The sequence below is a fragment of the Streptomyces sp. NPDC086989 genome, from assembly GCF_044745505.1.
Classification (GTDB): domain Bacteria; phylum Actinomycetota; class Actinomycetes; order Streptomycetales; family Streptomycetaceae; genus Streptomyces.
Genome location: NZ_JBIVAL010000009.1, coordinates 42,169 through 99,315 on the forward strand (window position 1 = coordinate 42,169; position 57,147 = coordinate 99,315).

A 57,147-nucleotide genomic window follows, 5' to 3' on the forward strand; every position below is an offset into this window, starting at 1 on the left:
ACCCCCCTACCGTGTTTGCGGGCCGGGGGGGGGCCCCCCGGCGGGGGGGCGGGGGGGGGGCCCCGCCCCCCCCCCCCCCCGGGGCGGGGGGGGGGGGGGCCCCGCCGCGGGCCCCGGGGGGGGCGCGGCGCCGCGTCCGGGCGGCCGGTGTTGGCCAGGTACATCAGTGGCAGCTGTATTTCGGGCTGGTGTCCTTGACCGACCCGTCGGCGGCGACGTAGGTCCAGCTGTACCCCGCGTCCGTGAAGTCGAGCTTCAGGACCCCGTACTGGCCGCTGATGCGCTTCTGGCTGTTGGGCTGCACCTGCTCGATGGGATAGGGCTCCGCGCCGCCCATGCCGCCGACGATCTCCACGATCCCGTCGGCGGCCGCCTTGCCGTCGGGGTTCTGCGGGGCGAACCGCTCGTAGTGGTGGTCGTGTCCGTTCAGGACCAGGTCGGCCTTGGCTGCGTAGAGGATCTTCCAGACGGGTTTGGAGACGGGGTCGTTGCCGTGTCCGCCCGAGGAGTACAGCGGGTGGTGCCAGTAGGCGGCGATGCACTGCTTGCCGTTGGCGGCGAGGTCGGCCTTGAGCCAGTCGATCTGGGCGGCCTGGTCGAAGGCGTTGGAGTCGAGGGCGATGAAGTGCCAGTTGCCCTCGTCGAAGCTGTAGTAGCTCTTGCCCTGCGGGTAGGCGACGCTCCCGAAGTACGCCTTGTATCCGGCCAGGGAGCCGGCAGGGTCGTACGTCTCGTGGTTGCCGGGCACGGGGTGGGTCTTGGCCTTGAAGGCGCCCCAGCTCTTGTCGTAGTAGGCGCGGAAGTCGGCTATCCGGGCGTCGTCGTACTGGTTGTCGCCCATCGTGAGGTAGAACCTGGGGTCGATCCGGCGGGCCAGGTCGGCGGTCTTCGGGTGTGCACAGCCGCTGTCGGAGGCCGTGCACTGCGCGGCGATGTCACCGGCCGCGACGACGGTGAAGGCGCCGCCGCCGGGGGGCGGACCGCCGTCCACGGTGCCGTACACCTCGGCCTCGAAGAGGGAGTAGCCGTAGGCCGTCCCGCGCGCGGTGCCGTACACGCGCAGGTACCTGCCCTTGCCAAAGAGGCCGGTGAGGTCGTCGGTGCCGCCGTTGCCGGCCTTCTCCTCGGCGATCCTGTTCCAGGTGGCGCCGTCGGTGGAGACCTCTATGCGGTAGGCCTTGGCGTAGGCGGACTCCCAGGTCAGCTTGACCCTGGAGACGGTGGCGGCGGCCCCGAGGTCGACGCGGATCCACTGCGGGTCCCTGCCCTCGGCGCTGGCCCAGCGGGTGGAGGCGGAGCCGTCGAAGGCGTTGGCGGCGCCGAGCGAGGAGTTCTCCGTGGAGGAGGCGGTGGCGGGCTTGCCGCGCGAGATGAGCGGGTCCTGCGCGGCCCCTGCCCGGCCGGGCCAGGCGAGGAGGAGCCCGGCGACCAGTGCGAGAACCGCGGTCACGACGAGGAGGACGGGTCGAAGCCGACTGTTGGTGGGGGTTGGCGGGGTGGAGGCGTACAGGTGCATGCCTGGACTCCTTGGCCTGGGGACGGCGAGAGCTGGACACCGGTGCGGAAGACGCCGCCCCCGGACCATCGGGGCGAGCAGGGGCCGGCGTCACGGCGGCCGGGTCAGAGCTCTCGCTGAGCACGTCATGCCCATGACACTAGGCACCGCGCCAAGCCGCCGTCGGGGAGCGTAGCGGATAGGAAAGTTTCCTACCAGTGGTCCTGCACGCGGGACGTGACGGGCGGTCAGGGCGACGGACTGCGGCTCGGACCGGTCACCGGGTGGAGAAGGTGCCGCTGTACACGTCCGTGCGGTTGCCGGGCGCGCCGGAGTGGGTTTCGGTCAGCACCGCCCGCACCCCCTTGCCGTCCGCCACCAGGCCCTGGTAGTCGCCGAGGAAGTAGCCCCCGGAGAACGGCGCCTGCAGCCAGTCGAAGACGCGCGAGATCCGTCGTTCGGTCCGGCGCTCCAGGTCTCCGTGCGGCAACGTGGCCAGCTGGTAGGCGGTGGGCAGGGTGGTGGTGTCGCCCGGCTCGAGGAAGCGCAGGTCGTAGTAGGTGAGCGCCACCGTGCCCCGCTCGTCGACCGCGATGGACGGGGAGAAGGCCGGCACGCTCTTCGGGCTGATCAGCTCCGGGCTCCCCCAGGTGCGACCCCCGTCGGTGGAGCGCACCAGCTGGATCGAGTCGAACCTGCCGCCGGAGAAGTCCGCGCCCTCGTAGGCCATGTACAGCGTGCCCGTCTTCGGGTCGATGGCCGGGCTGGGCAGGGTGGACGCGGCGCGCAGCAGCTTCGTCGGGTCGTTCGGGTCGACTTCCGGTACGGAGGTGTCCCGGGCCACGGTGACCGGGGCGCTCCAGGTCGCTCCGGCGTCGGTCGAGGTGACCATCGCGTAGTGCGCTTCGGCGACCGCGCTCAGGTCCTCGGTGTGGGTGATCTGGTCGAAGAAGTCGTACAGGGTGCCGGTGCGCCGGTCGACGACGATCTGGTGGCCGATGGTCTGCGTGTTGGGCACGGCGCTGGTGTCGACGAACGACCGGGCTCGGCTCCAGGTGCGGCCGCCGTCGCGGGTGATCGAGATGTAACCCGGTCCGTCGAGGGAACCGGGACCGGGCGGGTCGTTGTCGAGGCGGTCCCAGACCTGGTAGGCGGTGCCCTTGCGGATCGGGTCGGCGGTGAGGGAGGGCTTGTCGTTGAAGAACGGCTCTTCGTCGACGTGCGTGGTGGTGAGCTGATGCCAGGTGCGGCCGCCGTCGCGGGACGTGGCAGTCAGGAGGGCGCTGCGCGTGCTCCGGGTGAAGTCGACGCCCTCCCCTCCGGCGTAGACGGTACCGTCCGGTCCGGTGCTGACCCAGGGGTCGGTGGCGCGTTCGAAGTCCGCGCCGCCCGGCGCGCAGAGGCTGAACGGCAGCGTGCTCCGGTGGAAGGTGCGGCCGTCGGTGGTCCAGCCGGCGACCAGGCCACGGGCGGCGCCGTCGTTCCAGCGGTCCTGCTGGAAAACGGTGACCACGCGCCGGGGGTCGCGTGGGTCGACGGACAGGTACGGCTCGACCTCGGTGCCCGGGTAGACGATGCTGTCGGGGCCCCTCACGCCGATGGTGCAGTCGGCGTACGGGTCGCCGTGGGACACCCTGGTCAGCGGTGCGCCGTCGTGGCCCCCGTCCGCTGCGGCCGCAGTCGCGCCGGTGACCGTGGTGAGCAGGAGCGCGGCCGCGGCGGCGGCGGACACGGGCAGGAAGGCGCGCATGCGGGATCTCCTCCGGCCTCGGCGGGCGGGCTGCGGACCGCCGCCGGGGCGGTGTGGGGGTTGGCGTAACTGTGACTGGTGTGGCTAGGTGTGGCCGGCGTGGCTCGCGGAGGATGACCGGGACACCGGGTGGGACGACTCCGCTTGATCCTTTTCGGCGCCGGGGCCGGTGCCCTTGATGGGCCGAACGTGCGTCAGGATGCGGCCACGTTGCCGGGGCGGCGGTCGCCGTCCCGCCCCTTTCGGCGAGCGGCCCCGGCCGCGCGCCGAACGGGGTGCTTTTCGGCGAAGCCGACGCCGCCGCCCGTGCGCCTCACCACGGCCGCCCGCACCAGTGCCGATGCTCCTGTCGTGGACACCACGGACGGCACCGAGCTCTGGGCGGCGGCATGGCGGAGGCGGGAATCAACTACGCAGCGGTGTTCGGGGCGCTGCCCGGCATGGTCGCGCTCCTGACTCCCGATCTGAAGTACGCGGACGTGAACGACGACTTCACCCGCCTGACGGGACGTACCCGCGAGCAGCTGGTGGGCCGCTACCTGTTCGACGTGTTCCCCGACAACCCGAACGACGCCTCGGCGACCGGCGTCCGGAACCTGAAGGCGTCGCTCGAACGGGTGCTCACCACCGGCGAACGGGACACCATGGCGCTGCAGCGCTACGACGTGGAGTCCGCGGAGCGGCCCGGCCAGTGGGAGGAGCGGTACTGGAGCCCCGTCAATGCCCCCGTCGTCGACGCGGACGGCCGGGTGGTGCTGCTGGTCCATCGCGTCGAGGAGGTCACCGCGCTGATCAAGGCCCGCCGGGGAGCCGGAGGCGGCCAGACCCGCGTCCTGGAGGCCGAGCTCTACACCCGCGCGCGGGAACTGCAGGAACTCAACGAGCGCCTGCGCGAGGCCCACGCCCGCGAGCGCGAGGTCGCCCTCGCCCTCCAGGAAGTGATGCTCCCGGCGTCCGAAGGAGTGGGACATCACCGCGCCGCCGTGCGATACCGCCCGGCCGTCGGCTCCCTCAACGTCTGCGGCGACTGGTACGACCTCGTCGACCTGCCCGGTGACCGCATCGGCCTGGCCGTCGGCGACGTCGTCGGCCACGGCCTGCAGGCCGCCGGCGTCATGGGGCTGCTCCGCAGTGCCCTCAGCGCCGCCTCCCGTGTGGCCGAGGGCCCCGCCCGGGCCCTGGAGGTGCTCGGTCTGTACGCCCGCTCCGTCGAGGGAGCCGAGAGCGCCACCGCGGTCGAGACGTACGTCGACTGGGACGCCCACACCATCACGTACAGCAGCGCGGGCCATCCCCCGCCCGCCCTCCTGCGTACCGAAGGCACCGTCGAATTCCTCGACCAGGCCACCGACCCCCCGCTCGGCGCCCGCCCCGACCACGTCCCCCGCCCCCAGGCCACCGTCGCTTTCACCGAGGGCGACACCCTCGTCCTCTACACCGACGGGCTGATCGAGCGCCGCCGCGAGGACATCGACGTCGGCCTCGCCCGCCTCGCCGACTCCCTCGTCCGGCACCGTACGGCCGCTCCCGAACACCTCGCCGACGCCGTCCTGCTGGAGCTCCTCCCGCCCGCGGGCGCGACCGACGACGCCGCACTCGTCATCGTCCGGCTCTGACGGGCCGTCCGGGAACCAGCCACGGTCAGGGCCGGGGCGGGTGCGTGGCGAGCCAGTGGTGCGCGATGCGTTCGCGGGTGGTGACCCACGCGCCGCCGAGCTGTGCGACGTGCCGCAGGAAGCCGTCGAGCGCGCGGATCCGGCCGGGCCGGCCGGTGATCCGGCAGTGCAGGCCGACGCTCATCATGCGGGGGCGGTCGGCGCCCTCGGCGTGCAGGGTGTCGAAGGTGTCCACGAGGTAGCTGAGCATGTCGTCGGCCGTCGTGAACCCGTGCACGATGAGGAACTTGAAGTCGTTCGCGTCGAGGCTGTACGGGAGTACGAGGTGCGGGCGCCCGGCCGCCTCCACGTAGAACGGCAGATCGTCCGAGTAGTCGTCGGAGTCGTAGAGGAAACCGCCCTCCTCGGCCACCAGGCGCCGCGTGTGGGGACTCGTGCGGCCGGTGTACCAGCCGACCGGCCGGCGCCCGACGAGCCGCTCGATCGTCGCGGTCGCGTACGCGATGTCGGCGCGCTCGACGTCCTCGGGCACGTGCCGGTAGTCGATCCACCGCCGGCCGTGGCCGGCGACCTCCCACCCGGCGGCGCCCATCGCCCGTGCCGCGTCGGGGTTGCGCTCCAGCGCCTGCGCCACGGCGTACACCGTCAGGGGCGCCCCGTGCGCGGCGAGCGTGCGGTGGATGCGCCAGAACCCGGCGCGCGACCCGTAGGCGTACAGCGACTCGGCGTTCAGATCGCGCCCGCCCACCACGGGCGGGGCGCCCACGATCTCGTGGAGGTAGTCCTCCGACGCCGGGTCGCCCTCCAGTACGTTGCGCTCGCCGCCCTCTTCGTAGTTGAGGACGAGGCTCACGGCGACCCGGGCACCGCCGGGCCAGGCGGCATGCGGTGGCTCGGCACCGTATCCGACGAGATCACGCTGATACCCGGACACGGCCCGGACTCTACCGGCGGCCCGACGGCGACCGCCGCAGGCCACGCCCGCGCGTCCCGTTGCCGGGCTGTACGCAGGCGGCCCCGGGCCGCAGCTTCGTGCTGCGGCCCGGGGCCGTGGGGAGGGGGAGCCGGCCGCTCAGGCCGTGGCGCCGGCCTCGGCCGCGGGGGGCTCGGGGGTTTCGGCCGGGGCCCCGGCCTCGGTGGGCCGCGGGACGCGGTGCAGTCCTCGACGGTCGTAGAGGCGGGTGACGGCGAAGCCGAAGACCAGCGCGGCGACGAGGGCGACGCCCATCGAGGCCCACGCCCGGCTCAGGCCCGCGTCGGCCTGGGCGCCGTAGTAGAGGATGGCGCGCATGCCCTCGGTGATCTGACGCAGCGGCTCGAACTCGGACAGGGCCCGGAAGAACCCGGGCAGCGCCTGGAGCGGCACGGTCGCGCCGGAGGAGGGGACGGCCATCGCGACGAAGACGATGGTGGCCAGCAGCATGCCGGGGGTGCCGAACGCGGCGAACAGGGCCAGGCTGCCGATGCCGACGACGGCGATGGTGGCGACGGAGTAGAGCCACAGCAGGCCGAGGTGGGAGGCGTCCATGTCGAGGATCTTGACGGTGGCGACCTCGACCAGCGTGCCCATCACGAGTGCCGTGCCGAGCATGAGCGCCATGCCGATGGCCAGCGTGCGGACGCGGCTGGTGTGCTGGACGGGCTCGCGCTTGCGGACCGGGCCGTAGTCGGTGTGCAGGTAGCCGAGTGCCGTGTCGACCTGGGAGTTGACCAGGTTGGCGCCGAGCATGCCGCAGACGACGAGGACCAGCGCGTAGTAGAAGGCGCTCAGGCCCATGGCGCTGCGGGAACCGACGGGGTGGCCGTCGGCGACGGTGACGGTCACGGGGTCAGCGAACTTGAGCTGAGCGGCCGTCGGCAGCGGGGCCTTCTGGGCCGCGGCCTGCTTGAGGAGTTCCTGGCCGAGCTGGGCGGAGGCGGCGTGGGCGGCCTTCTGGGCGGCCTGCGAAGCCATGGAGGAGCCGATGCTGCCGGCGGACTGGTTGGTCAGCACGGTCAGGGTCGGCGGGGTGGCGGCCTTGCCCTGCGGGGCGGGCTGCGCCGCGGGCTGCGCCGCCGGCTGCGGGGCGCCCAGGGCGGTCACCGTGGCGCTGAAGTCCTGGGGTATGACGAGGGCGCCGAAGAGCTTGCCCCGGCCGAGCCGCTTGTCGGCCTCCTCGCGGCTGAGGACCTGCCAGTCGATGCTCTTGTCGCCCTTGGCGGCCTTCTGGATGCCCGCGACGATCTGCTCACCCATGTTGACGTGGCGGCCGCCCGCGTCGGCGCCTGCGTCGGTGTTGACCAGGGCCACGGGCAGGTCGCGCAGATTGCCCTTGGGGTTGACGTTGCCGCCGACGTAGAGCAGGGCGAACAGCATCGCGACGACGGCGGCGATGAGCCCCGTGCCGATCCACAGCCGGGGTCGGAGGAGCACGGACGGGTGTGTGGACTGGGGCATCGATTCTCCGGTGCGGCGACATTTCCAGTAGCTGGATACTCAAGGTATCCAGCTACTGGATAGTGGCAGTATCTTGTTGTGGTGTCCAATCGTCGATGATGCGAACCGGACCCCGTGACCACCAGGGAAGCCGCATATGAAGATCTCGGAGCTCAGCCGGCGGACCGGCGTGCCGGTCGCCAGCATCAAGTACTTCCGGCGCCAGGGCCTGCTGCCCGCAGGGCGGGCGACCGCCGCGACGCTGGCCGAGTACGGGGAGGAGCACGCGCAGCGGCTGCGGCTGATCAAAGCGCTGACCACCCTCGGCGGACTGTCGATCGCCGCCACCCGCGAGGTGCTCGGCGCCGTCGACCAGGCCGACACCTCGGAGGGCGCCCTCGGGGCGATCAGCTACGCCCTTCCGGTACCGGTGGCGGCCCAGGGCGCGACGGGCTCCGAAGAGGAGGCCGAGGCCGAAGCGGCCGCCGGGGACGAGGTGGCACAGCTGCTCGCGGCCCTGGACTGGCAGGCACCGGGCACGTCACCGCACGTGCAGGGGCTGACGTCGGCGCTGAAGGAGCTGCGGCGGCTGGAAGCCGGCTACGCCCCGGGAGAGCTGGCCGCCTACGCGCGGCTGGCCGAGTCGGTGGCCCGGCTGGACCTGGAGCGGGCGGCGGGCGTCGACGATCCGGTGGCCCTGGCCGAGCGGGCGGTCATCGTGTTCGCGATCTGCGCGCCGGTGTTCGAACTGCTGCGCCGGCTGGCCCAGGAGAATCAGGTGCGCCGCCGTCTCACGGACGGCGCCGCCGACTCCCCGGCGCCCCGGTAGCCGGACCGGCCGCACGTGAGCCGTTCGGCCGATGCCGGGCGGGGCAACCGAGTGGTGGGGGCGGACCGCCGGTGCGAACGTGGCAGACAGGCGGCCCCGCGAGGCCCCGGCTACTCGTCGAGCTCGTACGCGTACGCCTGATGCCACCTGCTCCGACTCGACAGTGAGGCCGGAAATGAACGAGAAGTCGAAGAACCTCCACGACCCGGAGTCACTCTCCGACGAGGAGATGATGAAAATGATCAACGACATCCTCGACAGCGTCCCACCCGAACAGGCGGAGGCCTGCCTCGCCGCCCTCGCCGACGGAAGGCCGGCCCCCCAGGACGTACCGGTCGATCTGACCCCCGCCCAGGCGAGCAGCCTCCTCCTCTTCCTCCACCGAGGCGGCGGCTGATTTCCCACTCACACGTTCGATTGTGGGCACGATGCCCGGCGGTCGGTTCCGCTCGCCAGAGCGCTGCGCCCTGTTTGCGCCGATATTCTGTGAAATGTGATCGAGTCTGGACAGCCGCGGCTACCTCGGCGCTACGGCCGGTGGAGGCTCGTGCGGCTGTCGCCGGTCTTCCTGACCATCGTGATCGCCGCCCTGGCCTACGCCACTCCGCCGGAAATGGCCTTCAGCCGTCTGCTGCCGGCGGCGCCGGCCCTGGCCGCCGCCATGTGGCCGGTCCTCCCCACCATCCTGCTCGGGACGGTCTGCCTCATCCTGATGATCGGCCTCAGCCTGATCTTCCCCGACCTGGGGACGTGGTGGACGTGCGCGGGGATCATCGCGGTCACCGTGGCCGCCGCGTACGGAAGCCACGTCCGGCTCCAGCGGGAACGCACGCTCTTCCAGGTGCGTCTCGTGGCCGACGCGGCGCAGCAGGTGGTGCTCAGCCCCATGCCGCGCCTCATCGGGAACATCGAGATCGGGTCCCTGTACCTCGCGGCCGCCGCGGAGGCCCGGATCGGCGGGGACTTCTACGAGGTGGTCGACACGCCGTACGGGGTCAGGCTGCTCATCGGTGACGTGCGGGGCAAGGGCCTGCCGGCCGTGGGGGCGGCCGCCGCGATCGTCAACGCCTTCCGGGAGGCGGCCTACGACGAGCCCGCGCTGGTCGACGTCGCGCGCAGGCTGGACGCCAGCAGCACCCGGTACAACGCCGCCTATCCCCCCGAGGGGACGATGGAGCGGTTCGCCACCGCCCTCGTCGCCGAGATCCCGCACGCGGGCAAACAGATCCACATCCTCAACTGCGGACACCCCCCGCCCCTGCTGCTGAACCGCAAGAGGGTCCGCGTCCTGGATGCGGCCACCCCCTCGCCGCTCCTCAGCCTCGCGGAGTTCCTCGGTGACCACTACAGCGTCGACTCGTTCGACTTCGCCCCCGGCGACGTGCTGCTCCTGTACACCGACGGGATCGCCGAGGCCCGTGCCCGGGACGGCGAGTTCTTCCCGCTGTCGGCCTGGATGGGACGACAGCCCCCGACACCGCCCCGCGAGCTCCTCACGGCTCTTCACCGCGACCTCATCCACTACAGCAGGGGCAACCTCGACGACGACGTCGCCGCCCTCGCCGTACGCCTGCGCGAACTGTGACGGCCCCCGACGGGTCAGGCCGGGCCGGCTGCGATCGCCAGGCGCACGGCGTCGGCCCGGTTGCGGACGTCGCCTTACGGGTCCGTGCTGGGCATGCCGGCCGGTCGATGCCGGGGAAGGGCCCGCATCAACCGGCGACGGGGGCTCGGTCCAGGCCCCACGTCTGGAGGGTGTAGGGGCGCCCCTTCTCCTCGCCCTCGATCAGCGGGACGTCGAGCAGGCTGAAGCCCGCCTTGGTCGCGACCGCGACGCTGGCGGCGTTCTCGGCCTCCAGCTCGAGGATCACCCGCTCCACGCCGAGCTGCTCGAAGGCGTACGCAGCCATCACCCGCACCGCCCGTACGGCCAGCCCGCGGCCGCGGTGGGCGGGGCCGACCGCGTAGCCGAGCTCCGTGCCCTCGGGGGCGCGCCGCAGCATCACCTCGCCGAGCGGTTCGTGGCCGTCTTCGGTGATGGCGAGCAGGATGACCGTGCCCTCGGCCCGCATCTGCCGGTCCCGTTCCAGCCGTGCGCGGGCGGCCGCCTCGTCGAAGGGCGAGACCATGGGCGTCCAGTACGCGACGTCGGGGTCGTCGAACAGCGCCGGCATCAGGGCGAGGTCCGCTTCCGTCCAGTCGCGCAGGACGAGGCCCTCCCCGGTGAGCTCGATGCGGTCGGGAAAGGGCGACGTGGTGCTGCTCATGGCGGCCGGACCTCCTGCTGTGTGAACGGCTAGGCAGGATATCCACGGAGTCACCGGCTCCGCCCTTACGGTCCGCGAGGAACTTCGTGCGTGACCTCCCGCCGCCCGGTGGCGCCGGGTCCCGCCGCGCCGACCTGGCACGGCGGGACCCCGTACGCGGGTCAGGACAGCGGGTCAGGACAGCGGTGCCGGCGCCTCCGGCGCCAGCGAGTTGCCCGCGGGGATGCGGCCGCAGTCGGACGGCGCCGTCCGGCCGTCGAAGCGGTCGCCCAGCCAGCCCAGCGCGACGGGCGCCCAGACGACGGGCGCGCCGATGTGGCTGAGCACCTCGTACTGGCTGTACTTGACGGCAGCGCCGGAGGCGCAGTACTGGCGGGCGAGCGCCCGCACGTCCCCGGTGACCATGACCCCGTCGCCCGTGCCGACCCCCGGGTGGTTGCCGAAGGTCCCCTCCAGGACTCCCGCGTTGCCCTGCGCGATGAACCCGGGGACGGTCGGGGAGGCGGCGGAGCCGAGGTTGAGCTTGTTGACCGCCTCCAGGAAGGCCGGGACGGAGTTGGGATCGGCGTATTGCGGCTTCGCCATCTTCTTCCACGTCAGCCCGGGGTAGCGGCCGATGGCGTCGATGATGGAGCCGCGTTCCAGCTCGCCGTACACCTTGAGGCCGTAGCCGTTGAGATAGGACTTGAGGTCGATGCCGTAGGACCGGGAGACGCCGATGACCGACATGGGGATGACACCCGACCACGCCAGTGAGCCGTCCACGTACCTCAGGTTGTGCGCCGGGTCCACGAGCAGGCCGCCCTCGGCGTACCCGACCAGCTTGCGGTTGACGTCCGGCGCGTAGCTTGGCGCGAGCGCGGCCGCCCAGTTGGTGGCGATGGCGCCGCCGGAGTAGCCCATGAGGGCGAAGGCGGTGGAGGAACCGAGGCCGGTCTGCTCCGACCTGGTGGCCGCGCGGATCGAGTCCAGGGTGTTCGTCCCGTACTCCGGCCCCGCGGCGAAGTTCGCCCGCTGGCCCTCGGTGTCCGGGATGACGACGTCGTATCCCTGCGTCAGCAGCGGCGCCAGGAAGAGGGCCTCGACGTTCGGGATGAGGCCGCCGAGGGTGACGTCGCCGGCGATCGCCCGGGACGGCCCGTCCTCCGGGTTCAGCGAATCGTAGAACGATTGGTAGGACACCGCCTTGCTGCGGTCACCCGTGGGGCTGCGCACCACGGTGGTCACGTTCGCGGCGGGACGGCCCTGGGCGTCGGTGGTGCGGTAGAGCAGCTGGACCGCCTTCAGGGGCGTGGGGATGCCGACGAGGTGGTACTGCAGGGTCCGTGTCTTCAGTACGGTGCCCGGCGCGAGCGCGGACAGCGGCTCGCCGCCGCCGTAGGCGTAGAACGGATCGCTCGCCGACGCCGACGCCGTTGCCGTCGCCGGTGCCGCCGTGGACTCGGCGGCGGTGGCCACCGGCGCGGCGGCCATGACCGCCGCGGTGGCGACGGCGACGGAGATCAGGCGGACGGTTGCCTTGCTCATGCGCTTCCTCGATTCCTGGGTGGGGGGCTGACACTCCGACACGAGGTCGCGTACGTCGGCGCGTCAGGCCGGGGCGGGCGGCCCCCGGCAGGGGATTGCGGAGCGATGCGGCCGCGGTCCGCCACATCCGGCCATTCACCAGCCAGTAGTGTTACCAACCAGTAGGTGATGTCCCGGAAACATCATGGGGCCGGTATGCGGCCACGTCTCCGGGGCGGGGAACAGAGATGTGCGAGGTGGATTGTGACCGGATCCAACGCCGTGGGACGGGACCCGGTGCCGCAGTTCGGCGGCGTGCCGGTCCACAAGCGACTCCAGGACGCCGCCGCGGCGTTGGAGCGCGCGGTGATGGTCCGGCTCGTCGAGCGACTTCCCGTCTACGGAACGCTGCCGGCGGAACACCTGGGCGGCGACATCGCCAAGCAGGTGACCCGCGGCATCCGGAGCTTCGCGGCGGTGCTGTCCACCGGCGAACTGCCGGGGCAGGCCGAAGCGGCGGCCATCCGCGAGTCCTCGGCCCGGCGCGCCGACGAGGGTGTGCCGCTGGAGGCCGTGGTCGGCGCCTACCACCTGGGTGCGGAGGAGTGCGCCGCCCAGGTCTTCTCCGCGGCCGAACCGGGCGACCTGGGCGATGTGCTGCTGGTCCAGCGTCAGATGCTCGCGTACCTGCGCCTGGTGAGCTGCGAGGTCGCGGCCGGGTACGTACAGGAGCGGCAGACGGCGCTCAGTGACGAGCAGGTCGCTTTACAGTCGCTGCTGTCGCGGCTGCTGGAGGGCGGCAGCCCGCAGGCCGCCGCCGATCGCGCCGGCATCCGCCTTCCCCCCAGTTACCTGGTGCTGAGCGTCTCGGTGGGACCGCACCCGGACGAGCTGGAGCCCGGGGTGAACCACTCGGTGGCGGCGCGCCGCAAACTCCGGCGGCTGCGCAACGAACTGCAGCGCCGGACGACGGGGGTCCCGCTGTCCGTACTGTCCGGTGACGGCGGGCTCATACTCATCCCGGACGAGACGCCGGCCGCCGATTTCGGCCGTGCGGACCGGGACCGGCTCTCCCGGCTGGTCGAACAGCTCGGCCTGATGTGCGGTGCCGAGCTGGTGGCCGCGGCAGCGGCGGCGCCACCGGAGGGCGTCGCGGAGGCCGCCCGGCTGGCCGGCGAGGTGCGTGCGGTGGCGCAGGCCTCCGGCCGCGGGCCCGGACTGCACCTGCTCGACGACGTGCTGCTCGAATACCAGTTGAGCCGCCCCGGCCCGGCCCGGGAAGCACTCGCCGCACTTCTCGACCCGCTCGATGCGCGTCCCGAGCTGCTCGTCACGGTGCGCGCGTTCCTCGCGTGCAGCCTGGACCGGCGCCGGACCGCCGCGCGGCTCCAGGTCCACCCGAACACGGTGGACTACCGCCTGCGGAAGGCGACCGAGTTCACCGGGCTGGACGCCGCCCGCGGCGCCGATGCCCTGACGCTGCGCGCCGCACTGGCCGCGCACGACGCCGAACGGCAGGGCAGGACCGACGGCGGCTGACCCGGACCGGCTGCCGCGGGGTTCCAGCTGTGACCGTGACCGGTCACGGGCGGCTACGGACGGGCCCCGGCACGGCGCTCGGTGGTGCGATCAAGGCGGCCTTCGGCATGGAGGCCCCCAACGGGGCCGGGGGCGGCGTACGGTCGGTCGAGGGGGCCGTGGCACGCCGTCCGGGCCGTCGTGCCCCACCCGGTCACGGACCGACCGGTCCCGTCGTCGTCGATGCCGCCGGAACAGGAGCACCCGATGCGCCTTTACGCCCAGACCCGCGCACGTCGTACCCGGCAGGTGCTGGCCGATCTGATCGCCGTACTGCTGGTGGCCGTCGCGGTGAGGTTCGCGCTGGCCGTCCACGACGGGATCATGCTACTGGCCGCGCCGGGACGGGAGTTGGAGGACGCGAGCGGCGGCCTCGCGTCCGGCCTCGCCGATGCGGGGGACGCGGCGTCGGACGTACCGCTGATCGGGGGCGTCCTGAAGAAGCCGCTGCAGTCCGCCGCCGAGGCCGGGCGCGGGCTTTCGGATGCCGGGCAGTCCATGCAGGACGCGGTGGGCCGGATGGCCGACCTGACGGCGTTCGCCCTGATCGTGTTCTCCGTGGGTCTGGTGCTGGTGGTCTGGCTCCCGCCGCGCGTGCGCTGGATCCGGCGCAGTGCCCGGATCCGCGGACTGCTCGACTCTCCCGGCGGCGCCGACCTCCTGGCCCTGCGGGCCCTGACCGGGCCGGTGAAGGACCTGGCCACGGTGCCGGTGCCGCCGGGAGGTCTCGCCGACGCATGGCGGCGCGGGGACGAGCAGGCCATCGGTGACCTGTCCCGGGTCACGCTCAGGCGGGCCGGCCTGAGCATCTGACACCGCCGGACCGGGCCCCGGCACTGCCGTCGCCCCGTACAGTGTGCGCGGCACGCCGCACGACGGGAGGGGATGTCCGACATGGCGTACGGGGCGGGGACGCAAGCGCGCGGCCCGGGTGCGGGAGGCGCGGACGTGGCGTCGGCGCTGCGGTTCGCGACCGAGCTGTGCGCGTGGGTGGCCACACCGTGGGCGCTGGCGCCCTGGTCGGTCGTGGCGGCGGTCGCCGCCGTGGTGCTGCTGATCGGGTTGCCGACGGTGTTCGCCACTCCCGGGGACAAGAACCAGGTCATCGTCCCCGTCCCGGGAGCGGTCACCGTGGGTCTCGTGCTGCTCCAGCTGGCCGCCGCCGTGGCCGCGGCCTGGGTGGCCTGGCCCGTGTGGGCGGCCGTCGCGGTGACCGTACTGGCCGCCACCTGCCTGTGGACGGAACGGGCCCGCCGGCGCCGCCTGCTGGGCGGCGGCACGGCCTGACCGGGGGGACCGGGCGCGTGGGGCCGGGCCTGCGGAGGCCGGCCCGCGCGGGGGCCCAGGCTATCCCTTGGCCGGGTCGGCGCCGGGCCGTTTGTGGATCCGGTCGCCGACGGCGAGGGACTTCCAGAGCCGGCGGCTGATCCGCACCTTCACGGATTCGCCGTCGGCACGGCGGACCTCGGCGAAGTGGTACATGTTCGCGCCGTCGAGCATGCCCCGGGAGAGACGGACGACGACGCCTTCCCAGGAGTCGCCGCGTCCGGCTTCGTGTGATTTCGACATGGTACGGAGCCTACGAAGGGCTCCGGCCACGCCACCAGGTCCGTGAATCCCGTCCCCGTGCGTACATTTGTCACTCGTGAACGCGGGAGGACCCGGGAAGGACGATGCGCCTCAGGGCGGGGGCGAGGCATCGGGCCCACGACAGGAGTCGCGGGGCGGGGCAGCGCCCCGCTGGATGAAGTGGTGGGCCGCAGCGCCCAGAACGGCCCCCAGGGCGGGGGCGACGAGGTAGATCCACAATCCCGCGGTGCTTCCGGACAGCAGCACGGGCCCGAACTGGCGGGCGGGGTTGGCGGAGCCGCCGCTGAGGGGGCCCAGCACGGCCACGATCGCGCCGACGAGAACCGCCAGTGCCGGGGGGAACCACCGTTCGTGGGCCGGGTGCGCGAGGAAGAAGCCGATGACCAGCGTCACCACGACCAGGCAGCCCGCTTCGGCCCCGAAGACGGCCCAGCCGTTCCACGAGGGCGCCGCGGCGGCTGCGCCGTAGCCGACCCGCGCGACCGCCGGCCCCCAGGCCAGGCGGCCCAGCACGGTCCCGGCGATCGATCCGCCGAGCTGGGCGACGACGTACGCCGCCACGCCACGCCCGGGGAAGGCCCGCAGCCGCCAGAGCGCGAGCGTCACCGCGGGGTTCACGTGCGCACCCGAACGCCGCCCCCACGGCGAGCGGATCAGCGCGAAGAGGAGTGCTCCCACCAGCGCTCCCACGACGAGCAGGGCCAGGCGGAGGTTCGCGAGTGCGAGCGGCGAAGCCGGATCGAGCACCCAGCGGATGACCGTGACCACCGCGAACATCAGCAACGTGGTCAGGGCGAACTCGTACAGGGGGTGGCCGCGGGGTCCGGGCCCGGTCGGCAGGGGCGCGGGGCCGGCGTCCGCGTCCCGTCCGGGTTCACCGGCCGGCGCCGCGGGCCTGGAGATCTCGCCTCCGCTCATGGGGTCTCCTTCCGTTCGGGCGACTTCGGCGCCCGGTCGTGTACGAGCACGTCGACGAAGCGTGCTGCACGCGCGGGCCGGGATGCGCGGGTACACGCCGGGGACCGGCTTCGGGCCCGGCAGCGGGCAGGCACGCCCGACGAGGGCGGCGGCCGGTGACGCCCGGGCGGAGAACACCGGATCGTGGGAATCCGGCGTATCGGCGCTACACGACGGCCCGGGCAAGGGCACCACGCCCAGTGGACCCGGAAGCCCCGTGCGGCGCGTGCGGGGCCGCTATCCGCCGAAGTCGGGCAGGATCAGGGCGCCGTCCTCGGCCAGCGTGAAGCCGGGGTTGTGGGCCACCTCCCAGGGATGCCCGTCGGGGTCGGTGAAGACGCCCGAGTAGAAGCCGATCGCGTTGACCGCGGCAGGGCGGGTGATGGTGCCGCCTGCGCCGACGGCGGCGCCGAGGACTGCGTCCACCTCGGCGTCCGTGCGGACGTTGTGGGCCAGGGCGATACCGCCGAACGCGGTGGGCGGCGTGTCGGGCAGGCCGCAGTCCGCGGCGAGCTTGCGGCGGTCCCACAGCACGAGGGCCAGACCGGCCGCCTGGTGGAAGACCGTCTCCTGCACCTCGGTCCCGCGCCATCCCAGCGCCGCGTAGAACCGCTGGGCGCGGGCCAGGTCCGCGACCCCCAGGGTGACCATGCTGATCCGCTGTTCCATGCCGTCACCGTAGCGGGCCCGGGCGGCGCCATCCGGCAGGCGGACCGCGGGGTCAGGCGGACCGCGGGGTCAGGCGGACCGCGGGGTCAGGCGGACCGCGGGGTCAGGCGGACCGCGGGGTCAGGCGGACCGCGGGCGGCCCCGCTCCACGGAGGGGTCCGTGGAGCGGGGCCCGGACCCGGCGGCCCGCAGCGGTGCCGTCAGGAGGACTGGTCCGTCAGGATCGCCGGGTCCGACAGGCCCGCGGCACCCGTCTCGACCTTGCCGGCGAAGCGGCGCACGAAGTCGGCGGTTCCGGAGGCCGTGACCGTGACGTCGTACCAGCGCTTGGTGTTCTTCAGCGACACGCTGTAGGTGACGGTCGCGCCCTTGGCGACGGTGAGGCGCTTCGGGCCGCCGCCGTAGAAGTTGGTGATCGTCAGCGCGGCCGTCGCGCTGCCGGCGTTGGTGCAGGTGAGGTCCAAGTTGCCCGTGGCGGCGTTGTGGCGGGCGGTGACCTCGGGGCCGGGGGTGGTGCCGGGGTTGCGGAAGCCGCGCAGGAAGCCGTTGGGGCCGTGGACCGTCAGGTCCGTGACTCCGGCCGAGTAGCGGGTGTTCCAGGCGTCCGCGATCGACTTGCCGGCCTCGGTGGTGTAGGTCCACGGGGCGTCCGTGCGGTTGCCGGAGGTGACGTAGAACTGCGCGCCCAGGTCCGGGCCGCCGCTGAACGTCAGCCGGAACTTTCCCTCGGCGGTGAGCGCCGTGCCGTCCACGTACGGGGCGTACTTCAGCGGACGGGTCCGGCGCAGGCCCTTCTCCTGGCGCGGCATGCTGCCGACGGCCGGCGGGACCGCGTGGAAGTCGGGGTGGCGCTCGCGGTCCCGGGGCTCGAAGCCACCGGTGTCGGGCAGCCGTACGGCCCCGGTGTCCTGGCGCCCGAAGTCGAAGGCCGCGGTCAGGTCACCGCAGACGGCGCGGCGCCAGGGCGAGATGTTGGGCTCCTGCACGCCGAAGCGCTTCTCCATGAACCGGATGACCGAGGTGTGGTCGAAGGTCTCGGAGCAGGAGTAGCCGCCGGTGCTCCACGGGGAGACGACGAGCATCGGCACGCGCGGGCCGAGCCCGTACGGGCCGGCGACGTAGCCGGCCTTGCCGGGGAAGACGTCCAGCGCGGTGGCCACGGTGGACAGGCCCTGGTCGGCGCCGGCCGGGGCGTACGGCGGGACGACGTGGTCGAAGAACCCGTCGTTCTCGTCGTACGTGATGAACAGCGCGGTACGGGCCCACACGTCGGGGTTGGAGGTCAGCGCGTCGAGGACCTGCGCGATGTACCAGGCGCCGAAGTTGGCCGGCCAGTTGGAGTGCTCGCTGAACGCCTCGGGTGCGGCGATCCAGGAGATCTGCGGCAGCTTGCCGCCCTGGACGTCGGCGCGCAGCCGGTCGAAGTAGCCTTCGCCCGCCTTGGCGTCGGTGCCGGTGCGCGCCTTGTCGTGGAGCGGGTCGCCCGGCCGGGCGTTGCGGTAGTTGTTGAAGTACAGGAGCGAGTTGTCGCCGTAGTTGCCGCGGTAGGCGTCGTTGATCCAGCCCCAGGAGCCGGCGGCGTCCAGGCCGTCGCCGATGTCCTGGTAGACCTTCCAGGAGATGCCGGCCGCCTCCAGGCGCTCGGGGTAGGTGGTCCAGCCGTAGCCGGCCTCGGCGTTGTTGAGGACCGGGCCGCCGCCGGTGCCGTCGTTGCCGGTGTGGCCGGACCACAGGTAGTAGCGGTTGGGGTCGGTGGAGCCGATGAACGAGCAGTGGTAGGCGTCGCAGATGGTGAAGGCGTCGGCGAGCGCGTAGTGGAACGGGATGTCCTCGCGCGTCAGGTACGCCATGGTGGCCGGGGTCTTGGCGGGCACCCAGTTGTCGTACCTGCCCTTGTTGAACGCGCTGTGGCCGCCCGCCCAGTCGTGGTTGAGGCCCTGGAGGTACTCCATGCCGAGGTCGTCCGACGGGGGACGGAACGGCAGCGTCTCCTTGCCGGCGGCGTCGCTCTGGTGCCAGACGGACTTGCCGCTCGGCAGCGTCACGGGGCGCGGGTCCCCGAAGCCGCGGACGCCGTTGAGCGATCCGAAGTAGTGGTCGAAGGAACGGTTCTCCTGCATCAGGACCACGATGTGCTCGACGTCCGCGATGGTGCCGGTGGTGCCCTGTGCGGGGATGGCGGCGGCACGCGCGATGCTCTCGTTGAGCATGGTCAGGGCGGCGGCTCCGCCGGTGAGCTGGAGGAAACGGCGGCGGTTGAGTTCTGCCATGGCGAGAGGGACCTCTGCTTTTGGTCGAGAAGTGCTGGAGCGCCCCCAGAACAGCCTGTCCGGGGTACCGGAGAGGGAGCTTGACGTGACCGCGGCGGATACGCCAGACGAACGGCAGTCGGATATCCGCATGAGTTCGGCCATCGGGCCGCGGAGCGGTGGTACCGGCCGCGGGCGCGGGAGCGCTCGGGGGCGGTGGAGATTTTGACCGGTTCACCACTCCTGCGAGCGACCTCGCGCGCCGGCTCACAGGGCTCCGCCCCCGGCGGGGCCGCCCGGGGCGGCCCGCGGCACCGCGTGTTCCGGATGCTCGCCCGCCGGGGCCACGAGCACCGATGGGCGTCGTGCGGGCAGCGCCCGCTCCGCGACGGAGGGTGCGCGCACCCGGTGCACGGCACAAGGGGCATACGGGCGAGGTGACGAAGCAGGGCGGGTCAACAGGCCAACTTGACATGGGCAGTTGCCGTTGTCCCGTCCCGCCCCGAGACTCGGTCCTGCACCACGACGCACCATCGGACGCCCCGACTTCGAACCATCTGTTCCCTGGTGGCGATCCGTCCGTCGACCGCGGGCGCCGGCCAGCCGACGCCGTCCTTACGCGGTGTGCACCCCCTCATCAACGAGAGGAAGTCAGCCATGTCCGAATTCTCTTCCACCACCGGGTCGGACCTCGATCTGGACCTCGACCTCGACCTCAGCGACCTGACCGTCACCGCGCTGAGCGACACCGCCGCCCTGCCCGAGAACGGCGGCTCGTGGGGCTCCTGCTCCTGCCAGGGCTCTTCCTCCTGTGCCCAGCCGCAGGTGGAGACGCCCGTCGTCTGACGGCCGTGACGGAGCCGCTCCCGTGCGGCCGGCCCACCCGGGCCGGCCGCACGGGCTGCGGGCCGAGCCGGAGGACAGACCACAGGCCCACACCGCACCACGGGAGCCCGTCATGCCGTATCCCACCCAGCCGGCCGCACCCCCACGTGTCGCGCCCGCGCCGGGGACCGCCCGCCCGCCGGCGGGAACGACCGCCCGGACCGCCCCGTACGCGCTGGTCCGCACCACGGTGACGGCGCACCCCGCCCAACCTGACGAGGCTGCACGGGTACGGAGACTGCTCGCCCGGCTCACCGCCGTCACGGCCCAGGAGGACGCACTGCGTCCGGCCCTGTGCGACGACCTCTTCGCCTCCCGGGCCGGCCACGACGAGGAGTTCCACCGCCAGGTGGTGCTCCCCCTGCGCCGTGCGCTGCACAACGGCCGCACCCCCCGGCCCGCCCTGCTGGCCCGGCTCGGCGACCTGCCCGTACGGGTCCCGCGGCTCGGCGGGTGGCTCGCGCTGCGCGAGCGGCGCGGAGCACTCCTCACGGAGCTGGCCGAGGCCGTCCCGCACGCCCTGAGCGCCGAGCGCTCCGGGCTCGCCGCGTTGTGCCGCTCCCCCGGCTTCACCCGGGCCGTGGCGCTGACCAGCGCCGACCTGCTGCGTGCCGTATCGCGGGCGGCCCGCGACGAGGGTGGGCGCAGGGCCCGCAAGGAGGAGTCGTCGGTGCTGCGGCACGCTCTGCGGGCCGGCACGAAGACCAGCCCGCTGTCGTGGTTCACCGCCGTGGGGTGGTCCTCCGCCCTGACGACGGGCGCAGCCGGGCCACCGTTGCGGTCCGTCGTACGGGAGAACCGGGCACTCGTCGCGGCGCTGGCCGCCGCGCTGTCGGAGGCACCGCGCCGCCGGCTCGCACTGCCGCACCGCATGACCAGCAGGGCGCGGACCGGCGCCGACGGCCGCGTCCGCTACGCCAAGGACCGCACGGCCTTCGCGGGCGGCCGCTATCTCGTCAGCCACGAGGAGACGATCGAGCTCGCCTCCCGCCCCGCCCTGACCGCGATGGACGAGGTCGCGGCCGAGCCCGCGACCCTCGACGCGCTGGCGGCCCGGCTCGCCCCGGCGCTCGGGCGGGCCTGCGGGGATCCCGCCGTCGGCCGGTTCCTCGCCCGGCTCGCCGACAGCGGACTCCTGGTGCCGGTGGAACCCGTCGACCCGCAGCACCCGGACCCCTTGCCGGCGCTGGCCGACTGGCTGCGCCGGTGGCCCGAGGACGCCCCCCTGGCCGACCGCATCACACACCTCGCCTCCGATACCGCCCGGTTCGCATCCACGCCGGCCGAGGAGCGGCCCGCCCTGCTCGCGGACCTCGCGGACTGCTGGCGGGGCCTGCTGGCCGACGCCGGCCGGCCCGTCCCGGCCGATGCGGCCCCCCTGAACGTGCTCACGGAGGACGTACTCGCCTGCGGGAGGTCCGGCCGGCTGACCGGCGATGACCGCGCGACACTGGGTGAACTGAGTGCGCTGGCCGAGCTGTTCGACCTCGGGCACGTGATGCGGCGGGTCGCGCTGGAGCGCTTCGTCTCCCGCTACGGACGCGGCGGGACCTGCCCCGCCCCGTGGGAGTTCGGCCCCGACACCGCCGCCGCGTGGGAGGAGGCCGCACGCCTCGCCGGCCGGCCGGCCGACGATCCCGCGCTCTGTGAGGAGTTGTCCGAACTGGCCCGGCTGCGGGCGGAGTTCGTCCTGGCGGTCCGGAGCGCCTCGCAGGCCGCACCGGGCGGCTGGTCGGACGAGACGGTCCTGCCCGCCGACGAGGTGCGCGGGCTCGCCGCCCGGCTGCCCGGCTGGACCACCGCCCGCCCGCTGAGCTACGCGTGGTTCGTCCAGGGCGCGGCGCCGGCCGGTCCCCCGGCGGGGCCCGGCCCCGGCCGCCTGCTCTGCGTCAACCACGTCTACGGCGGCTGGGGCCGCTTCACCAGCCGGTTCCTGGACGGCCTGCCACCCGGCGCCGCCGCAGAGGTGACGCGGGAGATCCGCCGGGGCCTCGGCGACGGCGCCCGGGCCGTCCAGATCCGGCCGGTGGGCGGCTTCAACGCCAACCTCCACCCCCTGCTCGTCGGCGAGGAGATCGGCCCCGACCGGCACCGGGGCCGGCTCGCCGAGTCCGACGTGGAGCTGGTCCACGACCCGGTCGCCGACCAGCTCCGCCTGCAGACCGGCGGCGAGCCCCTCGACGTGCTCTACCTCGGCTTCCTCGCCCCCGTCATGCTGCCGCAGCGCCTCGCGCCGTACCTGTGCGACCACCCGGGCGGTGTCGTGGACTTCCGCCCCCTGCTGCCCCGCCACACGGTGGCCGCGCCCGGCGGCGACGTGGTGCGCACGCCCCGGCTGCGGCACGGCCACGTCGTGCTCGCCCGGCGGCGCTGGCACCTGCCCGAAGGGGTCCTGGCCGTGCTCCGCGGCGACCTCGCGGCCGACCCCGACGAGGTTCCGGCCGCCGCGGTGGCACGCTGGCGAGCCCTTCTGGACCTGCCCGAGCAGCTGTTCCTGCACGCCGTGCCGGAGCCGTCCGCCGGCCGGGCCGCCGAGGACTTCGTACGCAGTCTGCGCGCGCCGAAGCCCCAGGCCCTCGACCTGGGCAGCGCCCTGCACCTGCGGTGCCTCGCCGGCTGGCTGGCCCGGCATCCGCGCGGGGTGGTGCTGGAGGAGGCCCTGCCCGTCTTCGGGGGCCACGACCGTCCCACCCATGCCGTGGAGCTGATCGCCGAGACCTACCGGCCGGCGCGTCCCGCTGCCCCCGTCATCCGCCGAGGAGACACCCGATGAACGCCCCGCCCCCGGGCCCGGACACCGCACCCACCGCCACCGCGACCGCGACCACCGCTGCCACTGCCACTGCCACTGCCACCGACGACGTCACCTCCACCGCCACCGCCACCGCCGCCGATGACGTCACCGCCCTTGACGTGGTCGTCCACCACTACGAGCCGGTCAAGGCTCCCCTCCTGCGCGAGGCCGTGCTGCCCCTGGCCCGGCGAGCCGCCGCGGAGGGGCTGACGGCTCACGTCGAACGGCACTGGCTGCACGGCCCGCACCTGCGGCTCCGGCTTCGCGGGCCCGCCGACGCGGTGGCCGCCACGGCCGGGCGCACGGCGGCCGAGCTGCGCGCCCACGTGGCCTCCCACCCTTCACGGGCAGCCGTCGACGAGCAGGAGCTGCTGGCGCAGGCCGCAGCGGCGGGCCGGGCGGAGCTGGTACCACCCCCGTACGGTCCGCTCGTACCGGACAACACCGTGCGGGTGGAGCAGGTGGACCTGTCGGCCCTGGGGGCGCTGATCGGCCCGGACGCGCTGCGGCTGCGCGAGGAGCTGCTGGCGCTGGGCCTGCCCGCCCTGGAGGCGGGTTCCGCTTTCCTCCGCGAGCGTGCGGACACGTCCGCCGCCAGGGTCGAGCTGGTGGTGGCGGCGCTGTCGGCGCATGCGGCAGCGCACCCCGAAGGCTTGGTCGGCGGCCACTACTCGTACGTCTCCCACTTGGAGGAGTTCCTCGTCCACGAAGACCCCGGCGGGCGGCTGCGGGCGGCGTTCGACCGCCGCTGGGAGGCCGCGGGCGGGCGGATCACCTCGCTGGTGGGCCGGATCGCGGGTGGTGGTGCGGTGGGCCGGGAGCGGGCCTGGGCCGACTGGTCCGCCCGCGCCTGGCGGATCGCGGAGGAACGGTTGCGGGCGGGAGCGGACTTCGGCGGGGCTCCCGCCGAGTACCGGGACCGGGCGGCGGCGCTCGACGACCGGGCCACCGCGGAGCGCTGGGACCGGTCGGTGCGCACCCGGTACAGCGACTTCCACCGGCTGCTGCACCGCTCAGACCCGCAGGGTGCGATGTGGACCCGTCCCGACTACCTGGTCTTCCGGGCCTGCACGAACGGGTTGTACCGGCTCCTCACGGTCTGCGACGTCCGGCCCGTCGAGCGCTACCTCGCCGCCCATCTCGTGGTGCGCAGTGTTCCGGCGCTGACCGGCCACCGTTGGCGGGAACGCGTTGACCAGGTCATCGCCGCCGTGGAGGGGGCACGGTGACCGGCGTCGAGCCGCCGCGGGTTCGGCTGCGGCCCGGGGTGGCGGTCACCCCGCTGCGCGCGGGTCTGCACCTGCGCGGCCGCGACGGGAGCGTGACGCTCGAAGGAAGCACGGGCCTGCCCGTCCTGTGGGAGCTGCTGGCGGAACAGCTCGGCGAGGCGGACGGCAGCGGCGCAGAGGCGGGGCGTGCGGACCGGCCGCGGCACCGCCTCGATCCGGCCGACCCCCGGGTGGGGTCGGCGTTGGCCGCGCTGACCGCGCAGCTGCATGCGCACGGCCTGCTCGCCGAGTACCCGGAGCACTCCGCGCATCGCACGTACTCCGCGCATCCGGGGCACCCGTCGGGAGCCGCCGAGCCGGCCGCCTGGCTGGGAGCGTCCACGTACCGGCCCGGACCCGCGGCCGCAGCCCTGGCCGCCGCGCGGCCCGAGGTCGCTGCCGCCGATCCCGGCGATCCGCTCGCCACCGCACTGGTCCGCGCCCTGGAGCGGGCGGGAACACGCCCGCGGGTGCACCGCGACGCCGGGCTGCCGGCCGGCCGGGTGGTGGTTGCGGCAGGGGCCCCGGAGGCGTCGGTGGCCGTCGCCGTGGGCCGCACCGCCGACGGCGGCTTCGTCACGGCCCCGGCCGAGCCCGGTCGGGCACGCACCGACGCCGGGTCGATCGCCGCCCGCCTGTCCCGCGACACGGACTCCGGGCCGGCCCCGACCGGGCAGGGCGGGACCACGGCGGCGGGCGCTGCGGCGCTGACGGCCCTGCTGGCCGGTGCCGCCGCGCAGCGGCTGCTGTGCGCCGTGGCCGGTCTGCCGGATCCCGCCGTGCGGGAGGAGGACCCGCTGCTCCTCCCGGACCGTCCCGCCGTCCTGGTCGCCGAGGCGCGGCCACCGCGTGCGTCCTACCACCCGTGGCTCACCGGGCAGATCACCCCGGCGGCTCCCTCCCCCGCCCCGGCCGGCAGCCTGGCCGAGGCTCTGCGCCGCATCGGAGCGCTGGCCGACCCGTACCTGGGCGTGCTCGACGCGCCGCGGCCCGGCGGGCTGCCCCAGGTGCCCGCCGCGCTGGCTGCCTGTCGTACGCCGGCGGGGGACCTGGTGGCCGGGGCTCCGCGGGCGGACATCGCCCGGCTCATCGCGGCGTGCCGTGCGGCCGAACTACACCTGGGCGCGGGGCGGTCGGCTCCGGTGGCGGTCGGCGCCGGACCGGAACACGCCCTGGGCCGGGTCCTGCGACGGGCGGCCGCTGCCGCCGCGGGCCGGTCCCGTCCCGACGCCGCCCCGAGCCGCGGCCTGAGCGAGGAGGAATGGCGACAGCATCCGCAGGCCCGCCACTGGTGGACCGTGCTGACCCGGCACCTGAAGCTGCCCATGCAGATGTCGGTCCATCAGTACCCGTCAGAACAGGCCTTTGTGGCTGTCGTACGGGACGCCTCCGCGCCGCCCGGAGCCGCCGGGGTGGCCGCCCGGGCGGTGGAGGCGACCGCCGCCGACGCCGCGGCCGTGGCCGCACTCGGCGCGGTGACCCGGGCCATGGCCGCCGAGCACGGTCCGGCAGGTGCCCTGCACACCGTGTTCAGCGGCGCCGAGGCCGCCCTCGCCTCCGCGGGGGTCGAGCACGCCACGTGGACGGACGAGGGATGGACCGACCGGTGGCTGGCCGGGGTGGCGCGGCGGGAGCCCGGCCTGTGCGCGGCCCTGTCCCGGCTGACCGGCCTGCACCCCGAGCCGTGGCCGCCGGGTGCGACGGACGCGGGGACGGCCAGGGCCGCACTGAACGCCTGCGGGTTCACCGTCCTGACCGAAGCGGCCGGACCGGATGGAGGAAAGCGATGAGCAGAACGTCCGCAACCGCCGTGGCACCGCCCGGGGCGGGGGTGGCCGCCTCCGCCGGGGGCGTTCCCGTCCTGGACCCGGCTGCCGCGCTGGAGACCACCGAGGGTGCAGCCGTCGTCCACTTCACCTCCTGGACGCTGGAGTTGGCGGAACGGGTCAGCCGCCATGCGCTGACCCGCCCCGTGCGTCTGGTGCCGGTGCGCGAGGACGGTGCGCTGACCGTCGTCGGCCCCGTGCTGGAGCCGGGTGCGCGGGCGTGCCTGGCGTGCACGGAGTACCAGCGACTGGCCACCGCGGGCGGCAGGGTGCCGTGGCAGAGTCCCCGGCTGGCGCTCGGCGGGACGGGCACCCCGGCCCTGGCCGAGGCGGCCCTGCTGCTGGCGGCCGCCCTGCTGGAGAGCGAACCGCCGGAAACTGACCCGCCGGGGGCGGACCCGCCGGGCTCCGGGCTCCCGGGGGCCGGGCCCGCCGCGGGGGCCCGCACCGCGCCGCGCGCGAGCGTCCACGTCATCCAGGGAAACCGGGCCACCTGGTCCACCCATGCCGTGCGCCCGGTCGGCGGCTGCCCGGTGTGCCGCCCCCTGCCGGCCGACTCCCCCACCGCGGCCGGGCTGCCCGCCACGCCGCGGCCGCTGCCCGACCCCTCGGTGCTGCGTGGCCCCAACGACCGTACGGACACGAACGGGCTGCGGGCCGAGCTGCACGACGAGCGGTTCGGCCCGGTGCGCCGGCTGTTCCGCACCGAGGACTCCGCGTTCGCCCTCACCACCGCCTGGGTCACGGACGGCCGGCTGCTCGACGACGGCGGTTACGGCCGCTCCGCCGACTTCCGCTCCAGTGAGCGCGTGGCCCTGTTCGAGAGCGTGGAGCGGCTGGCCGGCATGCGCCCGCTGGGCCGCCGCACCGTCCTGCGCGCCTCCTTCGCCGAACTGGGCCCCGAGGCCGCCGTGGACCCCGGCCGGCTCGGCCTGCCCGACCCGGCCCACCTGGGTCACCCCGCCGCCCGGACCGTCCATTACCACGAGGACCTGGAGATGGACTGGGTGTACGGCTGGTCCCTCACCGAGGGCCGCGCCCGCGCGGTGCCCGAGCACGTGGCGTACTGGGACCCGCCGCAAGGCCCGGGGCGGCCACGGGTGGTCTACGAGTCCTCGAACGGCTGCGGACTGGGCAACAGCCCCCAGGAGGCCGCACTCTACGGGCTGTTCGAGGTGGCGGAACGGGACGCGTTCCTCATGGCGTGGTACGCGCGCACGCCCCTGCCCGGCGTCGCGCTGCCGGCCGACGACCCGCTGGTGAACTCCCTGGCCGCACGCGCCGCCCTCATGGGCTACCGGCTGGGGCTGCTGGACGCCACCAACGACCTCGGCATCCCGGCGGTCGTGGCACTGTGCCACTACGAGGGGAGTCATCCCGACGCCCCCCGCGCTTTCCTCGCCGCCGGGGCCCACCACGATCCGCGGGCCGCGATCCGCTCGGCGGTGGCGGAGGTCGTCACCAACGTCCAGGACGCCGTGCACCGGCCGGCCGGCCCGGGCGGGCCGCGCGATCCGGCGCGGCTGCGTCCCATGCTCGACCGGCCCGAGCTGGTGGTCGACCTCGACGACCACGTCGGCCTCAACACCCTGCCGGAGGCCCGGCCCAGGCTCGAGTTCCTGTTCGACGGCGTCCGGGAGGTTCCGTGGCGGGAACGGTGGCCGGACGCGCCCACACCGGTGGCCGACCTCACCCGGCTACTGACGGACACGGTCGCACGCCTGGCCGCCGAGGGGCTGGAAGTGGTCGTGGTGACGCAGGACGAGCCCGGGATCCGGGAACGGCTGGGGCTGCACTGCGCCAAGGTGATCGTGCCCGGCACCCTCCCCATGACCTTCGGTCACGTCAACCGCCGCACGCTCGGGCTGCCCCGGCTGCTGGAGGTGCCCCACCGGCTGGGGCGCACGGCGCGCCCGCTGCGCCATGACGAACTCCCCCTGCATCCGCACCCGTTCCCGTGAGGACGATCCGATGACCGAACACCCGAACGCCGCCCCGTCCCGCACCGCGAGCACCGTCCTCGCCGCGTCGCCGCCCCCGGCACCGTCACCGTCACCGCCCTCGGCTCCGGCTCCGGCTTCGGCTCCGGCCGGGGATTGGCAGAGCCTGCACCTGACCCTGCACACCGACGGCGCGGACACCGACGCCTTCGTCACGGGGGCGCTCGCCCCGCTGATGGACTCCCGGTGCGGACCGGACGGCGCCTGGTTCTTCATCCGCTACCACGAGGGCGGCCCCCACCTGCGGATCAGGTTCCGCCTCAGCCCCGATGAAGAAGATCCGTCTGAACTCGCCGAAGAGCTGGCGGTGTTGGCCGAGGCAACCCTCCCCGTCACCGAGCCCTGGCCCGGCCGGCACGGCGAGGTGCGCATGGTGGCGTACGAACCGGAGACCGAGCGCTACGGCGGGCCCGCCGCCCTCCCGGTGGCCGAGGAGGTGTTCGTCCATGCGACGCGGGCGGCCGTCGCCGCCCTGCGCGCCGTGCCCGGCCGGGCCGACCGGCTGCGCCTCGCCATGGACCTCGCCCATGCCACGGCACACGCCCTCGGCCTGGACGAACTGGACGCCGCCGGCTGGCTGCGCCGGCACGCCGCCTCCTGGCGCTGGGCGGCCGAGGTGCGGCCGCTGCCCGGGGCCGCCGTGCACACCCGCGTCAACACGGTGTTCGCGGCCCAGCGGACAAACCTGGGCCGGCGGGCACGGGCGGTCCGCGCCGCAGTCGAGGACCGTTCGGCCGCACCCTGGCTGCTGGAGTGGGCCCGGCAGGTGCGGGCGGCCGACACGCGGCTGCGGGCCGTGGTGCCGGCGGCGGAGCGGCCGGCACCACCGGCGCGGACGGACCGCCGGATGTGGGTGTGGGCCTCGCAACTCCACATGCTGTTCAACCGGTTGGGGGTGACCCCCGACGAGGAACGGGCGGTGTGCCGACTCGCGGGCCGCGCCCTGCTGGAGACGGGGGACGAGAGCGGCTTCTTCGACGCGGGGCCGCGCGCAGCCGACTACCAGTACCTGGAGCGGAGCAAGTTCCAGATCGGCCGCCCCCAGGACACCGCCGTGCGGAGCGTCGCACTTCCCCGGCCTTCGCCCGGGCACCGCCCCGAGTCCGAACGGCCGCTTCCGGCAGCCGAGTTGCCGCAGCTGTCGCTCGCCGAGGCGCTGCACCGCCGCAGCTCCGCACGCGGTGAGCTGCGGGGGCCGCTCACCGCGGACGAACTGGGCGGGGTGCTCTGGCACGCCCACGCCCCCAGCCATGCGTCCCGGCAGCTGCTGGCCGACGGGACGGAACGCACCCGGCACCACCGGCCTTACCCGAGTGCGGGAGCCCTGTACAGCGTACGGGTGCGCCTGTTGGCGCTCTCCGTCACAGGGCTGCCTCCGGGCACCTACCACTGCCTGCCGGAGCGGCGGTCGCTGGTCGCCCTCGGACCCGCTCCCGATCTCGGCGGGCTCAAGGCGCTGTCCTCGTACCTCTCCCGCCCCGCCGGCGATCCGGACGCCGTCGGGATCGACGGGGCGCCGGCCGTCCTGGCCGTCCACCTGGACCTCGGGCTGCTCCGCCGCCGGTACGGATTGCGCGCGCTGCGGCTGGGCCTGCTGGAGGCGGGGCACCTCGCCCAGACGCTCCAGCTCACGGCCGGGGCGTTCGGGCTGGCGACGATCCCGCTCGGTGGTCTGCAGGACGACTTGGCGCACGAGCTCCTCGGCCTGGACGACCTCGACGAGCCGATCCAGTACCTGCTCCCGCTGGGCCGGGCCCGTCAGATGGTGGCGACGTCGATGACGAAGCGGTAGCGGACGTCGCTGGCCAGGACCCGCTCGTAAGCGTCGTTGATCCCGTCGGCGCCGATCAGCTCGATCTCGGCCGCCGCCCCGTGCTCGGCGCAGAAGTTCAGCATCTCCTGGGTTTCGGCGATGCCCCCGATGCCCGAACTGCTCATGCTGCGGCGGTTGCCGAACAACGACTGCAGTTCCATCTGCGCCGCTTCCTCCGGGAGGCCGAGGTTCACCATGACCCCGTCCGTGCGCAGCAGGGAGAAGTAGGCGCCGAAGTCGAGCGGGGCGGAGACGGTGTTGAGGATGAGGTCGAAGCGGCCCGCCAGCTCCTCGAAGGTCGCCGGGTCGGCGGTGGCGCGGTAGTCGTCGGCGCCCATCCGGATGCCGTCTTCCTTCTTGCGCAGGGACTGCGAGAGCACGGTGACGTCGGCGCCGAGCGCGTGCGCGAGCTTGACGGCCATGTGTCCGAGTCCGCCGAGGCCGACGACGGCGACCTTCTTGCCGGGGCCGGCGTTCCAGTGCCGCAGCGGTGAGTAGGTGGTGATGCCCGCGCACAGCAGGGGCGCGGCGACGTCCAGCGACAGCGCCTGGGGGATGCGCACGACGTAGTTCTCGTCGACGACGACCTTCTGCGAGTAGCCGCCGTAGGTGGGCTGCCCGTCCTTGCCGACGGCGTTGTAGGTCCAGACCGGGCCCTCGGCGCAGTACTGCTCCAGGCCGGCCCTGCAGTTCGCGCACGCGCGGCAGGAGTCGACCATGCAGCCCACGCCGACCCGGTCGCCCGCCCGGAACTTCGTCACGCCCGGGCCGGTCTCGGCGACGACTCCCGCGATCTCGTGCCCGGGCACCATCGGGAAGATCGCCTTGCCCCAGCCCTCGCGGACCTGGTGGATGTCCGAGTGACAGATGCCGACGAACGCGATGTCGATGAGTACGTCGTTCTCACCGACCGCGCGGCGGTCGACGGTGGTGCGTTCCAGAGGTGCCTTGGCGGCGGGTGCGGCATAGGCGGCAACGGTGGTCATGGGGATGCATGCCTTTCGCCGGGGGATCCGGGGCGTGCAAAGGATCCGCAGTGTCGTATTTGTCCTTCGATTATCGGTGTTCGCGGCTGCGGTCGCCCGGCCGCGGACGTCACGCCGTCGGGCTCGCGCCGAGATGGCGCTCCAGCCAGCGCGCGGCGGCGCGGCGGTAGGTGCGTCGGTTGTCCGCGCGGAGGAACTCGTGGCCCTCGTTGCGGAGCACCAGCATCTCCGCGGGCAGCCCGCGGTCCCGGGCGGCGCGGACGAACTGCTCCGATTCGGTCGGCGGGACGTTGGTGTCGTGCTCTCCGTGGACCGTGAGCACGGGGACGCGCAGTTCGTGGACGCGGCTCATCGGGGACAGTGCGCGCAGCAGCTCCCGGTCGTGCTCGGGATGCCCGTACTTGGCGGCGGCGGACTGTGCGATCCACGGTTCCGTTCCGGCGAAGAACGTGTCGAAGTCCGACATCCCGCACACCGCCACTCCGGTGCGGAACAGCTGCGGGTGCCAGACCAGCGAGGCCATCGTCAGGTAGCCGCCGTACGAGCGGCCCATCACCCCCAGCCGCAGGGGATCGGCGTAACCGAGGGACACCACGTGGGCCGCGCAGTCGGCGACGTCGTCGATCGCCGCGAACCGGCCGGCGCCGAGGTCGGCGTCGACGAAGGACCGGCCCCAGCCGGACGAGCCGCGGACGTCGGGGGCGAAGACGTCCAGACCCCGGCCGAGGAGTTCGTGGTACAGCGGGTTGAACACCGGCCGTTCCTGCTCCTCCGGACCGCCGTGGAGGTGGATCACGCACGGGGCCGGCCGGCCCGGCTCCCGGTCCGGCGTCCGGTAGTACCAGCCGCCCAGCATCAGCCCGTCCCGGGCACGGCAGCGCACGGGGGCCGGGCGTACGGGGGGCCGGCCCGGCGGGGCCGCCTCCTCGTCGCGCGCCGACCAGGGGGTGCGGAGGGGGGTTCCGCCGCCGTCCAGCTCCCAGATGCCGGGCCGGCGTTGCGAGCCCGACAGGGCCGCGAACACGGCTCCGCGGCCCACGGCCATGCGGGTCACCACCTCGTGGGGCAGTTCGGGGCGGTGGTGCGGCCCGGAGTCGCCCTGCCCGTCCTCGTCCGCGGCGGGCAGGGCGACGCTCTGCAGTTCGCTCGCGCCGTGGACGTTCCAGGCGAGCAGGCCCCACCGCCCGTGGTCGGGGACGGTCAGCAGGTCGAGGGCGGACCCCTCGCGCTCGGCCGCGACGAAGGTCCCCCCGGAGGCGCCGTTCTCGTCCAGCCGGACCCGCAGGAGGGCCGCGTACTCCCGTTCCCAGTCGCTGCGCAGCCACAGGGTGCGTGCGTCGGGCGAGAACCGGCCGATCCACGGGTCGCCGTCGGCGACGCGCAGCGCGCAGGTGGTGCGGCCGGACGCGGTGTCCAGCACGAGGGCCTCGCGGTGGCCGCGCGGGCCCCGGCGCAGCAGGGCGAACCGGCCGTCCGCGCTGATGTCGCAGACGCGCAGGGAGGCTGCCCCCGGCTCGCTGAAGAGCAGGACCGGGGCGACCGCGGCGTCCGGGTCGACGAGGTAGGCGGCCAGCCCGCCGCCCGGAGCCGGTCCGCCGCCCGGGGCCGGTCCGGTGTCCGCAACGCCGTCGGCCTCCGGGGCGACGGTGCCCGTGCCGAGGACGGCTGCCGGCCGCCCGGGGCGAGGCGCAGCGTCCGCGCCACCGGCACCGGCACCGCCACCGGCACCGGCTCCGACACCCCCGAGGAGGGTCGCGGGTCCGCCGCGTTCGGTCCAGGCGGCCCCGGGGGCCCCCGCCGGGGAGGTGGCCGCGGAGGTCGCGAGCCGTGCGGAGGCGTCCTGCGACAGGTGTCCGGGCCCGCTGTGCTCGGCTACCGGTTCGGCCGACCAGGCGATCGTGACGGCGAGGGCGGAGCCGTCGCGGGCCCAGGATCCGAGGTGGGCGGTGCCACCCGTCTCGGCACCGGCGAGCAGGCGCCGGCCGGTCCCGTCGGGGCGCACCACCAGGACGCGGGTGTGCTCGCCGCCGCCGGGGGCCGAGGTGTACGCGATCCAGCGCCCGTCGGGGGACCACAACACCTCGGTCACCGGGTCGGGGTCGGCGTCGAGGACGTGGGCCTCGGCGCTCCGGGCGGGAGCGCACCACAGCTGCGGGACCCCCGCCCGGTCGCAGATGAACGCCACGTGCTCGCCGGTGGGGTCGGCCGCGGGGTACCAGCATCCGTGGGCGGTGAGGAGGGCGGGCGGATCGCCGTGGTGGTCGTCCGGCACGAGGACGGGCGCGGGTGCCGGTACCGGGACCTCCGGCGCGCCGGACGCCGGTGCCGTTGCTGCGGACGGGGTCACGCCGATGGGCAGGGCCGCGTCGGCGGGCGGGACCGCACCGGCCGACGGGGCCGCGGGCTGCGCACGATCCAGGGGCATGGCCGCCTCCCTCCGCGTCTCTGCGCCTGTCTCCGCCTCGCCGGGGTCGCGCCGCCGGCGGGCCGTCCCGGATCAGTGGATGCCGTGCACCTGCAACCAGATCTCCAGCGTGGCCACCTGCCACAGTGTGCTGGCCCCGCGCCTGGCACGGTGGCGGTCGGGCTCCGCCAGCAGTGCGGCCACGTGCCGCTGGTCGAAGACCGCGCGCCGGCGCGCCTCCGGCGCGGTCAGGGCTTCCCGTACCCGGTCCAGCACCGGCCCGGCCATGTGCCGGACCCCGGGGACCGGGAAGTAGCCCTTGGGGCGGTCCACGATCTCCGGGGGCAGGACCTTGCGGCCGATGTCCTTGAGCACGCCCTTGCCGCCCTGGTCCAGTTTGAGCGCCGGCGGACAAGCCGCGGCGAGTTCGACGAGATCCTGGTCCAGGAACGGCACGCGCGCCTCCAGGCCCCAGGCCATCGTCATGTTGTCGACCCGCTTGACCGGGTCGTCGGGCATGAGCGCGTGGACATCCATCCGCAGGGCCGCGTCGAGGGCGGTGTCGGCGCCGGGGGCGGCCATGTGCGCCCGGACGAACTCGGTGGAGACGTCACGGGCCGACGCCGCGGCCGGGTGCAGCATGGCGGTGAGATCGGCGTGCGTCCGGTCGAAGTACGCGTCGGCGTACGCCGCGGGCGCGCCTGCCCGGGTGGCCGCCGCGATCGGCGGGTACCAGTGGTAGCCGGCGAACACCTCGTCCGCACCCTGGCCGCAGAGCACCACCTTGACGTCCTTGGCGACCTGTTCGGAGAGCAGGTGGAACGCCACCGCGTCGTGGCTGACCATCGGCTCGCTCATGGCGCCGATCGCGCCGTCCAGCGCGGCGGGGAGCCGACCGGTGGAGATCATGAACTTGTGGTGGTCGGTCGCGAAGGTGCGCGCGATGAGGTCGGAGAACCGGAATTCGTCGCCCTCCTCGCCGCTCTCCGCCTCGAAGCCCATCGCGAAGGTGGGGAGGTCCTCCTGTCCCGCCTCCGCCAGCAGGGCGACGATCAGGCTGGAGTCCAGGCCGCCCGAGAGCAGCACGCCGACGGGGACGTCCGCGACCGTGCGCCGCCGTACCGCGGTGCGCAGCGCGTCGTGGACGGCCTCCCGCCACAGCGCCGGGTCCGTGCCCAGTTCGGAGTGGCGGGTGTAGGAGGGCTGCCAGTAGCAGTGGTCGTGGTGGGTCCCGTCCCGCTCCACGATGCGGACGGTGGCCGGCGGGATCTTCCGCACTCCGGCCAGTACCGTTCTGGGCGCCGGGACCGTGCCGTGCCAGCTCATGTACTGGTGCAGCGCCACCGGGTCGAGGGAGGTGTCGACTCCCCCGCCCGCCAGCAGGGCCGGCAGGGTGGAGGCGAAGCGCAGCCGGTCGGCGTCCTGGGTGACGTAAAGGGGCTTGATCCCCAGACGGTCACGGCCGAGCACCAGGCGGCCCGTGTGGTGTTCCACGAGGGCGAACGCGAACATGCCGACGAGGAGGTCGACGCACTGCCGGCCCCATTGGGCGTAGGCCTTGACGAGCACCTCGGTGTCGGAGTCGGAGTGGAATCGGTGTCCGATGTCCTCGAGCCGGCGGCGCACTTCGCGGTGGTTGTAGATGCAGCCGTTGAAGACGGCCGTGAGGCCGAGCCGGTCGTCGGTCATGGGCTGGGCGCCCCGCTCCGACAGGTCGATGATCTTCAGCCGCCGGTGCCCCAGGGCGACCGCCCCCTGCGACCAGGCGCCCCGGCCGTCGGGCCCGCGCGACTCCAGCGTCTGCGTCATGCGCTCGACCGCGGCGAGGTCCGGACGACCGCCGTCGAAGCGCATCTCGCCGCTCAAGCCGCACATGGGGCACCTGCCGACCCACCGCCGTGCAGAAGCGGTTCCCGTGGGATCGCTGTCGTTCCCGAGGGCTCTGCCACGTCCACCATGCTTCTTCGCTCCTGTGCCTTCCGGCCCGCGTTGATGCGGGCTCCCGGCGTCTGCCCGCCCGTCCGCTCCTCATTCCCGGGGCTGTGTGGACCCGATGGTGCGGGCCGGTGCACACGGGCCGCGCAGGCCCCGCACCCTTCGGCCGGGCGCCCACGGGCGCCCGCGACGACACTCCCACTATGCCCCTGTCCGCTTCCGGATCCACGCGGCCCGCGATGCACCACCCGACCGGCGCACCGCGCCGGAGCCGGCGTCCCCGACCGGATCGCAGCAGGTCAAGCAGGTTCCCGGGGCAGTGGTCCGCGAGGGCGATCCGACCGGAACCTACGAGCCCGGTTGACCGGGAGCGACCGGTCCTGTACTCGGAGCGCACGGTTGCGGCGTCCCGGCGCGGTTCCGGTCGATCGAACCTACGATGGGCGGGAACCGGCGCGGGCGGCTCGCCGTGCCGCCCGCCCACAGCGCACTCGGGGTGGAGAAGGCATGGCACAGGCTGCCGACGCAGCGTCACGGACCGTCATCCTGACCGTGGACGACGACCCTGGGGTCTCCCGGGCCATCGCCCGTGACCTGCGGCGTCGCTACGGCGCCGGGTACCGGATCGTGCGTGCCGAGTCCGGCGAGTCCGCGCTGGAGGCGCTGCGCGAGCTGAAATTGCGGGGCGACCTGGTCGCGGTGATCCTGGCCGACTACCGCATGCCGCAGATGAACGGCATCGAGTTCCTCGAACAGGCACTCGGGGTCTATCCGGGCGCGCGGCGCGTGCTGCTGACCGCGTACGCCGACACCGACGCGGCGATCGACGCGATCAACGTCGTCGACCTCGACCACTACCTCCTCAAGCCCTGGGACCCGCCGGAGGAGAAGCTCTATCCGGTCTTGGACGATCTCATCACGGCCTGGCGCTCCAGCGACTACCGGCCGGTACCCGCCACCAAGGTGGTCGGGCACCGCTGGTCGGCCCGCTCCTCGCAGGTGCGGGAGTTCCTGGCCCGCAACCAGGTGCCGTACCGCTGGTACTCCTCCGACGAGCCCGAGGGGCGGCGGCTGCTGGAGGCGGCCGGGGCCGACGGGCAGCGGCTGCCCCTGGTGATCACGCCGGAGGGCGGCGTGCTGGTCGAGCCGGAGGCGGCCGAACTCGCGGCCCACGTGGGCCTCGCGACGACACCGGCCGCCGATTTCTACGATCTCGTCGTCATCGGCGGCGGCCCGGCCGGTCTCGGCGCAGCCGTCTACGGCGCCTCCGAGGGGCTGCGCACCGTCCTCATCGAACGCTCGGCGACCGGCGGGCAGGCCGGCCAGAGTTCCCGCATCGAGAACTACCTCGGCTTCCCGGACGGCGTCTCCGGGGCGCAGCTGACGGATCGCGCCCGCCGCCAGGCCGGCCGGTTCGGCGCCGAGATCCTCACGGCGCGCGAGGTCACCGGGCTGGAGGTCAACGGCGCGGCGCGCGTCGTCCGGTTCTCCGACGGCTCGGCGATCGCCGCGCACAGCGTGATCCTCGCGACCGGGGTGTCGTACCGGCAGTTGCAGGCGCCGGGCTGCGACGACCTGACCGGCTGCGGGGTCTACTACGGCTCGTCGCTCACCGAGGCGGCCTCCTGCCAGGGCCAGGACGTGTACATCGTGGGAGGCGCCAACTCCGCCGGTCAGGCGGCGATGTACCTGGCGCGCGGCGCGAAGTCGGTGACGCTGCTGGTCCGCGGGGAGTCGCTGACGGCGTCGATGTCGTACTACCTGATCCAGCAGATCGAGGAGGCGCCGAACATCACCGTGCGGACCCGCACGGCCGTCGAGGCGGCGCACGGCGACGGTCACCTGGAGCAGCTGACGCTCCGCGACGTGGACACCGGCGCGAGCGAACTCGTCGACGCACAGTGGATGTTCGTCTTCATCGGCGCGGCCCCGCTGACCGACTGGCTGGACGGCACCGTGCTGCGCGACGAGCACGGGTTCATCCTGGCCGGGCCGGACCTCACGCCGGACGGGCGCCCGCCGGCCGAGTGGGAGCTGGACCGGCCGCCGTACCACCTCGAGACCAACATTCCCGGCGTGTTCGTGGCGGGCGACGCGCGCGCCCAGTCCGCGAAGCGCGTCGCGTCCGCCGTCGGAGAAGGAGCCATGGCCGTGATGCTCGTACACCGGTACCTGGAGCAGTCGTGAACGGGCGGCCCACGCCGTGCAGCCCGCGGGAGATCGCCTCGTTGTTCCTGTTCGAGAAGCTCTCCCCGGAGCAGCTCGGACACCTGTGCCGCGAGGGCCGGGTGGAGCGGTTCGAACCGGGTCCCGTGTACACCGAGGGTGACCCGGCCACCTGCTTCTACGTGATGATCGAGGGCACCGTCGTACTGTCCCGCCGGGTCGGCGGCGACGACGTCGAGGTGAGCCGCACCTCGCAGCGCGGCGTCTACGCGGGGGCCATGCAGGCGTACTTGGGCGACCAGGTGCCGCAGACGTACACCAACTCGATGCGGGTGACAGAGCCGACGAGGTTCTTCGTCCTGCCCGCCGATTCGTTCGCGGACATCATGCGGGAGTGGTTCCCCATGGCGGCGCACCTGCTGGAGGGACTGTTCTTCGGCTCGAAGAACACCCAGCGGGCGATCGGCCAGCGCGAACGGCTGCTGGCTCTCGGGTCCTTGTCCGCCGGCCTCACCCACGAACTCAACAACCCGGCGGCGGCGGCCGTCCGGGCCACGGCGACCCTGCGGGAACGGGTCGGCAAGATGCGGCACAAGCTGGCCCACATCTCCCAGGGCCAGTACTCGCGCGAGACGATCGCCGACCTCATCGAGATCCAGGAACGCACCGTCGAGCGCGTCGCGAAGGCGACGGCGCTCAGCCCGCTGGAGGCCTCCGACCGGGAGGACGAACTCGCCGACTGGCTGGACGACCACGACATCGCGGAGGGCTGGCGGCTCGCGCCGACCTTCGTGCAGGCCGGTCTGGACACGGACTGGCTGGAGCAGGTCGCGGCGGCCGTGACCGAGGACATCCTTCCCGCGGCCATCGGCTGGCTCAACTACACGGTCGAGACGGAGCTGCTGATGGACGAGATCGCCGACTCCACCACGCGCATCTCGCACCTCGTGGACGCCGCCAAGCAGTACTCGCAGCTGGACCGCGCCCCGTACCGCGTCGTCGACGTCCACGAACTCCTCGACAGCACGCTGCTGATGCTGTCCGGGAAGATCGGCCCCCGGGTGCGGGTGGTCAAGGACTACGACCGCTCCCTGCCGGAAGTGCCCGCCTACCCGGCGGAGCTCAACCAGGTATGGACCAACCTCGTCGACAACGCCGTGTTCGCGATCGGCAGCACCGGCGGCGAGGGGACTCTGACGGTCCGCACGGCACGCGAGGGCGACCGGCTGCTGGTGGAGTTCCGGGACACGGGGCCCGGTGTCCCGGCGGACATCCGCGGCCGCATCTTCGATCCCTTCTTCACCACGAAGCCGGTCGGCGAGGGCACCGGTCTCGGACTCGACATCTCCTGGCGGATCGTCGTCAACAAGCACCACGGCAGCCTCCAGGTCGAGTCCGCACCGGGCGACACCCGGTTCCAGGTGTTGCTGCCGCTGACCTCCCCGGAGGCCGGGACCGTTCCCGAGGCCGACGTCAACGCCGAGCCCGACACCGCAGAGGAGTCCGTATGACCGAGATCGACGGCATCGACCCGAGCGTCCCGCCCAGCGGCACCGGATGCGCCGACTGCGAGGCGGTGGGCGGCTGGTGGTTCCACCTGCGGCGCTGCGCCCAGTGCGGCCACGTCGGCTGCTGCGACTCCTCGCCGGCGCAGCACGCAACCGCCCACTGGAAGTCGACGGGTCATCCCCTGGTGCAGAGCTTCGAGCCGGGCGAGGAGTGGTTCTGGGACTACAAGGGCGACGCCCTGTACGAGTCCGGCCCCCCGCTGACCCCACCGACCGCCCACCCCGCGGACCAGCCGGCCCCGGGCCCGGCGGGCCGGGTCCCCCAGGACTGGACGAGGCACTTGAACGGCTGACCGACCCACCCCGGTCGGAGCGGCGGCCCGCTCATGCGTCCGCGGCGTCACCGTGGCGATGGGCGACCTTCCACTCTCCGCCCTCGCGGCGGTAGACCTGGGTGACCCGCAGCGTGTAGGTGTCCGGCTCTCCCCGGACGGAGACGGAGGTGTGTTCGAAGCCGACCGTGTAGGCCATGTCGCCGACGACCTGGTACGCCTGCAGTTCGAAGGCGTACGAGGTGCAGTCGGAGAAGCTCCGGCCGAGGTCGGTGAAGAGCTCCTCGACCTCCTGTCGGCCGAAGGCGTTGCGCCAGGCCCCCAGCACGCTCACGGGCTCGTTCCGCGACCAAATCGCCCGGCGCGGAGCGGGGTCACCGTGGTGCAGGGCGAGCGCAGCCTCGTGGAGGGTGGTCTTGACCCAGGTCAGGAACGCGTCGTGGTCGCTCATGTCTTCCTCCCGGCCGGCCGCGTCCGGCAGGAGCCATCGAACCCCCGGTCCCTTCCCTCCGCCTCCCGGCTCCGGCAGTCGGGTGACGTCCCCGGGAGCGGTGCGCGGTCAGGAGACGAGGGGGGCGGTCTCCTCTTCCGTCAGCTTGATCGTGCACAGGCCGCCGCGCTCGGTCCTGACGTCCGTCACCTTGAGTTGGGTGCCCGGCGCGAGGATGTACTCCTCCTCCCCGGTGAAGGCGGAGTAGCGCCGGATGCCGACCGCCCGGGCGGGCGTCACCTCGAACAGCGTCCGCTTGCCGCGACTCCCCAGGAAGGACCGGGCCACGTTCAGCTCGGAGGTGCACGAGGACACGCCCCACCAGGTCACGGTCTGTCCGAGCGGGTACTGCGCCCGCAGGTCCAGCGACACGCCGCGCCAGAGCGGCTGGGTGTGGGCGGGCAGGCCCGAGACCGCCGAGAACAGCAGCCGCAGGTACGGGAGGTAGGGCGCGACCCTGGTGCGGTCCGGGGAGCGCAGGACGGCGTTGATCTCGCGGTAGAACGCGGACTCGCAGGTGTAGAGGTAGAGGGCGGCGATGGCGTCGGCCGACAGGTGGCCGGCCGTCTCGTCCGCCCGCCGCTTGCCGAACTCACGGGACCGCTCGATGTGCCCGCCGAGCCCGGAGAGCACCGCGGCGACGGGAGCAGCGGCGTCCTGGAAGTCCATGAGGGGTGTGTCGAAGACACCGGTGATCGCCGGGAGGACGAGGCCCTCGTCCTTGACGCTGCCGAGCCGCTCCAGGTACAGCTGGTGCAGTTCCATGGTCGACGCGATGAACGCCCCCATCCGGGCCGCGAGGTCCCCGCCCGCGGCACCGGCCCCTGCCGCCTGGTCGTTCCACCCGGTGCTGGGGAGCCAGTCGATCCCCTCGGCGCCCAGCGACGCGAGGGCTTCGTTCACCATGGCGAAGTGGTCGCCCTCGCAGAAGACGTCGCCCTGGGCCGCGGGGTTGGCGTGGTCGATGTGCCGGACCTCGACGTCCGGGTACTTCTCCTGGAGTCGCAGGACGATCTTCTTCAGGCTGCGGGCGTGGGCCCCCCACCAGGCGAACACGACGCCGCGGTCCTCCTCCTCGGCGTCCTGCTTGGCCTTGAGGATCTCCTCGACGATCCGTTCGGCGACGGGCCGCCAGAACGCGGTGTGCTGGTCGGCTCCCATCGCCCCGTCGCCGCTGGCCGTCAGCGAGGCGTTCAGCAGCAGCACGCCCTGCGTGAGCATCGCCTGGAACCACTCCGGCGGCTGGACCGTGTTGCGCTCCTTCAACAAGGCGCGGACGTCGGCGATGGGCGTCTTCTTGGCGATGCCGTACTTCCACATCGCGGCCGCCTTGATGATGCAGCGGATGCTGACGACCCTGCCGAACTGGCTGTCCTTCCAGTCGTTGAAGGTGTTGTCGAACATCGCTATCCCGGTGGCGCTCTCCGGCCGCGGGTAGGGGTTCTGGCCGAAGACGACGACCTTCCACTTGTGCGGCGGATGGGGCTTGAGGGCCTGGAAGGTCAGCTCACGGACCGGGACGACCTGCGGGCTGCGGCTCTGACCGATGAACTGCGCCGCGTCCGGCCGCGCCTCGATGACGGGCTTCAGGAGCGGCAGCCAGGGTTCACCGCCGCCCTTGAAGAGTTCGGTGAGGCCGAGCGGGTCGTTCGCGTCGGGCTGGGCGGAGGTGGCGGTGGCGTCGTTCACGGAGGAAGGGCTCCCGGTCGTCAGGGCGGAGGGGTGGGCGGGGCCGGCTGCGGACGGATTCCCCTGGGGCGGCACGATGCGCACCCGCTCGGTGACCGGCGCGTTCTCGATGCCGTCGAGCTGGGCGGTGATCGTGGCGCGCAGCTGGTCGTCGTCCTCGAAGCAGTGGTCCTGGAAGAGCGTGTAGCCCGTCCACATCAGGTTGGCGCAGACCCGGGCGGGCACCCGGCCGGTCTGCGCGCCCATCCCGACCAGCGCCACCGAGCGGATGCTGCCCGGGACGCGGCGGTTCTGCCGGTGGACGGCCTGGAAGGCCGCTGCGCACGCCAACGCCACGTTCAGGGTGTCCCGCACGTTCTCCGAGGAGTGCACCATGGTCGGCGTGGATATCAGGTACCGCGGGACGGTCGCTCCCGACGGGACGCAGACGGCGCTGCCCACGGGGAGGGTGCCGGCGAACCGGTCCCGGATGGCCCGCCGCACGCGCAGCTGGATGCCGCTTCCGAGGTGGCGCTTGATGACGGCGTCGACGCCGCCGTCCATCCGGCCCAGGGAGTTGGTCGGTGTGACCCAGGCGTCGACGTCCTCGTCGAGGATGGAACCCCTGCGGATCTCGATCTCGGGCGTGTCCGCGAAGGCCGCCCGCCACGCCTTCACCACCCGTTCGTTGACGTCGGTCAGCACCACCCTGAGTGCGGGCTGCGCACCGTTGTCGGTCATCGGTCACTCCTGTCGGAAAACGGCTCTTCCAATACCCCGACGCTATCGGTGACCACTGACAACGCCCCTGACGAGAGACCTCGGTGACATGCCGTCGGCTGCCGGTGCCCCCGGCGGCCGCGGGGGCGGCAGGGCACCCTCGTCGAACACGGGGGGCCGTCCTCTGGCCCTCCGGCAACGGCTGAACGGACGGGGTGGGGCGCCGGTGCCCGTCCCCCGGAGGCGCTGGAGCCCGTACCGCGGGCCGACCCAACGGGCCCGGCCGAACTCCCGGACCGGGCCGGCGCCCTGCGCACGGCCGACGGCTCCGCCGGGGCCGGGCGTCAAGGGACGGTCGTGGTGGCGACGGTCGGCCCGCGACGGTCGCGGCGGGCCGGGACGACGGCGGTCGGCATCGCGGCGCCGGTCAGGGCGAAGGCCCAGGGGTATCCGGTCGCCGTACCCGCCGGCCACCCAACGGGCTGCCGCGGCAGCGGGCCTGCGCGCCGTGCCCGTACCGGTCGACGCCCTCGGCGTCGAGGTGTACGCGCTGGCTGCGCGCGGTGCCCGCGCCGCCGTCGCCGTCCCCGCCCGCCCGACCTGGCCGAACCGCTCGCCGGCCGCACGTACCGCGGCGAACGGGGCATCCCCGGCCCTCGGCCGGCCCGCCCTGCCTTCGACCGCCACCTGCGCCGGATGCGTGTCGCCTACGCGTCCCGCCGCACCGCCCCTGCTCGGCGCCGTGGCGGAGCACGCCCCCGGGCTGCCGGTCACCGGACTCGCCGCCGGACCGGCTTCCACGCCGACGCGGACGGCATCGCGGGGGACGTGGCCGGCCTGCTCACCGATGCACCGGGCACCGCCGGACCGTGACGGGCGCGCCGGTGCCCGGCGTCGGGCGCGGTGGTTTCCGTACCCTGGCGGCATGCGCATGCGCCCGACTTTGAGCTGGACCCCCGCCGCGGACCTGCCTCCGGCTACCACGGACGTGATGCCGGTCGCCGACGTGCTGAGCGCCGGCGGCGTGCTCGTGGTGACCGGGGCGGGCATCTCCACGGAGTCCGGCATTCCCGATTACCGGAGCGAGGGCGGGAGCCTGAGCCGGCACACCCCGATGACCTACCAGGACTTCACCGGCAGTGCGCAGGCCCGGCGCCGGTACTGGGCGCGCAGCCATCTCGGCTGGCGCACCTTCGCCCGTGCCCGCCCGAACGCCGGGCACCGGGCGGTGGCCGCGTTCGGGCGGCACGGACTGCTCGCGGGCATGATCACCCAGAACGTCGACGGGCTGCACCAGGCGGCCGGCAGTGACGGCGTCGTGGAGCTCCACGGGGGCCTGGACCGGGTGGTCTGCCTGTCCTGCGGTGCCGTCCGCCCCCGCCGCGAGCTCGCCGCGCGGCTGGAGGAGGCCAATCCGCTGTTCGAACCGGTGGCGGCCGGGATCAACCCCGACGGTGACGCCGACCTCACCGATGAACAGGTCGGGGGCTTTCGGGTCGTGCCCTGCACGCTCTGCGGCGGCATCCTCAAACCGGACGTGGTGTTCTTCGGCGAGGCCGTGCCGCCGGGGCGGGTCGGGCAGTGCCGCGAGCTGGTTCGCGAGGCCACCTCGCTGCTGGTACTGGGATCCTCGCTGACCGTGATGTCAGGGCTGCGGTTCGTCCGCCAGGCCGCCGAGGCCGGGAAGCCGGTACTGATCGTCAACCGGGACCCGACCCGAGGTGACCAGTACGCCGTCACCCGGGTCGCGCTCCCGCTGGGAGCGGCCCTCACCGCCGTGGCCGGGCGGCTGGGCCTGCCCGCCGACGGCGAAGAGGCGCCCCGGGACTGAGGGGTGCGGGGCGATGGCCCCGCCGGGCGCGTCCGGCACGGCCCAGCAGGGGCGCGGACGGACCGACGCGGTCACACTGGCAGGACGACGAATGCAGCAGGGAGGCCGTATGAGCTGGGCATCGTGGACCACTCGCGGGGTCTTCGCCGGGCGGGACGGCGTGCGGACCGGTGAAGGCGGGCCGGTCCTCACCGGTGAGCTCGACGTTCACACCACCTGGACCGAGGCGGAGCGTCTGGCGCACGTGACCGTGCAGTACAGCGGCGCGTCGGAATGGCTCCCTCTCCTGGGAAGCCCCGTCCCGTGCGGCAGCGAGGACGCGAGCCGTACCCTGCACGACGACGTCATCCACGCGATCCGCGCCGGACACACCGAACCCCTCTCCTTCGCCGCCTGACCGTCCGCGGACGGGCTCCAGGGCCGGGGGGGCCGGCGGTGCCCGGGCGCTGCACCGGCGGCCAAGGGCCCGCCGGGCGGGCGCACGCGTGCCCGGTCACGCCCCGGAGGCCGTGGCGGTGGCAGCCGGGCCGTGGCGCCGCCCGTCTCGCGGGCGTGCAGCGCCCCGGTCAGACGGGGCGGGGCGACGGGCGCCGCATCCTCCGGGCCTCCGCGGCGTTGAACCCCTCGTGACAGCGACGATCGAGACGGGAACCCTGTGAGCAGTCCGGTGAGCTTTTCGGAGGCTTCCCGTGAAGCCCTCCAGCATCTGAAGGAGACGCGGGAGATCAACACCGTGATCCTCCGCTACGAGGACGCCTCCGGCACCCTGGAGGTGGACCTGGAGGGCAACCTGACGCAGGACGAGCTGGTCGCCGCGCTGCCTGCGGACGCGCCGCGCCTGGTCGTCCACGAACTGTCCTTCGCCACCCCCGAGGGCGCGCGCCGCAACGAGCCGCTGCTGATCCTGTGGATGCCGCCGGACGCGGCGGAGCAGGAGGCTGCGTACACGGCCGCCTACGCCGCCATGAAGGAGTTCCTCGGCGACGTCCGTGTCCACCTCACGGCCAGGCGGGCCGACCAGCTCGACTACCGACGCCTCGTCGCCCTCGCCGGCTGACCCCTGGTCCGGCACGCCGCCGACCGGTGGCGGCCGCTCTCCGGCGCCCGGCCTGGCATCAGGGCGGGCCGGCCGGTGCGGGGCGGTCGAACAGGCGGCCGTAGTGGGTGATGCCCCGGGTGGATGCGCCCGCCGCGTGGAGCGCGGCCCACAGCAGCACTTGGTTCGCCGTCAGCACCGGGCGTCCGGTGGTGCGTTCCAGGGCGTCGATGACGGAGACGGCGCGGAAGCCGTTGCCACCGATGACGACGGCGTCGACCGCGTCGGGCGTGTTCCCGGCGATCCAGTCGTGCAGGGGGCGGGGCCGGATGCGGTGCTGGTCGCTGGGCAGGGGGCAGGGTCCGGGGCGTGCGACCTCGAAACCGGCCCGCTCGTAGTAGGCGCGGCCCAGGTCGCTCAGCTCGGCGTCGAACCAGGGCGGATCGATCAGGCACAGGCTGGACGCCCCCACGCAGTGGAGGGCCCGGAGCGCGGCGGCGCAGGTGGTGACGACGGGGAGGCCGCGGGCCCGTTCGGACAGGCGGCCGACCATGTCGGCCTCGCCGCGCGCGCCGATCACGTACGCCGAGCTGGTGAAGGCGTAGGCGAGGGCGGCGACGGGGGCCGCCGCCAGCAGTGCGGCGGCGGCGTCGACATGGGGCGGCTCGGCGAACTCCCGTACCGGGGCGAGGGGGATGGTCGTGTCCATCACCCCGCCGGCCCGCATCGCGCCGAAGGGCACCCGGGCCGCGTGGAGGCCCACGTCGGACGGCGCCATGGCCCACAATTCCGATTCGGGGCCGACGTCCGCATGCGGCGTCAGCACGCCCAGCCGTACCCGTACGTCCCAACCGTCGTCGTGCCACATGCCATCACTCTCCCGACGGCCGGGGCGGCGACGCGGGGACCCCGGGCGTCCCGCCCGAGCCGAGGCGGGGTGCGTCCGGCACCGGCAGGGCCTCCGTCATGGTGGTGGTGTGCGTACGGGCCGCGCCGGCCTGAGGGGCCGTGCCCGCCCCCGGCAGGGTGTCCGGCGGCACCGCCGTCGCGGTGTCAGCAGGTCGCGGCCTCATCGCCACACCTCGCAATCGCCTCGTACGGGCTCGCGGAAGGGAGGATCCGAGCGGAAGCGGTGCTCTCATCGTCGCGCCGCCCGACGGACACGGCCACCGCAGCCGAGACCCAGGAGGGCCCGGATGCCGGGCCCGCCCCCCCGGCCGGGTCATGCCGGGAACGGTCATGCCGGGAATGCCGGGGCGTCCGGAGCCGGGTTCGTGCGCGTGGGCCGGCCCCACGGCGCGTCGACGGCGGCGGACTCCGGCCGGAGTCCGAGTTCCCGCAGCTGGTTGACCGCCATCATGGCGGCGAACATGGCATTGGGGTTGGCTCCGCCGGCCCCCACGGCGGCGAAGGCCTCCGCGTACCGGGGAGCGAACGCGCCGGGCCGGACCTGCCCGCTCTCCCCGGCCAGTCGGAGCGCCGCCGTCTGGAGGGCAGTGGCCTGGTCCACGAGGCCGTCCAGGAAGGACACCGCCTCGGAGCCACTGCGCAGGGCGAAGGTGTGACCGTCGGTGAGGAGTGCCGCCTGTTCCTCCTCGAAGAGGCGGGCGACGGCGCCGAGCACGGACTGGATCTTGAGCTGGTCGGCGTCGGCCATGGCCCCGCAGGCTCCGTTGCCCTCGTCGGACAGGTGGAGGACGCGGCAGTCGCTCAGGTACACGATCACGTGCCCGGCGCAGTGACCCTGGCTGCGGAGCACGCGGACCGCGCCGTCGGCGAAGGTCCAGCCGGTGAACCGGACGGAACCGATCCGAACCCGCTCCAGCGGCAGCTCCTCGTAGGTGCGGGTCGTCGCGCCGAAGGGCCGCATCGGGTGGAACAGGGACATCAGCTTGCGGGCGGCGGGAGCGGGCGGCGCGGGCAGCGCCCCCAGAGCGGCGATGCCCTCGAAGGCCCGCACCCAGTACGCCTGCGGATCGCGCATCTGCTCGACGTCACGCGCGGGGACGTAGTGCTCCACGGGCACACCCAGCTCGTCGGCCACATCGTTGTTGCCGACGTGGTCCACGTGGCCGTGCGTGGTCAGCAGCAGCGCCCTGGACCACGGCCCCACGCGGTCGGCCGCCGCGCGCAGTGCCGCGCGGAACACCGTCGTGACGCCCGTGTCGACGAACACCACGGTGTCGGCGACCCGGTGTACGAGGGCGTTGGCGACGTCCGGCCTGCCGTGCTCGACGTCCAGCTCCTGACCCAGGACCAGCACCGTCCGGTCGTCGATCTCGATGAGGTCACCGAGCGCGGTCATGGAACCTCCCGCGGTCTCGTCGGGATCCGACTCACCTGCCGCCGAGCCTACGCCCCACCCGCCACGGTGTCCTCGGGAGCAGGCACGGCACCGCAGGGCGCGTACGGGTGCCGGTCAGCCCGCCGTGGGGCGGCTCATCGCCGCGTCACCGCCCCGGGGTTCCCGCCCTGTCCGGGGGCGGCCGTGTGCGCGAGGACCGCGTGGACCACCGTCGTCCAGTCGGCCCGGTCGAGGCCGTGGCCCGCGTCTTCCAACAGCAGCAACCGCGCGGCGGGGATCTCCTCGGCGAGCGCCTGTCCGTGCCCGAGCGGGAACATCGGGTCGGCCGTTCCGTGGATCACCAGCGTGGGTACGGCGATCGACGACACCGGAGCTCGCGACGGCTCGCCGTCCGGGAGCACGTCGTGGTTTCGGACGGCGGCGAAGTCGTCCGCGCGTTCGACGTCCCGACGGACGAGGTCCCGGACGGCGGCCTCGTCGAACGGGCGGCGGCCTCCCGCGAGGACACGCGCGTAGTCGACCAGGTGATCGACCACCGAGGCGGTCTGCGACCAGTCGGCCTGGGCGGACGCCACGAAGCTCGTGAACTCGGCGGTCGGTGGGGGCAGTTCGCGGTCGCCGCGCACGGCGGGGGACGTGCTGATCAGGACGAGGGACAGGACCCGGTCGGGGTGGCGCAGAGCGGCCAGCTGCGCCAGCGCCCCTCCGGCCGAGACGCCCACCACGTGTGCGGCCCGGATGCCGTGGGCGTCGAGCACGGCGACGGCTTCCTCCACCAGGTCGGCGCCGGTGTATCCAGGGCGCCCGGCCCCGTAGGTGACAGACCGGCCGGTGTCGCGGTGGTCGTAGCGGATCACGAACCGTCCGCCCTCCGCGAGCATCCGGCAGAATCCCTCCTCCCACCAGAGCATCGAAGCCCCGGTGCCCATGACGAGCAGGATCGGTGGCGCCGACCGCTCCCCGAAGGACTCGGTGCACAACCGGACACCACCGGCGTCGATCACGCGCTCGGACACCCGTCCACACTCCTCGCCATGATCAACCTATAACCCACCCGGGGGCTTGCGACAAGATGAACGCCCGCCGCCGCCCGGGCCGGTCGCGTCCCCGGACGCCGGTCCACGGGCCTCGGGAGCGGCCGACGCCCCGGTCAGGCGGCCGTGAAGACGTCCTCCTGCGCCTCGTCGAGGATGAACCCGATGTCGAAGCGTACGCGGACGGTGACGCGCCGCCTCTGCTCCTGATAGGCGGTCCACTCCGGTTCCAGCGAGCTGATCTGCTCTTCGAGCTGTTTCCTGCTCCCCGGGGGCATGTCCCGGCCGAACGCGTCGAGCAGCGACGCGAGCCGTTCGTACTCGCGCGCCCCCTGGCTCTGGTGCTCGTGCTCCACCACGCGCTCGACGGTGCCCTCGATGCCCGCCGCCAGCAGCAGGGACCCGGCCACGGCCCCCGGACCGTTCGGGGAGTCCTGCGTCATCGCAGCCCAGTCGGTCAGTCTGGTGTCCGCGGCCAGCTTCACCCGCTGGCCTTCCTTCAGCGTCATGGGCTCTGCTCTTCATCTCTCGGATCGGTACGGGCTGCTCGCACGGGCAGCCGGGCGCGGTGCCATTATCCGCGTCGGCCGCGCTCCCCCGCCGCCCCGACGGCTTCGGAGGTCCCGCGCCGGGCTCCCGAGGGCCCCTGTCGGACCGTCATCCGCCGTGTCACAGTGGGCGGTCCCGGGTGGGCCGGGGTCCGTGGCAGACCCGAGGGGGACGTGATGGCAGCGGGAACGGACGCCTCCGGCGACGGCACGACCGCAGGAACCGGCCACGCGCTCGTACGTGATCTGGTGCATTCGGCCGTGAGCGAGCTGGCACCGGAGGAGTTGCCGCTGCTGGCCGCTCTGCGGCGGTTCGACGACGCGACGGTGGTACGACGGCTGCGCGGCCGGGGCCGGCGGCGCGAGCCGCTGGGATTCGGCGCCGGCGAGGTCGCGGTGCTCGTGACCCCGGTGGTGTGGCTGGTACTGGACCAGGTCGGTCAGCGGATGGTGAACGCCGCGCTGGACCGCACCGGCGCCCGCGTCACCACTGCGCTGCGGCGGCTGCTGCGCCGTCCGGCCGCACCGGTCACCGTGCCGCCGCTGACCCGCGAACAACTGGCCGGGGTACGGGCCCTCGTCCGCGCGGCGTCCGTGCAGCGCGGGCTCTCCGCCGGCCGGGCCGAGGTGATCGCGGACACCGTGGTGGCCCGGCTGGCGCTGGCCGACGCACCCGGAGAGGGCGAGGAGGAGGGGGAGGAGGCGTCCGAGCCCCCGGCCGTCCCCGCAGCCCCCGACCGGGGCGGGAGCCGGGAGGGCGGTGCCGCTGCGGCCCCGGGCACGGCGTCCGCCGGCCAGGGATAGACGGTCCCCATGGCCGTCAGCGGGGCACGGCGGGATCCCCGGCCGGGACTGCCGCCCGGGCCCGAGCCCGGGTCCGTGCCCCGGTCCGCCTCCGCATCCGCCTCGGCCCGGATCGACGAACGTGTGCTGGGTGCGGGCACGAGCGTGCGCTTCGTGACGCTGCTGTTCCTGCTCCTGGCCGCCAGCGGTTCCATGATGCTGACCGTCGTCCTCGGTCTGGCCGACGGCGACCGGTCCGGCTGCGAACTCGCCGCCGGAGCCGACCCGTCCGATCCGTCGTGGACGCAGTCCGCCCGCACCGTCGGCCAGGCCGTCGCCTACCGGCTCTGCCAGTCCGTGTGGGAACCCCCGCCTCCTTGGTGGCAGCTCGTGGGCTGGCCCCTCCTGCTCACCGCGTCGGCCGTGCTGCTCTTCCTGCTCCTGCCCCGCTGGAAGGCCCGGGCCGGCCGGGTGGTGCCGCTGGCGGCCGTCGACCCCGACGGTGAAGTGGAGGCTCTCGTCGCCGAGCTGGCGGGCACCACCGGCATCGCGACGGTGCCCCGGGTGGTCGTCGATCCGGCTGCCGGCGGATCCGGCGCGGTGGTGTTCGGCCGCACCGGCCGCCCGGTCGTCTGCCTGCAGGGAGGCCTGCTCGTCGACCGGCACCGCGACCCCGCCCGATTCCGTGCGGTGCTGCTGCACGAACTCGCCCACGTGGCCAACGGGGACATCACCCTCACCTACGCCACCATCACGCTGTGGCGGGTCTTCCTGGCCCTCGTGCTGCTGCCCTACCTGCTCTGGGAGGGTCACGTCGTCCACGGGGTCCTCGCTGACGGCCGGATGCCGGTATTGGACCGGCCGATGCTGCTCGCCGCGTTCACGGTCACGCTGGTCCACCTCGCCCGCTCGGACGTCCTGCGCAGCCGTGAGGTCCACGCCGACCTGACCGCGCTGCGCTGGGGCGCCGACCCGGGCGGCTGGGCCGGTGGGGTGCCGCAGGGCGCCGCCGGCCCGGTCCCGCGGGCGCGTGCCCTCACCTTCGTCCTCGCCCCGGTCCTCGCGCTGTTGCGCACCCACCCGCAGTGGAGCCTGCGCCGGAGCGCGCTGAGCGACCCGGCGCCGCTGTTCCGCACCCCCGCCGCGGCGTTCTTCCTCACCGGCGCCACGGTCGTGCTCGTCGACCAGCACCTGCTGTACTACCTGACGCCCTACAACCTGGCGACGATCGGGATCACCCAGGCGATCACGCTGCTGTCCGCCGCCCTGGTCACCGCGATCGCCGGCGTCTCGCTCTGGCGGACGGTCGCGTACGCCGTGCTGACCGGGGCCCGAGTGCCCTCGGGCCTGTGGGCGGGAGGGTGGCTGGGAGCGGGCATAGCCGCCGGAACGGTCCTCACCAGTTCGGGCGGGAGCGGGGTGTGGGTGCCGCAACGTCCGCAGATCCTGCTGCTGCCCGTGGCCGTCGGGCTGGCCTACGGGTGGTGGCTGACGCAGTGCGCACACCTGTGGACCCGCACCCGGCGCGGCCGGAGCCTGGGGCCCGCCCTGCTGGTCAGTCTGGGCGCCGTCGTTCCCGCGCTCGGGCTGTGGCTCGCCTGGTGGCACCTGATGGGGATCCTGTACGCGAGCGGGTTCACGGCGCGTGCGGCCGGGGTGGCCCAGTGGGTCTACGCCTGGTTCCCCACGGCCACCCCGGGGGACGACCCGGGGCGGGTGCCGGGGATCGCGACGGTGCTGCCGCTGCTGGGCAGCATCACTGCCGTCTTCCTGATCCCCCTCGCGCTCACCCTGCTGTGGGTGGTGCCGCTGATCGCCTGGGCGGCCGGCCCGGCGAAGGAGCGGCCGGGCCGCCGCAGCACCGGGGCGTCCGCGGACCCGGCGCCGGCCGGTGACCTTGTACCGGCCCCTGGCGTCGAGGGCCCGGCGAGTGAGCGGCCGGACCGCCGGAGCGCCGGAACGTCCCTGGACCCGGCGCCGGCCGGCGACCTCGTACCGGCCCCCGCGGTCGCTGCGGGTGAAGGTGTCGTGCCGCCGCTCCGGCGGGTGCTGCTGCCGGGCGTGCTGGGCGCGGTGGTGGCCTGCGTCGCGTTCGCGGGGCTGCAGGCCTACCTGCACACCGGCCGGCCCGTCCCCGGGGACCGGGGCGGTCTGTACGCGCTGCGGTACACGGCCGGGACCCTGCTGGCCCTGGCCGCACCCGCGGGGCTCGCCGCCCTCGTGGCCGGATGGCGGACCGGCCGGTTCCGGCTGCTGGGGGGCCTGATCGCGGCCCAGAGCACGGTCCTGCTCGGGTTCCTCGGCGTGGCCGTCCTCGCCTCCCTCGACGGCTGCGCGGGGCCCCTCGCCGTGCTCCAGGACAGCTGCTCCTGGCGGCCGGCCTGGAAGCTGCGGCTGTTCCCGTACCTCTACGTGCTGAACGTCGCCCTCGTCCTCGCCACCGTGCTCGCCACCTTCCTGGCGGGCATCGGCGCGGCGGCCGCCGCCGCCCTGCGCCGGGTCCGGCCGGCCCGGCCGGGCGAGGCGGCCGCCCACGCCCCGGGGCGGGGCTCCCGCGGCCGGCGCGTCGCCGCCGGTGTGCTGTGTGCGGCGGCCCTGGGGCTCAGCGGCACGGCCGACGTCTCCCGGATGCCCGCCCTCACGTTCACCGTCGACGTCGCCGCTGCCCAGAACTCGACGGCACAACTGGCCGCAGTACCCGAGGCACCCGTGTCCGCCGCGACGCGGGCACGACAGGTGAACGCCTGGTACGGCCTGGGCGGTGACACCGTCCTCGACCGGCTCTTCGCGCTCTCCGACCAGCTGACCACCGCCCTCCGGACGGCCCAGGGCGGCTCCTGGGGCACGCTGGACCGGCAGTTGCGGCCGGTGTGCGAGCAATGGGGACGGGCCGGACTGTACGAGACGGTCTGGTTCCGGGTCCCCGACCGCGAGACCCAGGCCGACTGGCACTCCGTCGCCGTCCACGCCGCCCAGGGCGGTCCGCGGTGTACGGCCGCCCTGAGCGCGCACGACCAGAACGCCCTGTTGAGCGCGCTGCGTGAGCTGGTCGCGGCCGGCCGCTGCACCGCGTCCGTCAACGCCCGGGTCGACGCGGTGCTGCGCGCCGACGGCCGCCGGGGCACGGTCCGGGCGTCCGCGCAGGGGACGGCCTGCGAGCGAACCGGGCAGGACCGGGCCGGGCCGGCGGCGGGTTGACAGGCCCCGGCGCCGCACATTACCTTCGCAATTACTTAAGGACTTCAACCATCTAACACCTCAACCATCCTCGCCGCCCGAGGAAGCACCACCAGTGGAAGGGCACAGCCAGCCATGAACCCCGCCCAGCACGGAGCGGCCGTCGCGGCCGAGGCCGCAGCATTCGTCGCCACGGTCAAGGCGGCGGACCTCTCCACTCCGGTGCCGACCACACCGGGCTGGACCCTGGCCGACCTCACGCAGCACGTCGGGAGCGTCCACCGCTGGTTCAGCGAGCTGCTGCGCCGACGCATCCAGCAGCCGCCGACCAGCCGCGAGGTGGACCTGCGGCTGCCCGAACACGCCGACAGGTTCCCGGACTGGCTGACGGAGAGCGCCGCCGAGGCCGCCGAGGTGTTCGCCGCCACCGACCTGGACGCACCGATGTGGGCCTGGGGCGTCGACCAGCACGCCCGGTTCTGGGTCCGCCGCATGCTCTTCGAAACCCTCGTGCACCGGGCCGACGCGGAGCTCGCGCTCGGGATCGCACCGCACATCGACCGCGCCCTGGCGGTCGACGGCATCGACGAGTTCCTCACCAACCTGCCGTACGCCTCCCCCTTCGCGCCGCTGACCGCCCGGTTGCGGACCCCCGAGCACCGGAGCATTCGCTTCCACTGCACGGACGTCGAGGGCGAGGGCGACGGTCCCGGCAGCGCCGACTGGCTGATCGGGCTGCGCCCCGACGGTTTCGCACTCGTGGCCGACGGAACCGAGGACCGGCCGGCGGACGCCACGGTCCGGGGACCGTCCGCTGAGCTCCTCCTGCTCCTGTACGGGCGCCGGGACCACGCGAGCGGCACCTTCCAGCTGCTCGGGGACCGGGAGCTGCTCGACCACTGGTTCGCCCACTCGGCCTTCTAGGGCCTGTCGTCGAACTCCCGTCGCCGCCCGGCGGGCGGCCCCGCACGGGCCGGGCTCCGCCAACCGGCCCGGGGTCACGGGCCGTTACATTGGTCCTGATCGGCCACGTGCCGCAGCGGGACGGTCCCGCATTCCCGGGAGGCATGGTGGGTACGGCTCTGATCGCGTTGGCCGCGGCGACCGTCGGCGTGATCGGCACGCTCCTCGCGCCCGTGCTGTCCCAGCGGCTGACGGCCCGCGCCCAGGCCGAGCAGTTCGAACGCCAGCAACGGACGGACCACGCGCAGCGGTTGCACGAGCGGCGGATCGCCGAGGAGGACCGGCGCCGCGACTGTTACGTGGCGGCGAACGCCGCGTACCGCCGCCACCGGGTCGAGCTGATGAACTACCTGTGGCTCGTGCACAAGGGCGAGGTCACCGCGGAGGGCCGGCAGGCGATGGAGGCCGCGCGGCACGCCCACCACGCGGCCTTCGCGGAGGCGCAGATGATCGCCTCCACCGCCGTGATGGACGAGCTGGACACCATGACCACGGCGCTGTCCGAACTGTACGGACGGACGATGCGGCTGGAGGAGGGCCGGCCGGTGCCGGGCGGCTCCTTCCAGGAGATACACGACGGGCTGCAGGAACTCTGGGACCGCGGGCAGGTACTCCGCGCCGTGATGCGCACCGACCTGGGCATCGACGACGGCCCGCTCCCCCGGCCCGTATAGCCCCGGCCCGCTCCCCCGACCCGTACAGCCCGGCCCCGCCCTCGGCGGGCCGGGGACGGGCCGGGACCATTCCGCCGGGACGCCACCGCCGCGTCCGCAAGCGATTTCCGCCACGTCCCACTCCCACCCACCGGTTCCGGCCAAAGCTCCCCGCCCGGAACTCCGGTCCTGCGGGCGGAGCGCGGAACGATCAGCTGCGAGGGCCGCGCCGGGCTCCTCGGGAGGTCGGCCAGATCCGGCTGCTCCGTCCTGCGTGCTGCTGTGTACTCACTCCCTCCAGTTCCCCGGACGACTCGAAGGCGCCTCCCCCGACCACGGGCGGGGGCTGCGCCGCCGTGCCGCGCTCCGGGTGAACCGGGTTCCCTCACAGCCGAGTTGGAGGAGCCGCAGCATGACCCAGAGCCAAGCCGGGCAGGCCGGGAAGTCCGAGGACACCGCTCTGCCCGCGCCACCGGAGTTCACGTACACCTGGGGCCAGCACAACAAGACCATGGAGCGGCTCTCGCTCGGGCAGATGGCCCGTCGCGTGCCCGCCGCCCTCGCGCAGACCGCCCGGCTGGCCTGGGCGGTGAACCACACCGCATTCCTCTGGCTGGTGTGCGCCCAGCTCCTCGGCGGGGTGTGCACCGCCGCCGGCCTCGCCGCGGTCTCCAGGGCCATGGGCCCGCTCCTCGCCGACGGCAGTCCCGAACAGCGCATCGCCGGGGCCACCTGGCCCCTGGTCGCCGCGGCGACCATGACGGCCTTGGGGGCACTGGCGTCCATCGCCGCCGGCAGTGCCGCCCGGCGGCTGAACCCGGGCATGTCCACGATCGCCGACCTGGCCATGGTCGACGCCCACATGGACGTCGAACTGGCCGCCTACGACGCCCCCGACTTCACCGAGCGCTCCGAGGGGGCGGAGACGGGATCGGCCCGTTCCGCCATGCTGCTGCAGGATGCGCTCGGATTCACCGGCGGCCTGATCGACATGGTCGCCGTGGCGTCGGTGCTGTCCCTGGTGCACCCGCTGCTCCTGCCGCTCCTGCTGCTGTCGGTGATCCCCCGGGGCCTCGGCTCGGTCTTCGCCGCCCGTCTCGACTACCGCCTCCACAACGAGACGATCGCCTCGCGCAACATCCGCCACATGATGCGCTGGCACCTCACGACCCCCAAGCTCGCCGACGAGCTCCGCGGCAACAGCATGCGCGCCTACGCCCACCACTGGTACGCGGCGGTCTGCAGGCGGATCGACTCCAAGATGGTCGGCTCCGCCCCCCGGTACCTGGCGGTGTATTTGACCGCGGCCGCCGTGTCGGGCCTGTTCATCGCCCTGACCTGGCTGTCCCTGGGCGCGCTGGTGGTCGGCGGTTACATGGCCGTGGGCGCGGCCGGCACCGCCATCGTCGCCATGCGGACGTCCACCGCGGCCCTGTCGCAGCTCGTCGTGTACGGGGCGGCCATGTTCCAGCACGCGCTCTACCTCGGCGACTACGCCGCCTTCATCGCGGAGTCCGCCGAACTGTCCGTACCGCGCGGGGCCCAGGTGCTGGAGGCTCCGCAGAAGATCCGGATGGAGGGGGCCTCGTACACCTACCCCGGCAAGGACACCCCGGCGCTCGGCCCCGTCGACCTCACCCTGAACCGCGGGGAGGTCGTCGCGCTCGTCGGGGAGAACGGCGCCGGCAAGTCCACGTTCATCCGGCTCCTGACGGCGCTGACGGCCCCGACTGCGGGCAGCGTCACCTGGGACGGTGTGCCGACCTCCGATGCCGACCAGCGTTCGGCCTGGACCCACGTCGGGCTGGTCACCCAGTCGTACGGGTACTGGCCCTTCTCGACCCGCGAGAACATCACCCTCGGCCAGCCCGATGCGCGCGGCGAGGAGGCCGTCTGGGAGGCCCTGGCCGCCGTGGGCATGAAGGAGGCCGTCGAGGAGTTCCCCAACGGCCTGGACACCCTGCTGGCCCGCTCCCTGTGGGGCGGCCACGAGCCGTCCGGCGGCCAGTGGCAGCGCCTGGCCTGCGGGCGGGCCTTCCACCGGCGGCCCGCGCTCCTGGTCATGGACGAGCCCACCTCGGCGATGGACCCGCGGGGCGAGCACATGGTCTTCTCCGGGCTGCGGGACATGAAGGACGACCGGATCACGGTGATCGTCACCCACCGCATGGAGAACTGCCGGCTGGCCGACCGGATCGTCGTCCTCGACGCCGGACGGATCACCGAGCAGGGAACCTATGAGGAACTCGTGCGGCTGGGCGGTTCGTTCGCCGAGCTCGTGCGGCTCTCCCAGGACCGGTAGGGCGGTGTGACGCCGGGGACGTGGCGCGATGCGCGCGGTCGCGCGGCGTTGCGCCCCGTCCCCTCAGGGCGTGCGGTGCGGGGCGGCCGCCGGGATGGGCCGCCGTACGCGGAGCAGGTCCGGCGGCAGCTCGCCCTCCAGGACGAGGCCCGCGCCGGCGAGTTCCGCGCCGAGCGCCTGCCGGGTGAGCGGCCACAGCAGGAAGGATTCCTGGGCCCTGCGCACGACCCGGCCCTGACGGCACACCAGGTAGGCGTAGTCGCAGCGGATGCGGTCGTGCTCGGCGCGGGCGGTGACCTGCCCCCGGTAGGTGTCCATGCCGAGCCGTACCTCGCCCAGCGAGCGCCTGGTCGGCCGGACCGGGAGCCGGGCCGGCGGGCGGTCCAGGAAGAGCAGGCCGCCCGGCACCAACAGGTCGGCCAGCGCGCGCCACAGCCCCCGCCGCTCGTGCGGCGGCAGGCAGGAGGCCATCCGCAGGCAGACCGCCAGATCGGCCTGGCCGGTGAGCGACAGCTCCGCGGCGGAACAGGGGTGCACGGTCACCCGGTCCCCGACGAAGCCCCCGGCGGGCGGGTGCAGCCGCGAGAGCAGGACGGCGCGCATCGCCGCCGCCGGCTCGACCGCGTGGACCGGTACGCACGAAGCGCCGATCAGCACGTCGGTGACCAGCCCGGTCCCCGCCCCGACCTCGACGATCCCCACGCGCGCCGCGGCCGCCGGACCGGTGAGCGCGAGGGCGTGCCGGTGGTAGGACCTGGCGTGCAGCAGGTCGTAGAACTCGGCCGAGACGGTGTACGC

General features: G+C 73.9%; 46 protein-coding genes (1 of these 46 only partly in view). 24 read left to right on the forward strand and 22 right to left on the reverse strand.

What is annotated here, in order from left to right; genetic code table 11:
- Positions 1-163: 163 nt before the first annotated feature.
- Together ACIPK4_RS22595 and ACIPK4_RS22600 are read right to left on the reverse strand one after the other, a co-directional pair.
- Positions 164-1,516 carry a discoidin domain-containing protein gene (locus tag ACIPK4_RS22595; RefSeq protein ID WP_402315289.1) on the reverse strand — a complete coding sequence of 451 codons (1,353 nt, stop codon included), beginning with the start codon at positions 1,514-1,516 and terminating at the stop codon, positions 164-166.
- 256 nt (positions 1,517-1,772) lie between these two features.
- Complete coding sequence (locus tag ACIPK4_RS22600; protein ID WP_402315291.1) at positions 1,773-3,245, reverse strand: sialidase family protein; 1,473 nt, start codon at positions 3,243-3,245, stop codon at positions 1,773-1,775.
- 389 nt (positions 3,246-3,634) lie between these two features.
- On the opposite strand from ACIPK4_RS22600, the gene ACIPK4_RS22605 reads away from it, so the two are divergent.
- Positions 3,635-4,861: a PP2C family protein-serine/threonine phosphatase gene (locus tag ACIPK4_RS22605; protein ID WP_402315293.1), complete on the forward strand. Its 1,227-nt coding sequence runs from the start codon at positions 3,635-3,637 to the stop codon at positions 4,859-4,861.
- A 25-nt stretch (positions 4,862-4,886) separates the two neighbouring features.
- On the opposite strand, the gene puuE is transcribed toward ACIPK4_RS22605, so the two are convergent.
- Positions 4,887-5,795: an allantoinase PuuE gene (puuE, locus tag ACIPK4_RS22610; RefSeq protein WP_402315295.1), complete on the reverse strand. Its 909-nt coding sequence runs from the start codon at positions 5,793-5,795 to the stop codon at positions 4,887-4,889.
- A 138-nt stretch (positions 5,796-5,933) separates the two neighbouring features.
- Positions 5,934-7,298 (reverse strand): YhgE/Pip domain-containing protein, encoded by a 1,365-nt coding sequence (locus ACIPK4_RS22615; RefSeq protein ID WP_402315297.1) that lies wholly within the window; start codon positions 7,296-7,298, stop codon positions 5,934-5,936.
- Between the two features lie 136 nt (positions 7,299-7,434).
- Between ACIPK4_RS22615 and ACIPK4_RS22620 the strand changes: the two genes are divergently transcribed.
- From ACIPK4_RS22620 to ACIPK4_RS22630, 3 genes are all read left to right on the forward strand, one after another.
- On the forward strand, positions 7,435-8,106 hold the full coding sequence (locus ACIPK4_RS22620) for a MerR family transcriptional regulator (protein ID WP_402315299.1): 672 nt from the start codon (positions 7,435-7,437) through the stop codon (positions 8,104-8,106).
- 175 nt (positions 8,107-8,281) lie between these two features.
- A complete protein-coding gene (locus ACIPK4_RS22625; protein ID WP_402315300.1) occupies positions 8,282-8,503 on the forward strand; it encodes a hypothetical protein in 222 nt (73 codons plus the stop codon).
- 96 nt (positions 8,504-8,599) lie between these two features.
- Positions 8,600-9,691, forward strand: coding sequence for a PP2C family protein-serine/threonine phosphatase (locus tag ACIPK4_RS22630; protein WP_402315301.1), 1,092 nt, complete (start codon positions 8,600-8,602; stop codon positions 9,689-9,691).
- Between the two features lie 127 nt (positions 9,692-9,818).
- Here the strand turns inward: ACIPK4_RS22630 and ACIPK4_RS22635 are convergent, their stop codons facing one another.
- Both ACIPK4_RS22635 and ACIPK4_RS22640 read right to left on the reverse strand, forming a co-directional pair.
- Positions 9,819-10,373, reverse strand: coding sequence for a GNAT family N-acetyltransferase (locus ACIPK4_RS22635; RefSeq protein WP_402315303.1), 555 nt, complete (start codon positions 10,371-10,373; stop codon positions 9,819-9,821).
- Positions 10,374-10,547: 174 nt separating this feature from the next.
- Entirely contained in the window at positions 10,548-11,900 is a 1,353-nt protein-coding gene (locus tag ACIPK4_RS22640) for a lipase family protein (protein ID WP_402315305.1), read from the reverse strand.
- A gap of 243 nt (positions 11,901-12,143) precedes the next feature.
- Here ACIPK4_RS22640 and ACIPK4_RS22645 point away from each other — a divergent pair, with 243 nt between their 5' ends.
- The 3 genes from ACIPK4_RS22645 to ACIPK4_RS22655 all read left to right on the forward strand — a co-directional run bounded on the left by ACIPK4_RS22645 (position 12,144) and on the right by ACIPK4_RS22655 (position 14,744).
- Positions 12,144-13,418 carry a PucR family transcriptional regulator gene (locus tag ACIPK4_RS22645; protein ID WP_402315307.1) on the forward strand — a complete coding sequence of 425 codons (1,275 nt, stop codon included), beginning with the start codon at positions 12,144-12,146 and terminating at the stop codon, positions 13,416-13,418.
- Positions 13,419-13,664: 246 nt separating this feature from the next.
- Positions 13,665-14,270, forward strand: a complete 606-nt coding sequence (locus ACIPK4_RS22650) for a hypothetical protein (protein ID WP_402315309.1) — start codon at positions 13,665-13,667, stop codon at positions 14,268-14,270.
- A gap of 72 nt (positions 14,271-14,342) precedes the next feature.
- Positions 14,343-14,744, forward strand: a complete 402-nt coding sequence (locus ACIPK4_RS22655; protein ID WP_402315311.1) for a hypothetical protein — start codon at positions 14,343-14,345, stop codon at positions 14,742-14,744.
- A 60-nt stretch (positions 14,745-14,804) separates the two neighbouring features.
- Here the strand turns inward: ACIPK4_RS22655 and ACIPK4_RS22660 are convergent, their stop codons facing one another.
- The 5 genes from ACIPK4_RS22660 to ACIPK4_RS22680 all read right to left on the reverse strand — a co-directional run bounded on the left by ACIPK4_RS22660 (position 14,805) and on the right by ACIPK4_RS22680 (position 19,327).
- A complete protein-coding gene (locus ACIPK4_RS22660) occupies positions 14,805-15,026 on the reverse strand; it encodes a hypothetical protein (RefSeq protein ID WP_402315312.1) in 222 nt (73 codons plus the stop codon).
- A 111-nt stretch (positions 15,027-15,137) separates the two neighbouring features.
- Positions 15,138-15,965, reverse strand: a complete 828-nt coding sequence (locus ACIPK4_RS22665; protein WP_402315314.1) for an MIP/aquaporin family protein — start codon at positions 15,963-15,965, stop codon at positions 15,138-15,140.
- Between the two features lie 276 nt (positions 15,966-16,241).
- Positions 16,242-16,673, reverse strand: coding sequence for a VOC family protein (locus tag ACIPK4_RS22670; protein ID WP_402315316.1), 432 nt, complete (start codon positions 16,671-16,673; stop codon positions 16,242-16,244).
- A gap of 200 nt (positions 16,674-16,873) precedes the next feature.
- Positions 16,874-18,943 carry a phosphocholine-specific phospholipase C gene (locus ACIPK4_RS22675; protein WP_402315318.1) on the reverse strand — a complete coding sequence of 690 codons (2,070 nt, stop codon included), beginning with the start codon at positions 18,941-18,943 and terminating at the stop codon, positions 16,874-16,876.
- Between the two features lie 246 nt (positions 18,944-19,189).
- On the reverse strand, positions 19,190-19,327 hold the full coding sequence (locus ACIPK4_RS22680) for a hypothetical protein (protein WP_402315319.1): 138 nt from the start codon (positions 19,325-19,327) through the stop codon (positions 19,190-19,192).
- A gap of 252 nt (positions 19,328-19,579) precedes the next feature.
- Between ACIPK4_RS22680 and ACIPK4_RS22685 the strand changes: the two genes are divergently transcribed.
- The 6 genes from ACIPK4_RS22685 to ACIPK4_RS22710 all read left to right on the forward strand — a co-directional run bounded on the left by ACIPK4_RS22685 (position 19,580) and on the right by ACIPK4_RS22710 (position 29,487).
- The gene (locus ACIPK4_RS22685) at positions 19,580-19,768 is read left to right on the forward strand and encodes a thiazolylpeptide-type bacteriocin (RefSeq protein WP_054221076.1); all 189 of its coding nucleotides are present in this window, start codon (positions 19,580-19,582) and stop codon (positions 19,766-19,768) included.
- Positions 19,769-19,880: 112 nt separating this feature from the next.
- Positions 19,881-22,580 carry a lantibiotic dehydratase gene (locus tag ACIPK4_RS22690; protein WP_402315322.1) on the forward strand — a complete coding sequence of 900 codons (2,700 nt, stop codon included), beginning with the start codon at positions 19,881-19,883 and terminating at the stop codon, positions 22,578-22,580.
- Positions 22,577-23,830, forward strand: coding sequence for a hypothetical protein (locus tag ACIPK4_RS22695; RefSeq protein ID WP_402315324.1), 1,254 nt, complete (start codon positions 22,577-22,579; stop codon positions 23,828-23,830). The genes ACIPK4_RS22690 and ACIPK4_RS22695 overlap by 4 nt, the downstream gene beginning before the upstream one ends.
- On the forward strand, positions 23,827-25,659 hold the full coding sequence (locus ACIPK4_RS22700; protein WP_402315326.1) for a hypothetical protein: 1,833 nt from the start codon (positions 23,827-23,829) through the stop codon (positions 25,657-25,659). Before ACIPK4_RS22695 ends, ACIPK4_RS22700 begins: the two co-directional genes overlap by 4 nt.
- Positions 25,656-27,656, forward strand: a complete 2,001-nt coding sequence (locus ACIPK4_RS22705; protein WP_402315328.1) for a TOMM precursor leader peptide-binding protein — start codon at positions 25,656-25,658, stop codon at positions 27,654-27,656. The genes ACIPK4_RS22700 and ACIPK4_RS22705 overlap by 4 nt, the downstream gene beginning before the upstream one ends.
- Positions 27,657-27,666: 10 nt before the next feature.
- Positions 27,667-29,487: a thiopeptide-type bacteriocin biosynthesis protein gene (locus tag ACIPK4_RS22710; RefSeq protein ID WP_402315330.1), complete on the forward strand. Its 1,821-nt coding sequence runs from the start codon at positions 27,667-27,669 to the stop codon at positions 29,485-29,487.
- On the opposite strand, the gene ACIPK4_RS22715 is transcribed toward ACIPK4_RS22710, so the two are convergent.
- The 3 genes from ACIPK4_RS22715 to ACIPK4_RS22725 form a co-directional block, all read right to left on the reverse strand.
- Positions 29,454-30,494 carry an NAD(P)-dependent alcohol dehydrogenase gene (locus ACIPK4_RS22715; RefSeq protein WP_402315331.1) on the reverse strand — a complete coding sequence of 347 codons (1,041 nt, stop codon included), beginning with the start codon at positions 30,492-30,494 and terminating at the stop codon, positions 29,454-29,456. The two genes, ACIPK4_RS22710 and ACIPK4_RS22715, sit on opposite strands and share 34 nt — an antisense overlap.
- Before the next feature lie 109 nt (positions 30,495-30,603).
- Positions 30,604-32,919: a S9 family peptidase gene (locus ACIPK4_RS22720; RefSeq protein WP_402315333.1), complete on the reverse strand. Its 2,316-nt coding sequence runs from the start codon at positions 32,917-32,919 to the stop codon at positions 30,604-30,606.
- Positions 32,920-32,991: 72 nt separating this feature from the next.
- Entirely contained in the window at positions 32,992-34,773 is a 1,782-nt protein-coding gene (locus ACIPK4_RS22725; protein WP_402315335.1) for an N-acetylglutaminylglutamine amidotransferase, read from the reverse strand.
- A gap of 567 nt (positions 34,774-35,340) precedes the next feature.
- Here ACIPK4_RS22725 and ACIPK4_RS22730 point away from each other — a divergent pair.
- Genes ACIPK4_RS22730 through ACIPK4_RS22740 form a run of 3 tightly spaced genes read left to right on the forward strand, consistent with a single transcriptional unit; the run spans position 35,341 to position 38,860 of the window.
- On the forward strand, positions 35,341-37,020 hold the full coding sequence (locus ACIPK4_RS22730; RefSeq protein ID WP_054221083.1) for an FAD-dependent oxidoreductase: 1,680 nt from the start codon (positions 35,341-35,343) through the stop codon (positions 37,018-37,020).
- Positions 37,017-38,510 (forward strand): ATP-binding protein, encoded by a 1,494-nt coding sequence (locus ACIPK4_RS22735; RefSeq protein WP_402315337.1) that lies wholly within the window; start codon positions 37,017-37,019, stop codon positions 38,508-38,510. Before ACIPK4_RS22730 ends, ACIPK4_RS22735 begins: the two co-directional genes overlap by 4 nt.
- A complete protein-coding gene (locus ACIPK4_RS22740; protein WP_402315339.1) occupies positions 38,507-38,860 on the forward strand; it encodes a UBP-type zinc finger domain-containing protein in 354 nt (117 codons plus the stop codon). The genes ACIPK4_RS22735 and ACIPK4_RS22740 overlap by 4 nt, the downstream gene beginning before the upstream one ends.
- A 31-nt stretch (positions 38,861-38,891) precedes the next feature.
- Here ACIPK4_RS22740 and ACIPK4_RS22745 read toward each other — a convergent pair whose 3' ends face one another.
- Together ACIPK4_RS22745 and ACIPK4_RS22750 are read right to left on the reverse strand one after the other, a co-directional pair.
- Positions 38,892-39,290 (reverse strand): nuclear transport factor 2 family protein, encoded by a 399-nt coding sequence (locus tag ACIPK4_RS22745; RefSeq protein WP_402315341.1) that lies wholly within the window; start codon positions 39,288-39,290, stop codon positions 38,892-38,894.
- Between the two features lie 108 nt (positions 39,291-39,398).
- Entirely contained in the window at positions 39,399-41,738 is a 2,340-nt protein-coding gene (locus ACIPK4_RS22750) for an ADP-ribosyltransferase domain-containing protein (protein ID WP_402315342.1), read from the reverse strand.
- A 904-nt stretch (positions 41,739-42,642) separates the two neighbouring features.
- Here ACIPK4_RS22750 and ACIPK4_RS22755 point away from each other — a divergent pair.
- The 3 genes from ACIPK4_RS22755 (at position 42,643) to ACIPK4_RS22765 (ending at position 44,605) form a co-directional block, all read left to right on the forward strand.
- Complete coding sequence (locus ACIPK4_RS22755; RefSeq protein WP_402315344.1) at positions 42,643-43,548, forward strand: NAD-dependent protein deacetylase; 906 nt, start codon at positions 42,643-42,645, stop codon at positions 43,546-43,548.
- A gap of 109 nt (positions 43,549-43,657) precedes the next feature.
- Complete coding sequence (locus ACIPK4_RS22760; protein ID WP_402315346.1) at positions 43,658-43,945, forward strand: hypothetical protein; 288 nt, start codon at positions 43,658-43,660, stop codon at positions 43,943-43,945.
- A gap of 270 nt (positions 43,946-44,215) precedes the next feature.
- The gene (locus tag ACIPK4_RS22765) at positions 44,216-44,605 is read left to right on the forward strand and encodes a hypothetical protein (protein ID WP_402315348.1); all 390 of its coding nucleotides are present in this window, start codon (positions 44,216-44,218) and stop codon (positions 44,603-44,605) included.
- A gap of 58 nt (positions 44,606-44,663) precedes the next feature.
- On the opposite strand, the gene ACIPK4_RS22770 is transcribed toward ACIPK4_RS22765, so the two are convergent.
- The 5 genes from ACIPK4_RS22770 to ACIPK4_RS22790 all read right to left on the reverse strand — a co-directional run bounded on the left by ACIPK4_RS22770 (position 44,664) and on the right by ACIPK4_RS22790 (position 48,432).
- Complete coding sequence (locus ACIPK4_RS22770) at positions 44,664-45,452, reverse strand: maleate cis-trans isomerase (protein ID WP_402315349.1); 789 nt, start codon at positions 45,450-45,452, stop codon at positions 44,664-44,666.
- 4 nt (positions 45,453-45,456) lie between these two features.
- The gene (locus tag ACIPK4_RS22775) at positions 45,457-45,657 is read right to left on the reverse strand and encodes a hypothetical protein (protein ID WP_402315351.1); all 201 of its coding nucleotides are present in this window, start codon (positions 45,655-45,657) and stop codon (positions 45,457-45,459) included.
- A 164-nt stretch (positions 45,658-45,821) separates the two neighbouring features.
- Positions 45,822-46,889, reverse strand: coding sequence for an MBL fold metallo-hydrolase (locus ACIPK4_RS22780; RefSeq protein ID WP_402315353.1), 1,068 nt, complete (start codon positions 46,887-46,889; stop codon positions 45,822-45,824).
- A gap of 134 nt (positions 46,890-47,023) precedes the next feature.
- Positions 47,024-47,905 carry an alpha/beta fold hydrolase gene (locus ACIPK4_RS22785; protein WP_402315355.1) on the reverse strand — a complete coding sequence of 294 codons (882 nt, stop codon included), beginning with the start codon at positions 47,903-47,905 and terminating at the stop codon, positions 47,024-47,026.
- A gap of 134 nt (positions 47,906-48,039) precedes the next feature.
- On the reverse strand, positions 48,040-48,432 hold the full coding sequence (locus ACIPK4_RS22790) for a hypothetical protein (protein WP_402315356.1): 393 nt from the start codon (positions 48,430-48,432) through the stop codon (positions 48,040-48,042).
- Between the two features lie 216 nt (positions 48,433-48,648).
- On the opposite strand from ACIPK4_RS22790, the gene ACIPK4_RS22795 reads away from it, so the two are divergent.
- From ACIPK4_RS22795 to ACIPK4_RS22815, 5 genes are all read left to right on the forward strand, one after another.
- Positions 48,649-49,275: a hypothetical protein gene (locus tag ACIPK4_RS22795; RefSeq protein WP_402315358.1), complete on the forward strand. Its 627-nt coding sequence runs from the start codon at positions 48,649-48,651 to the stop codon at positions 49,273-49,275.
- Positions 49,276-49,350: 75 nt separating this feature from the next.
- On the forward strand, positions 49,351-52,452 hold the full coding sequence (locus ACIPK4_RS22800) for a M48 family metalloprotease (RefSeq protein WP_402315360.1): 3,102 nt from the start codon (positions 49,351-49,353) through the stop codon (positions 52,450-52,452).
- 114 nt (positions 52,453-52,566) lie between these two features.
- The gene (locus tag ACIPK4_RS22805; RefSeq protein WP_402315362.1) at positions 52,567-53,355 is read left to right on the forward strand and encodes a maleylpyruvate isomerase family mycothiol-dependent enzyme; all 789 of its coding nucleotides are present in this window, start codon (positions 52,567-52,569) and stop codon (positions 53,353-53,355) included.
- 143 nt (positions 53,356-53,498) lie between these two features.
- Positions 53,499-54,068 (forward strand): hypothetical protein, encoded by a 570-nt coding sequence (locus ACIPK4_RS22810; RefSeq protein WP_402315364.1) that lies wholly within the window; start codon positions 53,499-53,501, stop codon positions 54,066-54,068.
- A gap of 391 nt (positions 54,069-54,459) precedes the next feature.
- Positions 54,460-56,349, forward strand: a complete 1,890-nt coding sequence (locus tag ACIPK4_RS22815; RefSeq protein WP_402315366.1) for an ATP-binding cassette domain-containing protein — start codon at positions 54,460-54,462, stop codon at positions 56,347-56,349.
- A 63-nt stretch (positions 56,350-56,412) separates the two neighbouring features.
- Here the strand turns inward: ACIPK4_RS22815 and ACIPK4_RS22820 are convergent, their stop codons facing one another.
- Positions 56,413-57,147: the 3' portion of a class I SAM-dependent methyltransferase gene (locus ACIPK4_RS22820; protein ID WP_402315368.1), read on the reverse strand. It continues 81 nt past the right edge of the window; the window shows 735 of its 816 coding nt (coding positions 82-816); the start codon falls outside the window, past its right edge; its stop codon occupies positions 56,413-56,415.

Coding starts and splice junctions, on each gene's coding strand:
- ACIPK4_RS22690 (WP_402315322.1), top strand. CDS start 19,881: ATGCCGTATCCCACCCAGCCGGCCGCACCCCCACGTGTCGCGCCCGCG.
- ACIPK4_RS22670 (WP_402315316.1), bottom strand. CDS start 16,673: ATGGAACAGCGGATCAGCATGGTCACCCTGGGGGTCGCGGACCTGGCC.
- ACIPK4_RS22705 (WP_402315328.1), top strand. CDS start 25,656: ATGAGCAGAACGTCCGCAACCGCCGTGGCACCGCCCGGGGCGGGGGTG.
- ACIPK4_RS22650 (WP_402315309.1), top strand. CDS start 13,665: ATGCGCCTTTACGCCCAGACCCGCGCACGTCGTACCCGGCAGGTGCTG.
- ACIPK4_RS22695 (WP_402315324.1), top strand. CDS start 22,577: ATGAACGCCCCGCCCCCGGGCCCGGACACCGCACCCACCGCCACCGCG.
- ACIPK4_RS22755 (WP_402315344.1), top strand. CDS start 42,643: ATGCGCATGCGCCCGACTTTGAGCTGGACCCCCGCCGCGGACCTGCCT.
- ACIPK4_RS22750 (WP_402315342.1), bottom strand. CDS start 41,738: ATGACCGACAACGGTGCGCAGCCCGCACTCAGGGTGGTGCTGACCGAC.
- ACIPK4_RS22815 (WP_402315366.1), top strand. CDS start 54,460: ATGACCCAGAGCCAAGCCGGGCAGGCCGGGAAGTCCGAGGACACCGCT.
- ACIPK4_RS22720 (WP_402315333.1), bottom strand. CDS start 32,919: ATGCCCCTGGATCGTGCGCAGCCCGCGGCCCCGTCGGCCGGTGCGGTC.
- ACIPK4_RS22600 (WP_402315291.1), bottom strand. CDS start 3,245: ATGCGCGCCTTCCTGCCCGTGTCCGCCGCCGCCGCGGCCGCGCTCCTG.
- ACIPK4_RS22790 (WP_402315356.1), bottom strand. CDS start 48,432: ATGACGCTGAAGGAAGGCCAGCGGGTGAAGCTGGCCGCGGACACCAGA.
- ACIPK4_RS22675 (WP_402315318.1), bottom strand. CDS start 18,943: ATGGCAGAACTCAACCGCCGCCGTTTCCTCCAGCTCACCGGCGGAGCC.
- ACIPK4_RS22780 (WP_402315353.1), bottom strand. CDS start 46,889: ATGACCGCGCTCGGTGACCTCATCGAGATCGACGACCGGACGGTGCTG.
- ACIPK4_RS22640 (WP_402315305.1), bottom strand. CDS start 11,900: ATGAGCAAGGCAACCGTCCGCCTGATCTCCGTCGCCGTCGCCACCGCG.
- ACIPK4_RS22775 (WP_402315351.1), bottom strand. CDS start 45,657: ATGAGGCCGCGACCTGCTGACACCGCGACGGCGGTGCCGCCGGACACC.
- ACIPK4_RS22740 (WP_402315339.1), top strand. CDS start 38,507: ATGACCGAGATCGACGGCATCGACCCGAGCGTCCCGCCCAGCGGCACC.
- ACIPK4_RS22810 (WP_402315364.1), top strand. CDS start 53,499: ATGGTGGGTACGGCTCTGATCGCGTTGGCCGCGGCGACCGTCGGCGTG.
- ACIPK4_RS22745 (WP_402315341.1), bottom strand. CDS start 39,290: ATGAGCGACCACGACGCGTTCCTGACCTGGGTCAAGACCACCCTCCAC.
- ACIPK4_RS22725 (WP_402315335.1), bottom strand. CDS start 34,773: ATGTGCGGCTTGAGCGGCGAGATGCGCTTCGACGGCGGTCGTCCGGAC.
- ACIPK4_RS22665 (WP_402315314.1), bottom strand. CDS start 15,965: ATGAGCGGAGGCGAGATCTCCAGGCCCGCGGCGCCGGCCGGTGAACCC.
- ACIPK4_RS22795 (WP_402315358.1), top strand. CDS start 48,649: ATGGCAGCGGGAACGGACGCCTCCGGCGACGGCACGACCGCAGGAACC.
- ACIPK4_RS22595 (WP_402315289.1), bottom strand. CDS start 1,516: ATGCACCTGTACGCCTCCACCCCGCCAACCCCCACCAACAGTCGGCTT.
- ACIPK4_RS22685 (WP_054221076.1), top strand. CDS start 19,580: ATGTCCGAATTCTCTTCCACCACCGGGTCGGACCTCGATCTGGACCTC.
- ACIPK4_RS22655 (WP_402315311.1), top strand. CDS start 14,343: ATGTCCGACATGGCGTACGGGGCGGGGACGCAAGCGCGCGGCCCGGGT.
- ACIPK4_RS22620 (WP_402315299.1), top strand. CDS start 7,435: ATGAAGATCTCGGAGCTCAGCCGGCGGACCGGCGTGCCGGTCGCCAGC.
- ACIPK4_RS22770 (WP_402315349.1), bottom strand. CDS start 45,452: ATGTGGCACGACGACGGTTGGGACGTACGGGTACGGCTGGGCGTGCTG.
- ACIPK4_RS22710 (WP_402315330.1), top strand. CDS start 27,667: ATGACCGAACACCCGAACGCCGCCCCGTCCCGCACCGCGAGCACCGTC.
- ACIPK4_RS22615 (WP_402315297.1), bottom strand. CDS start 7,298: ATGCCCCAGTCCACACACCCGTCCGTGCTCCTCCGACCCCGGCTGTGG.
- ACIPK4_RS22730 (WP_054221083.1), top strand. CDS start 35,341: ATGGCACAGGCTGCCGACGCAGCGTCACGGACCGTCATCCTGACCGTG.
- ACIPK4_RS22605 (WP_402315293.1), top strand. CDS start 3,635: ATGGCGGAGGCGGGAATCAACTACGCAGCGGTGTTCGGGGCGCTGCCC.
- ACIPK4_RS22760 (WP_402315346.1), top strand. CDS start 43,658: ATGAGCTGGGCATCGTGGACCACTCGCGGGGTCTTCGCCGGGCGGGAC.
- ACIPK4_RS22635 (WP_402315303.1), bottom strand. CDS start 10,373: ATGAGCAGCACCACGTCGCCCTTTCCCGACCGCATCGAGCTCACCGGG.
- ACIPK4_RS22805 (WP_402315362.1), top strand. CDS start 52,567: ATGAACCCCGCCCAGCACGGAGCGGCCGTCGCGGCCGAGGCCGCAGCA.
- ACIPK4_RS22625 (WP_402315300.1), top strand. CDS start 8,282: ATGAACGAGAAGTCGAAGAACCTCCACGACCCGGAGTCACTCTCCGAC.
- ACIPK4_RS22715 (WP_402315331.1), bottom strand. CDS start 30,494: ATGACCACCGTTGCCGCCTATGCCGCACCCGCCGCCAAGGCACCTCTG.
- ACIPK4_RS22660 (WP_402315312.1), bottom strand. CDS start 15,026: ATGTCGAAATCACACGAAGCCGGACGCGGCGACTCCTGGGAAGGCGTC.